This window comes from Mesorhizobium sp. 01N446, assembly GCF_056399285.1.
The window spans coordinates 1-57671 of record NZ_JBFTRA010000012.1 but is presented as its reverse complement, the minus strand read 5'-3'; the positions used below and the strand labels follow the sequence as shown (position 1 = coordinate 57671).

Here is a 57671-nt window from a genome sequence, read left to right as displayed (position 1 = left end):
GAAGGTGACGGCGAAATCGCCTTGGGCCCGCCAGTCGCCGGCCGTATCCTGGAAAGCCGGAATGGCCAGCGCCAACATCACCACGAAGCCGCCGGCGCCGAGCGTGAAACCTTCGCTCAAAATCTCGATGATGCCGCGCCGCCAGCCTTTCAGGCGAAAGCGCCGCGAGAAGATGGTCGCGGCTTCCCAGAACTGCCGCGCCTTGAACCCGATCTCGTAGAGTGAGGAATCGAGCCAGGCGTCCAGCGCCAGAAGGCGCGACGCCATCGGACCTCTTCTCTTGCGCGGTTCAGGGCTGACCATTCAAAAACCCGGCTCGGCTGTGGCGTGACCTGAAAACCGCAAGCCGGCAATTTCAGGGCGCGCCCTGTTGCGACTATTCATCCATTTTGTTGGCGCCCACAAGGGCGGCGAGGACACAGCCGCAAGCTTTGTCGAGGAGAGGGCAGGGGAACGGTCCTATCCGATCGTCCGCCCGCCTGATCACAGCAGGCGGGGGACTGATAGGAAAGGCCTGGGCGGTTCAGGCCGGCTCGCGCTTCAGCGCCTGCGCCATGCAGTGGATGCCGCCGCCGGTCTTGGAGATCTCGCTCATGTCGACGGCAGCGACCTCGAAGCCGCGCGCCTTGAGCTGACCGATGAGCGTCTGGCTCGAGGTCGGCGCGATCACCCTGTCCTTGCCCAGCGACATGAAGTTGCAGCCGAGCGCCATCGTGTCCTGGAAGGGCACGTCGATGATCTCGTGGCCCTTGCCCTTCAGCCAGTCGACGATGCCGGGTTCGGTGCAGGCGAGGCACACCGCGGTGAGTTTCTCGGCGATCGGCACCACCATCAGGTCGATATGGACGTAATACTCGTCGATGAAGGCGATCCGTGTCTCCCAGCCTTCTTTCTCGAACCAGGCCTGCACCTGGCGGGCGCCTTCTTCCTGCGTGCGGGCGCCGCCGCAGCCGATCAGCACCACGCCTTCTTCGATGACATTGAAGTCGCCGCCTTCGAACGTGCCTGATGTGACCATGTCGTAGATCGGTATGCCGAGCTTTTCATAGGTGCGGATGGCGGCATAATTTTCGCCGCGCCGCCACCAATTGGCCATGGCTGTGATGATGGCGCCGTAGGGCGTCATGACGCTGGAATCGCGGGAATAGACCTGCATCGGCAGTTCCGGCGTCGGCTCGTGCCAGTGGATGTTGACGCCGAAATGCTCATAGGCGGCGACCAGGTCCTTGTGCTGCGCCTGCGCGATCTGGACATTGCAGGGCGCTTCGCGCAGATGCTTGCGCGACAGCGAACTGGTCGACAGATGCCGCAGGAAATTCGGCGATCCGAGCAGCACATCGGTCAAGACGTCGGTCTCGTTGGCGAAGCCCCATGACGTCAGCGGCTTGGTGCCGCCGGCCGGATTGCGGCGCTGCAGCGAAAACGGCTCGGCGACGATGCGATCATGAACGGTCATGCGGTTCTCCTCGTGGGCTTGTTCTCAAGAGTTGCTCGGGTCATGCATTGTGCGGGATCCACCAGTCGCGGCCGCGTGCGGTGGTGACATATTCCGGCCAGCGGAAGTTGATCGGCGGTTCGTAGTCGCAGAGCGGCGCGATCCAGTTCGTGCCGCCAACGCCGCCGCCGGTGCGGGCGGTGAACTCGTCCATCGCCGCCTCGCGGGCTTTCCCGTCCTCGAGCAGCCGCAGCGCCGCCAGCGCGACGGTCTTGGCCGCGCAGATGACCATCGGGTCGATGGTGGCGGAAATGCCGCCCAATGCATTCATCACCCAGGAGGGATAGGCGTGGCCATCCGCCGAGCGCAGCGCCGGACGGGCGACATAGAAGCGCGCGGTCGGCGCATGCCAGCTCATGTCGGTATAGTCGTCGGAGGTCGAATTCACCTGCGAAGGCGGCAGGTCGCGGCGCAGGATCGCTTCCGCGTCCTTTGGCGAAATCAGCCGCTCCAGTTCGTCGATGAACGGGTTTTCGGTTGCGGTACCGCCGGCGTTGACCTGGATTTCGCGACCGATCGCCCTGGCGGCCTCGTCCCAGCGTGGCGGCCCGACCGTCGACAGCGCCTCATAGGCGATCTCGGCCATGGCGTGATTGGCCAGCCCCGGCCGCGACTTCGACACCCAGTGACGTTCGTATCGGCAGCCGCTGATCGCGGCGGCAGCCGCCGCATTGCGGTCGAGTACGGCTGTCACCTGCTCGGCCATGCCGATGGTCGGCACGCGGATCATGTACTGGATCTCGGCCAGCTCCGCCGGCAGATTGTCGGCGGTCGCCTGGCCCGCCGTCAGGATCGCCTCGCTGATCGACCAGCCGCCCTGATGCGGCAGCATCGAATCGCGCAGCGCCTTGGAGGCCATGTACATCGTCATCAGCGCGTCGTTGGCGCCGGGCGCGCGGACCGCCGAATGCGCCTGCGGGATCGGTGCGCCGTCACCTGCGCGAACCCAGTTTTCGGGTTCGTCGCACACAAAGCGGTAGATCATGGCGTAGGCGGCACCGCAATGCGTGTCCCAGCGCGCCGTGTTGCAGAGCGGCAGCATGTAGAAGGGATGGAAGGAAATCATGCCGGCAAGGCCGTCGTAATAGCCTTTGGCCGCATGGATCGGCTTCGAGCCGCGCACCTTCTCGGCCGGCTCGCCGGTAAAGCGCAGCGTGCCTGGAATGCCGTGGCGCTGCATCGCCGCCTTGGTGGCCAGCAGGCCGCCGAGGCTGGCCATGCCGAGCCCCGAATGCGGATCGGTGTGGCCGCCGGCCTCGACGCCAAGACCGGGCCGCGGCTGCTTCACCGTTGCCGCATCCTGGCAGTTGCCGGGCACGGCGTCGTACTCGGCATACATGCCGATCGTCGGCCCGGCGCCATTCGTCCAGTGGGCACAGAAGGCCGTCGGCATGCCGCCGGAACCTTCCTCGACGGCAAAGCCTTCACGCTTCAGTCTCTCCACGTACCAGGCCGCGGACTGATATTCGCGCCAGGCGGTCTCGCCGAAGTCGAAGATGGTGCGCGTCCACGCCGACAGCAGCGGCTGTATGCCGTCGAGGCAGGCAAGGGCCGTCTCTTGCGCTGATGTCGTCACCGGTTTGTCCATGCATCAAAGAAAGCAGTGAAGCGGCTCGCCAAAAAGTGATATGTTTTCCCGGTTCGTGCAAATTCGGTTCACCTCTTGAGAATTCCCTCCACACAGGCGCTGCGCGCGCTCGACAGTTTCGCCAGGCATGGCAGCGTCTGGCGTGCCGCCGACGAACTGCATCTCACGCGCAGCGCGGTGAGCCACCAGTTGCGCCTGCTCGAACGCGATCTGGGCTTCGATCTGCTGCAGCGCATCGGCAAGGGCGTGGCGCTGACGCCGCGCGGCCAGCGCTACGCAGCCGATGTCAGGAAGGCGCTGACAGTGCTTGGCGACGCGGGAGCGCAGACGAACGGCGCCGGCGTCGGCGGCTCCTTCGCCATCTCCTGCCCGCCCGGCTTCGCCTCCATGTTCCTGTGCACCCATATCGGCGAGTTCCAGCAGATGTACCCCGATGTGGCGCTCTCGGTGCTGACGCCGCGCCGGCTCGACGACGTCTCGAATCCGGACGCCGACGCCTTCATCGCCTTCGGCGTCGGCAATTGGCCGAACCGGGCGGTGGAGTTGCTCTGTGAAGTCCACTTCACGCCGCTCTGCAGCCCGACATTGCTCAACAAGGTCGGCGGCTTTTCCAAACCGGCGGACGTCCTGCGCGCCAACCTGCTGCATCTCTCCGACACCGAGGACTGGGCGCGCTGGCTGGCGCTGTCCAAGGTGGAGAATCCCGATACCGAAGGCGGTATCTTCTTTTCCGACATGAACCTCGTCTTCTCGGCGGCGGTCGCCGGCCAGGGAATTGCCATGGGCGACGAGCTGACCGGCCGCCGGGCGCTGAGCGAAGGCCGGCTGGTCAAGCCGTTTGAAGCGTCCGTGCCCTCGCCACGCTCCTATTTCCTGGTCTTCGAGCACGCCAAGGCCGGCCATCCCGTGCTCAATGCCTTCAGCGACTGGCTGCGGGCGAAGCTGTCGGAGAACAGACTCTAAATCTCCCCCTCGAGGAGGAGATTTGGTGCGTCCCAACTCCCTGGCGTGAATCAAATTTGCCGATCAGGCGAAAACTATTCGGTTGCGGTGAGCCGCCAGCCTGCCTACGATTTCACCAGAGACTGAGGAAGAGGCAGGATGCAGCAACCCGGCCGGGCCGCAGAGATCAAGGCAATTGGAATCGGCAAGAGCTTTGGCTCGTTCCGTGCGTTGGACAATCTGTCGCTCAATATCGGCCGCGGCGAGTTCCTGACGCTGCTCGGGCCCTCCGGCTCGGGCAAGACCACCTTCCTGATGATCCTGGCCGGCTTCGTGCAGCCGACCGAAGGCAAGCTTTTCAGCGATGGCACCGACATCACCGACCGCCCGGCCGAGCAGCGCGCCGCCGGCATGGTGTTCCAGGGCTATGCGTTGTTCCCGCATATGAGCGTCGAGGCCAACATCGCTTTCCCGCTCAAGGTGCGCAAGAAATCGGCCACCGACATCAAGAAGCGCGTTGGCGAAATGATCGAGCGCGTCGGCCTGGTCGGCCACGAGAAGAAATTGCCCTCGCAGCTCTCCGGCGGCCAGCAGCAACGCGTGGCGCTTGCCCGCGCGCTGGTGTTCGAACCGGGCGTGCTTCTGCTCGACGAGCCGTTCTCGGCGCTGGACAAGAGCCTGCGCGGCCAGATGCAGGCCGAGATGAAGCGCCTGCACCAGGAAACCGGCACCACCTTCGTCTTCGTCACCCACGACCAGAGCGAGGCGCTGGCGCTGTCCTCGCGCGTCGCCATCTTCAACCACGGCAAACTGCTGCAGGTCGGCGCGCCGGACGAAGTCTACGACCGGCCGGATAACCGCTTCGTCGCCGAATTCCTTGGCGAGATCAACATGTTGCCGCTGAAGGGGGTCAAGCCCGCCGACAATGGCTCAACGGGCCTCTGCGAGGACCGCGCGGTCAACATGCACTGCAAGGCCGAGAAAGTCAGTGGTGACGCGATCCTGGCGATCCGGCCCGAACATATGTCGATCGCGCGAGAGGCGACGGTCGGTGAGAACGGCATTGCCGCGACCGCCATCGCCTCGACCTATATGGGTTCCGCGACCAAGCTTGATCTGACGACGCGACAAGGCGCCAAAGTAACCGTGTCGGTGCCGAACGAAGTCGCGGCCGCGGCACTGAGCAAAGGCAATTCCGTCTGGCTGACCTGGCCGGCGGAAAAGGGTTTCCTCCTTCCGCACGGAGGACAATGAACACCGGCGCGGCTGGCCTGCCGCACCGGCTTGCGGACTGAAATCAACGAAAACAAAGGGGAACTGACATGAACGACACCAAGAAAAACGCCATCGGAACGCTGTCCGAAAGGACCAGACGCGGCGAGATTTCACGCCGCCAGTTCACGCAGCTGGCAGCGCTCGTGCTCGCCGGCACACCGATGCTGCTGCGCTCGACCGGTGCCTTTGCCCAGGCCAAGGAACTCGTGCTGGTCAATTGGGGCGGCGACGCCATCACCGCCTATGATGCGGCCTACGGCCAGGCCTTCACCAAGGACACCGGCATCACCGTCAAGATGGACGGCTCCGGGCCGACCGAAGGCGCCATCTCGGCGCAGTTCAAGAGCGGTGCGCCGACCTGGGATCTGGTCGACGTCGACCCGTTTTCGGCGATCACGCTCGGCGCCCAGGGCGCGCTCGAGCCGATCGACTACAAGATCGTCGACAAGACGAAGATGCGGCCCGGCTTCGGCTGGGAGTATGCGGCTTCGACTTATTTCTTCTCCTATGTCATCGCCTATGATTCCGAGAAATACGGCAAGGATGCCCCGACCGGCATGGCCGACTTCTTCGACGTGAAGAAGTTCCCCGGCAAGCGTTCGCTCTACAAATGGGGCGTGTCGAGCTGGGAAGCGGCGCTTTTGGCCGATGGCATCGCGCCGGCTTCGCTCTATCCGCTCGACCTGAAGCGAGCCCACGACAAGATCGCCGCCTTCAAGGAAAACGTCGTCGCCTACTGGGGTGGCGGCGCCGAGAGCCAGAGCGTGCTGCTCAATGGCGAAGCCTCGATGGCCATCGTCTGGTCGACCCGCGCTTCGCTGATCGAGCAGGATTCCGGCGGCAAGATCAAGTTCATCTGGGACCAGGGCCTGATCTCGCCCGGCGCGCTGGCCGTGCTCAAGAACAACCCCGGCGGCAAGGACGCGGCGATGAAGTTCATCGCAAGCGCACAGGACCCGCAAAAGCAGCTCGTCATGTTCGACAAGCTCGGCCAGGGCCCGGCCAATCCAGCGGCCGACGCGCTGATCCCGGCCGACAAGAAGCGAATCAACCCGGTCGATCCCGAAAACATGAAGAAGCAGATCGCGCTGGACATGGAGTGGTACGCCAAGAACTACGGCGCCGCACTCGACGAATACACCAAGATCATCTCCGCCTGAGAGCTGGATGCTGATCTGAGATGAGAGGCGTTCTCTCCGACAGGATGGGCGCGGCGCTGTTGACGGCGCCGCTGCTCCTGTTCCTTGTGCTCGCCTATGCCTGGCCGTTTCTCGGCGTGGTGAAATGGAGTTTCACCCTGCCGACGCCGGGACTTGGCCAATACAATGCCTTGCTTACCGACGATCTGGTCCAGTCGGTGTTCATCCGCACGCTGCGCATCGCGGCGATCGTCACGGTTGTATCCGTCGCCGCCGCCTATGCCATCACGGTCGTCTGGGTGCGCGGCAGCCCGGCGCAGCGCCTTATCGCCGAATTCTGCATCCTGGTGCCGTTCTGGATCTCGGTGCTGACGCGCGCCTTCGGTTGGGTGGCGCTTTTGTCAAATCGCGGCCTGATCAACACCTGGCTGCAATCGTTAGGCTTCATCTCCGAACCCCTCACGCTGGTGCGCAACGAACTCGGCGTCGTCATCGGCATGACGCATTTCCTCATTCCTTTCGCGGTCTTCCCGCTGGCATCGGCCATGCGCAGCCTCGACGACCGCGTGCTGCTCGCGGCGCGCGGGCTCGGCTCCAGCCGCATGCGCACCTTCTGGACGGTGTTCGTGCCGATGACCCGCTCCGGCATCATCGGCTCGGCGCTGATCGTCTTCGTCTTTTCGCTTGGCTTCTTCGTCACACCGGCGATCCTTGGCGGCGGCCGCAGCGTCATGATCGCCGAGCTGATCTACCTCAGGATATTCCAGAGCCCGGACTGGGGGCTGGGGGCGGCGATCAGCGTCGTGCTGGTGCTGTTCGTCGGCGCGCTGATGGCCCTGCTGTTCCGCTACGTCAAACCGAAGCAGTTGATCTGATGCCGACCTATCGCCCGGGACCCGTCTCGCTGATCCTCGCCGCACTGGTGGCGCTGTTCCTGCTGATGCCGCTGCTTGCCGTCATTCCGGTGTCGCTGACACCGAGCCGCATGTTGGCAATGCCATCGGGTGAACTTTCGCTGCGCCACTATCGCTCGCTGATCGAGGATCCGCGCTGGCTCCAGTCGATCCTGCTGTCGATCCGGATCGGGGTAGTCAGTAGCGCGATCTCCACCGTCCTGGCGCTCTGCTTCAGCCTCGGCGTCTGGATGTTCCAGCCCCGGTTCACCGCAGCGCTCGTCGGTTTCGTGCTGCTGCCGATGGTGGTGCCGCCGGTGGTCTCGGCAATCACGCTCTACTTCCTGCTGACCTCGGTCTCGGGCTTCAGTTCGTTCTTCGGCTACGACACCTGGCTCGGCGTTGCCATGGCCCATTCGGTCATGACGGTGCCTTTCGCAACCGTGCTGATCCTGGTCTCGCTCAGCCAGCTCGACCGGCGGATTGACCTGGCGGCGAGGGGGCTCGGCGCAACCGTCTGGGAGCGCGCCACCCGCGTCATCATGCCCAACATCAAGTTCGGCATCGTCACGGCAGCGCTTTTGTCCTTCGTGCTGTCCTGGGAAGAGATCGGCGTTACCCTGTTCATCACCTCGGTCAACGCCATCACGCTGCCACGCCTGATGTGGATGGGCCTGCGCGACAACATCGACCCGGCGATCGCCGCCCTCTCGGTGATCCTGATCATCATCACGGTGCTGGTGCTGGCGGTGCGCAGTGTGGTCACCAGGCAGCGCGCCGGGCACTAGACAAACCGCACCGGGGGCCGAGCCTGCCCCGTCTCCTCGACTTCATTCGCGATGCGGCGCAAAATACACAAAGCACTGGCGTTTCATGGAGGTGATGGTGTCGGTGACGTATGATTTTACGGGCCGGACGGCCATCGTCACAGGCGGCGCCCGTGGTATCGGCCGAGCGGTAGCCCAGAAGCTGGCGTTGAGTGGAGCGGACGTCTGGATCTGGGATATTGAGCCCGTCGAGCTTGAAGGCACACGCTCTCTTTCAGTGGACGTGACGAAACGCGATAGCGTCATGCAGGCGCTGACCGCCATGGGCGAAGTCGGGATCGACATTCTCATCAACAATGCGGGGTGGCTGGGTAGCTACAAGCCGTTCGAGGAATTCGAACCGGCTGAATGGCAGCGAATCCTGCAGGTCAACCTCCTTGGCACGTTCGAAGTAACGCATCGGGTGCTCCCCCTTATGCGACGAGCGGGCAAGGGTCGTATTGTCAACATGGGATCCCTTGCCGGCAAAGAGGGACTGCCGAGCCTTGCGGCCTATTCCGCCGCCAGCGCCGGTGTCATCGCCTTTACCAAGGCGCTGTCGCGTGAGGTCAGCGACACCGATATTCGCGTCAACTGCATCGCTCCGGGTCCGATCGATACGCGCCTTATCCGCGATCTCGGCAATGAGACCGTCGACGCGATGATATCGGCAAGTCCGCTGAAGCGGCTCGGCGATCCGAACGAGGTCGCGGCGCTCGTGGTCTGGCTTTGCTCGGATGCCAGCGCATTCAACACCGGCGCTGTCTTCGACATGTCGGGCGGCCGGGCTCGGTACTAGCAGAGATTGCGGAGATCAAAGGATACGCCGCTTCGGATATTCATGGCATCGTGGTCCGGTCGCGTGGCGGTCGACCATTCGCCTCATCCAGGCCTACGAAGCCTGGTCCGCCTGAGGCGCCTGGATACCGAGCATCGACCGGCCTTCGGCGTGGGGGCGGCAAAGCTTCGACTTCGCCGAGGCTGCCGTTCGGGATTTCGGTCCTTGGTCCGAGGAATTCCGATATGGGCTCTGCTGTCCCTTTGCCGCAACGCGCTCGGGCAACGTGCCGGCTGAGTGGATCGGTTCCGCAGCGCTGCCTGGCATGGCAATCTGTTCGTGACAGGGGTCGTATTTTCGAGATGATCGGCGATCATGATCGCTACGAGACGAATCATGCGATATGGCGAAGGCTTGGCGAGCCGGGTACGCTGCGCGTGAATCTGGCAGTATGACGAACCGCTTGCACAAGGCATGACAGGCGAGGGGGACGACAAAATGACCGCGCCCGGCGATTTGCTGCAGGCACTTTTTCTAAGGCTCAAAAGCGATAAGTCGCTGTCCGCGCTGCTTGGTGGCGCCGGGCTGCTCGAACGGGCGACCGAAAATGCCGCTTTTCCCTACGTGACTTTTGGTCAGACCAGCGCCTTTGACTGGGACACCGGCGCCGAGAACAATGACGATCAGTTGATTACGCTCCATGTCTGGTCGAAAGCTCACGGTGAAGACGAAACCCTTGCCATCATGGGCGCCATCAAGGCCCGCCTTGCCAACACCGCACTGGTGGTCGGCCCGCGCGGCAAGACGCGGCTGTCGCTTGAGTTCGAGGAGGCCCGTTACGACGAGGATCTCCTCGTGCATCACGGGCTGCTGCGGTTTCGTGCGCTGACGCAGGAAAATGCCTGACGCGCTTTCAATCCGACCGAAACGGAGTCTACACTGGCGTCCCCGGGATTTCGTCGGGTTGGGGCGTCGAAATCACGGCCGGTCGTCTCGCGTTCAGGGGGTAGCGGGCATGGGTTTTGCATCGATCACCGTTCATTTCACGTTCAGCACCGATGCGTTACAACGCTGACCATGAAAACGCTTCGCTCCCACTTTCGAACCGCGACCCTGGCGCTCTGTGCCGCCGGGCTGTTCGCGTCGCAAGCGATGGCGACGCCGATGATCGCGCCCGACCAGTCCAGCCCGATCATCCTGGCCGCATCCGACTGCTACGCGATCGGCCAGCAGGTGGCCGAGCAAAATGGCGGGACGCTGGCCAAGGCCTCGCAGTCGACACGCGGTGGCCAGCCGGTCTGCGTCATCGTCGTGCTGGTCCCTGGCAAGGACGGTCAGCGTCCGCGCCGTTCCGAGATCGTCGTTCCGCAAGACTGACCCGCCCGTTTCCCAGGCCGCCGGAATCGGCCTATATCTGAACAAGTCCTTCAAAAGGTATCGATCTCCGCATGCGCGTACTCGTCGTCGAGGATGACAAGGATCTCAACCGGCAGATAGCGGACGCGCTGGTCGACGCCGGCTATGTCGTCGACCGTGCCTTTGACGGCGAGGAGGGCCATTTCCTCGGCGACACCGAACCTTACGACGCCGTCGTGCTCGACATCGGCCTGCCGCAGATGGACGGCATCAGCGTGGTCGAGCGCTGGCGCCGCGGCGGCCGCAAGATGCCGGTGCTGATCCTGACGGCGCGCGACCGGTGGAGCGACAAGGTCTCCGGCATCGATGCGGGCGCCGACGATTATGTCACCAAGCCTTTCCACATCGAGGAGGTGCTGGCGCGGCTGAGGGCGCTGATCCGCCGTGCCGCCGGCCATGCCTCGTCGGAACTCACCTGCGGGCCGCTGCGCCTCGACACCAAGGCCTCGAAGGCCGATGTCGACGGCTTGCCGCTGAAGCTGACCTCTCACGAATTCCGCCTCCTTGCCTATTTGATGCACCATATGGGCGAGGTGGTCTCGCGCACCGAACTGGTCGAGCATCTCTACGACCAGGATTTCGATCGCGATTCCAACACCATCGAGGTGTTTGTCGGGCGGCTGCGCAAGAAGATGGGCATCGACATGATCGAAACCGTGCGTGGCATGGGCTACCGCATGCGCGAGCCGGAGGCGTAACTCGGAACCGCTCAAACCAACCGCAAGGGCGCCGCTTTCGCTGCGTTTGTGGCCGCGTTCGCTGACGTTCCGCGTCATCGCCTTTTCCACCGTGTGGGCGATCCTGACCCTTGTCGTCATTTTCACCCTGATCACCACGCTCTACCGCCAGGCCAGCGAGCGCGGCTTCGACAGCCTGCTTTCGGCACATCTGTTCAACCTGATCGGGTCCATCGGCATTTCCGACACGGGAGCGCTCACCGGCGCTCCCGACCTTGGCGACCTCCGCTTCTCTGAGCCGAATTCGGGCTGGTACTGGTCGGTCGAGCCGGCCTCGGAAGGCGTGCATGGCGACCTTCATTCGTCGTCGATGACGAGCAAGATCCCGTCGCCAAGCGTCGCCGAGGTGCCCTTCAACGCCAGCTTCCAGCGCAGCTATTCGGCCGAAGGCATCGACGGCGAGCAACTCGAAGTGTTCGAGAGCGAATTCGTGCTCGATGCCAAGAACCGCGCCGCGCGTTTTCGCGTGATGGGCAACCAAAGCGAACTCGAACAGGAGATCGCCACCTTCCAGCGCCGCCTGCTGACCTATCTCAGCCTGTTCGGCGTCGGCATGATCGCCATCAACGCCATTGCCATCCTGCTCGGCCTGCAGCCGCTGCGCCGGGTGCGCAACGCCCTTGCCATGGTGCGCGAAGGCACCGCGCAGCGGCTCGACGGCCGCTTTCCAGCCGAGATCGAGCCGTTGGCCAACGAGACCAATGCCTTGATCGAAAACAACAAACGCATCGTCGAGCGCTCGCGGACCCAGGTCGGCAATCTCGCCCATTCGCTGAAGACGCCGCTGGCGGTGCTGCTCAACGAAGGCCGCGCCCTTGGCGGCGCCAAAGGACAATTGATCGCCGAGCAGGCCGCCTCGATGCAGAAGCAGGTCGACCATTATCTGCAGCGCGCCCGCGTCGCGGCGCAGCGGGACAGCGTCGTCTACCGCACGCCGGTGGCGCCGCTGGTCCAGCGCATGGTGCGGGTGTTGCAGAAGCTCAACCCGCAGACCAGCCTGTCGCTGACCCTGCCGGCCACCGAAATCGTCTTCGCCGGCGAGCGCGAGGACCTCGAGGAACTGCTCGGCAATCTTCTCGAAAACGCGATGAAATGGGCAAAAAGCGCGGTTTCGGTCACTGTGGCGCCCCTGGCCGGCAAGGACGACAATCTCTTCGAGATCAGCATCGACGACGACGGTCCCGGCATTCCCGAGGACAAGGCACGCGATGCGCTGAAGCGTGGAAGGCGCCTGGACGAGACAAAACCGGGAACAGGTCTGGGGCTGGCCATTGTCGCCGACCTCGTCAACGAGTATGGAGGCGTTCTCGCGCTCGAACGGTCCGGCCTGGGCGGATTGAAGGCAGTGGTACGCTTGCGGAGCCTTCAGTGACGCTTTCCCAGGCCAATCGACAGTTGTGGACGACCCATGTTATGGCGGCATATCGATTGATTTTGAGCCGGCCGGCAGCGGCCAAATTTCCGACAAATATCAATACTATGGCCACGCCTACTTCTCCGATGACGCGGCCCCCGGCGCATCCATGGCAGGCTCCAACTCAAGAAAACCGGTTGTTGGCATGAAGATTCGCGTCGCGCTTGTTTCCGCATTGCTGGCCGTCTCCGGCTGCTCCACCTTAAGCGGCAAGGGCCCAACGCTCGCGCCGACACCTGCCTCGACGCCTCCGACAAGCGGCAAGGTCACCAAGTCGATCATTTCGGCGATGGATGGCGGCCTCATCGGCGGCTCGATCGGTAATGGCCTCAGCGATGCCGAGAAGCGCAGCGCGCTTGAGGCCGAGTACAAGGCGCTCGAGTATACGACGAGCGGCCAGAAGGTGGCATGGAAGGGCGATCAGGCTTCGCATTATGGCGAGGTCGTTCCGGCCCAGCCCTACCGCGTCGGTTCGCAGGACTGCCGCCAGTACACGCAGACGGTGTTCACCGGCGGAGCCGGGGTGACGGCGCGCGGAACCGCTTGCCGCAACGCCGATGGCAGCTGGACGCCGCTGACCTGATATCCAGCTCGGGCTCAGGCCGGTTGATGTCGATCAAGGACTTTCGGCGCGCTGACCGTCAAAGCGTCGCAGGATGCTTGTGTTGGCAGGGCAGGGCTCTGTCGTTATTGGAATAACCATGCTGTTCTGGGTCATAGCCGCAATATTGACGCTCGGCGCGAGCCTTGCGGTGCTGCTGCCGCTGGCCGCAGGAGCCAGGGGCGCGTCGTCGAGCGGCGATCATGATCTGGAAGTCTATCGCGATCAATTGTCCGAGCTTGACCGCGACGCCGGCCGCGGCTTGATCCAGCCGGCGGAAGCGGCCGAGGCGCGCGCCGAGATCGCGCGCCGCATCCTTCGCCTCGACGGTGCCGATACGGCCGGCGAGGCATCGGCCAGGCAGGCCTCGGTCACGGCACGGCTTGTCGCGACCGTCGCCGTGCTGGCGGTGCCGCTTGTCAGTTGGGGTGTCTACAGCCAGATCGGCTCGCCTGACCTGCCGGCGCAGCCGCTCAGCGAAAGGCTGGCCAAGAACCCGGCCGACAGTTCCGTCGACGAATTGGTGGCGCGGGCCGAGGCCCACCTTGCCGCCAACCCGTCCGACGGCAGGGGATGGGATGTGCTGGCCCCGGTCTATCTGCGCATGCAGCGCTTTTCCGACGCGGCGGCCGCGTACCGTAACGCCATCCGCCTCGACGGCGACAGCGCCGTTCGCCAGGCTGGCCTCGGCGAGGCGATTGCCGGTGCCGCGGGCGGTATAGTTTCCGCCGACGCCCAGGATGCCTTCGAGGCGGCGTTGAAGCTCGATCCTGCCAATGCCAAAGCCAGCTTCTATCTGGCCATGGCCCTGGCGCAGGAAGGACGAAACAAGGAAGCCGCGGCGGCCTGGCAGGCAATGCTGGGCACATTGCCGCCGGATTCGCCCTGGCGCGCCGCCGTCGAACAGGCGCTGGCAAAGTCAGCCAGCCCCGAAGTCGCTTCCGGCGCGCCAGCGAAAGGTCCCGATGCCGCTGATGTCGACGCCGCGTCCTCCCTGTCACCGCAGGATCGTGAAGCCATGATCAACACCATGGTCGCCGGCCTCGATGAAAAACTGCGGCAAAATCCGCGTGACCCGGAAGGATGGATGCGGCTCGTTCGTTCCTATGTCGTGCTGGGCAAGGCCGATCAGGCGCGCGAGGCGCTGGGGCGCGCCATCGCCGTCTTTGGCGCCGGCAGCGACGAAGCCAAGAAATTCACCGCCTTTGCCGCCTCGCTCGGCCTGACGGCGACGGAGTAGACATGACGCGCAAGCAGAAACGGTTGTCGGTGATCGTGGGTGGCTTGGCTTTCCTGGGCGCCGCCACCGGGCTGACCTTCTATGCGCTCGGTCAGAAGGCCTCCTATTTCTACATGCCGGCCGACCTCACCACGGCGAGTGTCCAGCCCGGCCAGCGCATCAGACTCGGCGGTTTGGTTGAAAAAGGCACCATCCAGCGCGGGCAGGGCGCGACGGTCGCCTTCTCCGTCACCGACACGCACAAATCGGTCAAAGTCACCTATACCGGCATCCTGCCCGACCTCTTTCGCGAGGAGCAGGGCGTCATCACCGAGGGCAGTTTCGGCCCGGATGGCATATTCGTTGCCGACAGCGTGCTGGCCAAGCATGATGAGCGCTATATGCCCAAAGAAGTGGCCGACGGGCTGAAGGCCAAGGGTGTCTGGCAGGAGAGCAAAAGTGAGTAACTCTGGCGGGAGAGCAAACGTGGATTTCGGGAACAACCATGGTTGAAACCGGACATTTCGCGCTGGTCCTGGCGTTCGCGCTTTCGCTGGTGCAGACGATCGTGCCGCTGTTCGCCGCGCGCCTCGACAACCAGCGTCTGATGGCTGTCGGCGGTCCTGTCGCGATAACCGGCTTCGCCCTGACGGCGCTGTCCTTTGCCGCCCTGGCGAGCGCCTATGCGAGCTCCGATTTCTCGGTGGCGAGCGTCTGGGAAAACTCGCATTCGCTGCAGCCGATGATCTACAAGATCACCGGAACCTGGGGCAACCACGAAGGCTCGATGCTGCTCTGGGTGCTGATCCTGACCTTCTTCGGTGCGCTTGTCGCGGTTTTCGGCTCCAATTTGCCGGCGACGCTGCGCGCCAATGTGCTGGCGGTGCAGGGCGCCATCGGCGCCGCCTTCTTTCTGTTCATCCTGGCGACGTCCAATCCTTTCATCCGGCTCAATCCGGCGCCGATCGAAGGCCGCGATCTCAACCCGGTCCTGCAGGATCTCGGCCTCGCCATTCATCCGCCGCTGCTCTATCTCGGCTATGTCGGCTTCTCGATCTGCTTCTCCTTCTCGGTCGCCGCCTTGATCGAGGGGCGCATCGACGCCTCCTGGGCGCGCTGGGTGCGGCCATGGACGCTGGTCGCCTGGATGTTCCTCACCGGCGGCATCGCCATGGGATCCTACTGGGCCTATTACGAGCTCGGCTGGGGCGGCTTCTGGTTCTGGGATCCGGTCGAGAACGCTTCCTTCATGCCGTGGCTGGCGGGCACCGCGCTGCTGCATTCGGCCATCGTCATGGAAAAGCGCTCGGCGTTGAAGATCTGGACGCTGCTGCTCGCCATTCTGACCTTTTCGCTGTCGCTGCTCGGCACCTTCCTGGTGCGCTCGGGTGTGCTCACCTCGGTGCATGCCTTTGCCACCGACCCGGCGCGCGGCGTCTTCATCCTGTGCATCCTGACGCTGTTCATCGGCGGCTCGCTGGCGCTCTTTGCGCTGCGCGCTTCGCGGTTGACGGCCGGCGGCCTGTTCCACCCCATCTCGCGTGAAGGCGCACTCGTCCTCAACAATCTGTTCCTGACCACGGCGACCGCCACCGTGCTCGTCGGCACGCTGTATCCGCTGGCGCTGGAGGCGCTGACCGGCGACAAGATCTCGGTCGGGGCGCCGTTCTTCGATCTGACCTTCGGCCCATTGATGTTGCCGCTTCTGGTCCTCGTGCCGTTCGGTCCGCTGCTGGCCTGGAAGCGCGGCGACATCATCGCCGCGTCGCAGCGCCTGATGGCGGCCTTCGCGGTGGCGCTGGCGGCAATGCTGGTCACCGGCCTGTTTATCGATGGCGCCTCGGTGTTTGCTGCCCTCGGCATCGGCCTTGCCGCCTGGCTGGTCGCCGGCGCGCTCACCGACCTTGCCGTCAAGTCCGGCGTCGGATCGGTTGCGCCGGCCGTCATGGTCAGGCGCTTCGCCGGCCTGCCGCGCTCGGTCTTCGGCACGGCATTGGCCCATCTCGGCCTCGGCCTGACCTTGCTCGGCATTGTCGCCACGCTCTCCTTCGGCACCGAGAAGATCCTGTCCATGCGCGCTGGCGAGACCGTGGAACTGTCAGGCCATACGCTGCGTTTCGTCGGGCTCTATCCGGCGCAGGGACCGAACTACAGCGAGGACCGTGGCCGCTTCGAACTGATCGGTGTCGGCGGCAGCCCCGTCGGCGAAATCAGTTCCGCCAAGCGTTTCTATCCGGTGCGGCAGACGACGACGACGGAGTCCGGCATCAAGACCCTCGGTTTTTCCCAACTCTACATTTCGCTTGGCGACGAAGCCAAGGACGGCTCGGTCGTGGTGCGCCTGTGGTGGAAACCGCTGGTGACGCTGATCTGGGGCGGCGGGCTGGTGATGATGGCGGGCGCTGCCATGTCGCTGATGGACAGGCGCCTGCGTGTCGGCGCGCCCTCGCGCCGGCGCAAGCAGGCGAGCGCCGTGGCGCCCGCGGCCCTGCCATGAAGGCAAGGTTGTCCGCCGCGCTGCTTGTCCTGATGCTGGCGCTCGGCTTTGCCGGCACGGCAATGGCGGTGAAGCCCGACGAGATGCTGGCCGATCCGGCGCTCGAAGCGCGGGCGCGGGCCCTGTCGGAGGGCCTGCGCTGCATGGTCTGCCAGAACCAGTCGATCGACGAGTCCGATGCCGACCTCGCCCGCGACCTGCGCATCCTGGTGCGCCAGCGCCTCGTCGCCGGCGACACGGACCAGCAGGTCATGGACTATGTCGTTTCGCGCTACGGCGAGTTCGTGCTGCTGAGGCCGCGCTTCGATCTGCGCAACGCGCTGCTTTGGGGCACGCCCGTGCTGTTGCTGCTGGTCGGAGGCGTTTTCATTGTGCTGACCGCGCGGTCGCGCCGGACGCTGGCGACAAAATCGCTATCTCCCGACGAGCAGGCGGCATTGAACGCCATTCTTCGCCGCGACTGACGGCCACGACCGCGCCGCCAACATTACCAAAGTTTCATGTGTCGGAAATGGCGCTGTAATGTGCGCCTCTCTAATTCTCTCTCCCCGAGGATGCCGATCAAGCAGCGTCCCTTTGAAAGAGGATAAGAGACCCATGAATATTGCCCCCAATTCATATTCCCGCACCCGCAAGCGTCTCCTGGCTGCCGCCGCTTCCGTCGCCGTTGCCGGCGTGATCGGCGTTGGCGCGCTGACCAGCGGAACCAGCCCCGTCCTGGCCGATGCCGTACGTGTCGAGGCGCCGCAGGTGCAAGGCTTCGCCGATGTCGTCGAGCGCGTTTCGCCGGCCGTGGTCAGCGTCAAGGTGAAGGCCAAGATCCAGCCGACCGCCGACGATGGCTCCGATGACCAGGACGGCTTCAACAATCTTCCCAACAATCCGCAGCTGCGCCGCTTCTTCAAGGAGTTCCGTGGCTTTGGCGATCAGGGCGGCCAGAATGATGACGGCCATCGCCGCTTCGGTCACCGCAACCGCAGCAATGACCAGCCGCGCCCGGTGGCACAGGGCTCCGGCTTCTTCATCTCCGAGGACGGCTACCTCGTCACCAACAACCACGTCGTCGAAGAAGGCACCGCCTTCACCGTGGTGACCAATGACGGCAAGGAACTCGACGCCAAGCTGGTCGGTACCGATCCGCGGACCGATCTCGCCGTGCTCAAGGTCGAAGGCGGCGGCAAGTTCACCTATGTCGATTTCGCCGATGATTCCAAGGTTCGCGTCGGCGACTGGGTTGTGGCTGTCGGCAATCCGTTCGGCCTCGGCGGCACCGTCACCGCCGGCATCGTATCGGCGCGCGGCCGTGACATCGGCGCCGGCCCCTACGACGATTTCCTCCAGATCGACGCGTCGGTCAACCGCGGCAATTCGGGCGGCCCGACCTTCAACCTCAACGGTCAGGTTGTCGGCATCAACACGGCGATCTTCTCGCCTTCGGGCGGTAGTGTCGGTATCGCCTTCGACATTCCTGCCTCGACCGCCAAGCAGGTTGTCGAGGACCTGATGAAGAGCGGCGCGGTGCAGCGCGGCTGGCTCGGCGTCGAAATCCAGCCGGTCACATCCGACATCGCCGAATCGCTTGGTCTGAAGTCCAACAATGGCGCGCTGGTGTCGAGCGCCCAGGATGATGGCCCCGGCAAGAAGGCTGGGATCACGGCCGGTGACGTCATCACCCAGGTCGAAGGCAAGGACGTCGCTTCGCCGAAGGAACTCGCCCGCCTGATCGGCGCCTATTCGCCCGGGAAGTCGGTCGACGTCACAGTCTGGCGCGACGGCAAGAGCCAGACGATCAAGGTCGATCTCGGCAAGCTGCCGGCCAGCGACAAGCAGGCTTCGAACAACCAGCAACAGCAGCCCGCCATGCCGGCAAAGCCCGACACGCTTGCCGATCTCGGCCTCACCGTCACCAAGTCCGAAAACGGCAAGGGTCTTGTGGTGACCGATGTCGATCCCGACAGCGAGGCCGCAGATCGCGGCATCCAGCCGGGCGACATCATCACCGCGGTCAATTCGAACGAAGTGAACGGCACCGAGGACGTTACCAAGGCGATGACCGACGCGGTGAAGGCCGGCCGCAAGGCGGTACTGATGCAGATCACCCGCGACAACAACAATCGTTTCGTCGCGCTGCCGGTCGCCAAGGGCTGACAACGACTTTTCCGATGCGGCGGTATCAAACACCCCCGAGCCGCCGCATGGGAAAGCATGGAGACGGGTACGTTAGTCAGTCATCGTGCTCTCCTCCAGCGGCAGCGGGCCTCCCATCGCCCGCTGCCGCACATTTTGGAAGCCGCCCGGAACGTTCCTCGGGCCTTGGCCTGGAGGATCGGGTGGTGATTGCACAATCCTGCCCCGGGACAGACATGTCCGGAATGAAAACGGCCATAGAATAAGATTTTATCGCGCGCGGTCTCGATCATCTTGATCGCGATGCGCTTTGGCAAAGGCTAAAATGCAGATGCCGGCTACTCAACCTTCCAGCGAAATCGCGTATAACGGCCCGATGAAGATTCTCGTCATAGAAGACGATCGCGAGGCTGCCGATTATCTGCAGAAAGCCTTCGCCGAGGCCGGTCATACCGCGCATGTCGCCGGTGACGGCGAAACCGGTTTCGCGCTGGCCGACGCCGGCGACTATGACGTGATGGTCATCGACCGGATGATGCCGCGCCGCGACGGCCTGTCGGTCATTGCCGGGCTTCGCTCCCGGGGCAACACGACGCCGGTACTGATCCTGTCGGCGCTAGGCGAGGTCGATGACAGGGTCACCGGCCTGCGCGCCGGCGGCGACGATTATCTGACCAAGCCCTATGCGTTCTCCGAACTTCTGGCCCGCGTCGAGGTGTTGAACCGCCGCGCCAGCGCCAAGGAGGCCGAGACCGTCTACCGGGTTGGCGACCTTGAACTCGACAGGCTGTCGCATTCGGTCCGCCGGGCGGCGCGTGAGATCACATTGCAGCCGCGCGAATTCCGCCTGCTCGAATATTTGATGCGCCACGCCGGCCAGGTGGTGACGCGCACCATGCTGCTCGAAAATGTCTGGGACTATCATTTCGATCCGCAGACCAATGTCATCGATGTCCACGTCTCGCGGCTGCGCGGCAAGATCGAAAAAGGCTTCGACAAGCCGATCCTGCATACGGTTCGCGGCGCCGGCTACATGCTGAAGGGCGGCTAGAGCATGATCCCGAAAAGTGGGAACCGGTTTTCTCGGGCAAACGGTTTCCGTTTGTCCAGAGATCATGCTCCAACAAAGAGCTAGGCGACAGCATGGCTCTTTCCGTGCCGGCCATCATGAGGACGACGGCAGCGCGGCTTTCGGCGCTTTACCTTCTGCTCTTCGCGCTCTGCGCCGTGCTGCTTGTCTTCTACATGACGTCGCTGTCGGCCCGCATGCTGACGGCGCAGACGCAGGAGACCATCAACGATGAAGTGCTGGGCCTCGCCCGCGCCTATCAGCGCGGTGGCCTGCCCGTGCTGGTGCGCGTGGTCGAAAACCGCTCCCGCCAGCCTGGTGCCAACCTCTATCTCATCGCCGATGCCAATGGCCAGATCCTGACCGGCAACGTGCAGAGCCTCGAACCGGGGGTGATCGACACGGAGGGTTGGACGACCGAGCCGTTCTCCTACAAGCGCTTTGGCGAAGGCGAGCTTGATCGCCTTCGCAGCGGAACATCCGACCAGACGCCGCCGCCTTCGACCGGCGAGAACACGGTGCAGACCGAAGGCGAGAAGGGGCACAACGCCATTGCGCTGGTGCTTCGTCTGCCCAACCAGATGATCATGCTGGTCGGCCGCGATCTTGGCGAACCGGAGCGCTTTCGCGCCGTCATACGCCGTGCGCTGATGCTGGCGCTCGGGATGATGGGGCTCGGCGGACTGCTCATCTGGTTCTTTGTCGGCCGTGCCGCGCTGAAGCGCATCGACAGCGTGTCGGAGGCCAGCCGTCGCATCATGGGTGGTGATCTCTCGGGGCGGCTGCCGGTGACCGGCGCCGGTGACGAGTTCGACCGGCTTTCGGAAAACCTCAATTCCATGCTGGCCAGGATCGCCACGCTCAACGAAGGCCTCAAGCAGGTTTCCGACAACATCGCGCATGACCTGAAGACGCCATTGACCCGGCTGCGCAACCGCGCCGAAGCGACACTTTCTGGCAAGCACAAGCCCGCCGATTACCGTCAGGCGCTCGAAGGCACCATCGCCGAGTCCGACCAGCTGATAAAGACCTTCAATGCCATCCTGATGATCTCCCGGCTTGAGGCCGGATATTCTTCCGAACACACCAACCGCGTCGACCTGGCGGCGGCCGTACGTGATGTCGTCGAGCTCTACGAGCCGGTGGCGGAAGAGGCCGGCGTTTCGCTCGAAGCCGAGATGAATGGGGCCTTTCTCGTCGACGGCAACCGCGAGTTGATCGGCCAAGCGCTGTCCAACATCGTCGACAATGCGATCAAATATTCGACGGACTCAACGTCCAAGCCGGCGGTTCGCGTGACGCTCGAGCGGACGCATGGCGAGATCAGGCTTTGCGTCGCCGACAACGGCCAGGGCATTCCGGACGATGCCGATCGGGCCCGGGCGACCGAACGTTTCGTGCGGCTGGAGAAGAGCCGTTCGCAGCCGGGCTCCGGCCTTGGCCTCAGCCTCGCCAAGGCGGTCATGACCTTCCACTATGGACGGCTTGATCTCTTGCCTGGCAATCCGGGACTATCCGTGGTCATGAGTTTCCCCACACGGGAGGATCACTGATGGCTGCGGTTGCGGACTGGTTGCTGAAACCGGCGCTCGGGCTTGTCCCTCTCGACGAAGGCCGGGCGCGCCGGGAACTGGCCGAGATCGCCACCGCGGCACGTGAAGAAGGGCTGGCGCGGCTGGCCAAATTCCTGGCCGGCAAGGGGGAGGGCCAGGATTTCCTGGCTGCCGTCTTCGACCTCTCGCCGTTTTTGCGCGACACGGCGCGTCGCCGGCCCCGGATCCTGGATGCTCTTTTCGACCAGCCGGTCGAGGCGCGCCTGGAAGCGATCACCGCCGCGATCGACCAGGCGCCGCTGGCCGGGACGATCTCCGAATCCAGCCTGATGATGGAGCTGCGCCAGTGCAAGGCCGAGGCGCATTTCCTGATCGCGCTGGCCGATCTTGCCGGTGAGGCGCAAACATCGCTGACGGTGCGGCGGCTGAGTGACCTTGCCGATGCCTGTACCCGCGCGGCCGTCGACTTCCTGCTGCGCGACGCGCATGGCCAGGGCAAGCTCAAACTGCCGGATCTCGACAACCCGTCGCGGCCATCGGGCTGGATCCTGCTCGGCATGGGCAAACTCGGCGCGCATGAGCTGAATTTCTCCTCCGACATCGATCTTGTCGTCTTCTTCGATCCGGAAGCGCCGGCCGTCGTCGATCCGCTCGACGCCACCGAACTGTTTTCGCGGCTGACGCGCCGCCTGGTGCGCATTCTGCAGGACCGCACCGAGCACGGCTATGTCTTCCGCACCGATCTCAGGCTGCGCCCCGATCCCGGTTCGACGCCACTGGCGATCCCGGTCGAGGCGGCGCTGCGCTATTACGAAGCGCGCGGCCAGAACTGGGAACGTGCGGCGATGATCAAGGCGCGCCCGGTGGCCGGCGATCTCGCTGCGGGTGCTGCGTTCCTTAGGGAACTCCAGCCCTATATCTGGCGCAAATACATGGACTACGCGGCGATTGCCGACGTCCATTCGATCAAGCGCCAGATCCACGCGCACAAAGGCCATGGCGAGATCGCCGTGAAGGGCCACAACGTCAAGCTCGGTCGCGGCGGCATTCGCGAGATCGAGTTCTTCGTCCAGACCCAGCAGCTCATCGCCGGCGGCCGCTTCCCGGAACTGCGCGGCCGCGAAACCGTGCCGATGCTCGGCCAGCTCGCCGCGCGTGGCTGGATCACCGCTGATGCGCGTGACGCACTTGCCCGCCAATACTGGTTTCTGCGCCGCGTCGAGCATGCCGTTCAGATGGTGGCTGACGAGCAGACGCATACGCTGCCGGAGGACGATGAAGGGCTGGAGCGGATCGCCCATATGCTGGGCTTCGCCGAAGCGGCGGCGTTCTCCCTGGCGCTCCGCGCCTCGCTGCAGCAGGTCGAGCGCCATTACGCGGCACTGTTCGAGACTGCCCCGGAGCTTTCGGCGGGCATCGGCAATCTGGTCTTCACCGGCGATGTCGACGACCCCAACACGCTGCAGACCTTGCAGGGTCTCGGTTTCCAGCGGCCGAGCGACATCTGCCGGGTCATCCGCGGCTGGCATTTCGGCCGCTATCGCGTCACCCGGTCGGCGGAAGCACGCGAGCGGCTGACGGAGTTGACGCCGGCGCTGCTCAAGGCCTTCGGCCAAACGCGCCGGGCGGACGAAGCCTTGATCCGTTTCGACGAATTCCTCGCCGGTCTGCCGGCCGGCATCCAGCTGTTCTCGCTGCTGCAGTCGAACCCCGCGCTGCTCAAGCTGATAGCGACGATCATGGGTGCTGCGCCCCGGCTGGCGGCGATCATCACGCGCCGGCCGCATGTTTTCGACGGCCTGCTCGACCCAGCGCTTCTCACCGAACTGCCCGACCGCGCCTATCTCTCGGCGCGGCTCTCGGCTTTCCTTGAAGGCGACAGGGCCTTTGAGGAGGTGCTAGACCGGCTGCGCATCTTTGCCTCGGAGCAAAAGTTCCTGATCGGCGTCCGGCTGCTTGCCGGTTCGATCGATCCGGCCCGGGCCGGCCGGGCCTTTTCTGATCTCGCCGATCTCACCATCGAGGCGGCGTTGCAAGCGGTGACCGCCGAATTCGCGGCGCGCCACGGCACGATTGCCGGCGGCGTGGTTTCACTGCTCGGCATGGGCAAGCTCGGCAGCCGCGAATTGACCGCGGGATCGGATGTCGACCTCATTCTGCTCTACGATCATGACGCGGACGCCGAGGACTCCGACGGCGACAAGCCGCTGGCGCCTTCCCACTACTACACCCGCATGACGCAGCGGCTGATCTCGGCCGTATCGGCGCCGACGGCGGAAGGGGTGCTCTACGAACTCGATCTGCGGCTGCGGCCATCCGGCAACAAGGGGCCGGTGGCCACCCACATCGACGCCTTCAAGAAATACCAACGCCAGGAGGCCTGGACCTGGGAACACATGGCGTTGTCGCGGGCGCGCGCCATTGGCGGCGATCCCGGTCTGTGCGCCGAGGTCGAAGCGGAAGTTGCCGCCGTCCTTGGCCAGCCGCGCGACGCGGCAAAGGTGAAGACCGAGGCCGCGGACATGCGGGCTATGATCGAGAAGGAAAAGCCCCCGCGTGGCCTCTGGGACATCAAGTTGATCCCTGGCGGGCTGATCGATCTCGAATTCATCGCCCAGGTCGCCGTCATCACCGGGCAGGTCGAGGCCGGGCCGCGTGTCACCGGTACGGCCGAGATCCTGTCCCGCCTCGCGCCTGGCTTCGCCGATGCCGGGATCAGGCAGGAGCTTGGTGCCGCCTTCGCACTCTATTTGGCGCTGACCCAGATGACCCGGCTGTGCCTCACCGGCCCGTTCGAGCGCGACGACGTTCCGCCGGGGCTTTCGGATCTGCTTCTGGCGGTTACCGACCTGCCGGATTTCGGTGTGCTGGAAGCACATCTCAAGGAGACGTCGCAAAAGGTCAGAAAGGACTTTGATCTTTTGTTTCGTACCGGACGACCGTGAAACGGTTGTCCGGCCGCATCGGGGGTGACGATGCAACAGGAGAAGACCATGAGAAAGTCAACCAAGCTTGCCCTTGCCTTCGCAGCGCTCGCCGGCGCTGTCGGCACCACCGCCTATGCCGAAAACAATGCCAGCGCCAAAATGCGCCACGGCATGATGGCCCGCCTGGACAAGGCGATGAGCGATTCAAACGGTGCCATCACCTTCGACCAGTTTTCCGACGCCATGAACGCGCGGCTGAAGAAGCTCGTGGCCGACAATGGCGGCAAGCTGACCGTCGCCCAACTCGCCGACGCGCTGGAGAAGGCGCGCTTCGAGCGGATGGCCAGGCGCATCATCGCCCGCTACGACACCAAGGGCGACGGCACGCTGACCGCGGACGACATTACCGGCCGTGAGAAGAAGGTGTTCGCCATGCTCGACAAGAACAATGACGGCAAGATCGAGAAGAGCGAACTGCCGAAGGGCCATCGCTTTGGTCATCACCGCCAATCGGATGACGACGGCAGCGTCCAATAAGATTGTTTGACCAAGGCTCCGGCGACATCGCCCGGAGCCTGCTGCTCAGGCGGCGGCCTTGACCGCCGGAGGCGCCTTCTTCACCGGAATGCGCACGGACACGATCGTGCCGACGCCCTCGGTCGAACGGATCTTCAGCGCGCCGCCCTGGAGCTCGGCCAGCGAGCGTGAGATGGCAAGGCCAAGGCCTGATCCGGCGTGGTTCTTGGAGAACTGGTTCTGCACCTGTTCGAAGGGGCGGCCGAGCTTGCCGAGCGCTTCTTTCGGGATGCCGCAGCCATTGTCCTCGATGGTCAGTATCAGCGCGCCCGATGTGTTGCGGGCCCTGACCGATATGCGGCCGCCCTGGCCAGTGAACTTGACCGCGTTGGACAGGAGGTTGATGACGATCTGCTTGATCGCCCGGCGATCGGCGATCAGCGTCAGCGCGTCGGCGATGCGTGTTTCCACGGTGATCGCCTTCTGCGCGGCCTGCAGCGACACGACGCGCACCGTCTCGCTGATCAGCGGACCGAGGTCGATCTGCTCCTGGTCCAGCGAGAACTGGCCGGCCTCGATCTTGGACATGTCGAGAATGTCGTTGATGACGCCGAGCAGGTATTTGCCGCTGCTGTTGATGTCGGTGGCATACTCCTCGTAGCGCGACGAGCCCAGCGGCCCGAACAGCCCCTGTTCCATCAGTTCGGAGAAGCCTATGATGGCGTTCAGCGGCGTGCGCAATTCATGCGACATGTTGGCCAGGAATTCGGATTTGGCCCGGTTCGCCGCCTCGGCGCGCTCGGTTTCCTTCATGTATTTGCGGTTGAGGTCTACGAGTTCGCGCGACCGTTCCTCTTCGGCCCGGCGGGCGAGGCTCAGGTCATGGATCGTCGCCATCAGCCGCCGCTCGCTGTCGACCAGCTTCTCCTGGTGCAGCTTGATCTGGGTGATGTCGGAGCCGACCGAGACGATGCCGCCATCCCGGGTCCTCAGTTCATTGACCTGCAGCCAGCGGCCGTCGGACAGCTGCCGCTCGAAAGTGGCGCCGCCTTGCGGACCATTGGTGTTGGCAAGCCGGCGCTCGGAAGCGAAGGCCAGCATCCGCTCTTCCAGCGAAGCGCGAGTCACACCCGGCATCACGTCGCGATCCTACAGCCCGTTGTCCTGCTGGTATTTGGAGTTGCACATGATCAGCCGCCGCGCCGAATCCCACAGCACGAAGGATTCGTTGATGTTCTCGATCGCGGTCCTCAGCCGAAGATCGGCCGCCTCCGAACGCAGGGCCAGATGGCGCTGTTCGGTGACGTCGACGGCGATGCCGATTAGCTGGATTTCCGGCGCTTCCGGATCCATGACCTGCGCACGGGCGCGCATCCACACCCATTGGCCATCGGCATGCCGCATCCGGAACACCTGGTCGATATGGTCGATCTCGCGGGCGACAATTCTGTTGGCGAGCTCGAACAGGTCGCCGTCTTCGGGATGGATGATCTCGTCGACCTCGCCGAAGGACAGCATCGTCTCGCAGGGCTCGTAGCCCAGCATGTCGTACATGGAACGCGACCAGTACATCTTGCCGCGCACCATGTCCCAGTCCCACAGGCCGCAGCGGCCGCGCACCAGGGCCATGTCAATGCGCTGATGCGCTTCGAGATAGATGCGGTCGGCCGCCTGGGCGCGCGCCGCCTGCCCGAAATAGGCGTAGAGGATGATGATCAGCACGCCGGCCGTCAGCACGAACAGGGTGACGTTCAGCGAGACGGTCTTGCGCCATGTGTCGAACACAGCTTCTTGCGGCACCAGCGCTGCCGCGGCTCCCTTCCGATCCTTGGCAACGCTGACCGCGGCGTACCAGTCCTGGCCGCCGATATTGACCTCCATGACGCCGGCGCGGTCGCCAAACATGAACAGCGGTTGGCCGCCCTGGACGAGGCCGTCGAGCGAATGGCCTTGCCACGGCATCGAGCGCGGCGTCACCGCGGTGATCCGGAAGGCGCTGTCGGTGATGACGAGCACATGGCTGCGGCCCATCGCGCCCTGCCGGCTGGTGGTCTCCAGCAGGTCCTGGACGGCACCGGGCACCGTGTCCGAGGTGGTGGCCAGAGAACTGGCCAATTGGCCCGCCGCCAGCGTCAGGATCGCCTTGGCGTCGCGCTCGACATCGTCGCGTTCGTTCATCAGCGACAGCACGCGAAGCGCCGCGATGACGAGCAGGAAGATGATGATGAGGGCCGGTATCGAACGGCGCAGCAGCGGTTCGGCGGCCAGGAGCCGCTTGTAGGCCGGTTCGGCAATGAGCCGCGTATTCCCGGCAAGGCCGTCGCTGCGCGTCTCGCGACGCGCAAAAACCATCCCACCGGGCGCGCCCCACGCGTCCGCCTTCGCCATAAATGGCACTCCCCGAATTGCCTATGCTGCTTTGTGATCCGGCAAACGCCGCACTTCCGAATCGTCAGTAAAGAATCAAACGTGATTCGCCTTGTCCAGTGGCTCGGCGAAAAAAGATTAAAAATCGACTAAAATAATCGGTTTTGGAGGCGCGACGGCTCGGGCCTTCTCCCCGCATGGGAGAAGGCAAGGGGTACCTAGGCCAGCGTGCGCTCGACGATATCGCGCAGATCCGCCGACAGGTTTTCGGCGCTGGCGATCGAAAGCAGCGCTTCCCGGGCCTTGGCCTGCCGGCCCGGTTCGAGCGAGCGCCACGACCGCAGTGCCGTCGCCAGCCTTGCCGCCACTTGCGGGTTGCGCTTTTCGACCTCGAGCACCGTCTGCGCGAAAAACCGGTAGCCTTCGCCATCGGCGCGGTGGAAGCCGGTCTGGTTGGCGCTGGAGAATGTGCCGATCAGTGAGCGCACCCGGTTTGGATTGCCCATCGAGAAGGCCGCATGAGCGGTTAGCGCCCGAACCGTGTCCACAGCCTGCGGCCCCGGCACGCCGGCCTGGATCTGGAACCATTTGTCCATGACCAGCGGGTCGGACGCGTACTTTTTCTCGAAAGCCGCCAGCGCCTTGTTTGCCTCCGGCGAACCATGGTGGCGATACGCAAGCACGGCAAGGGCGGACGCGCGGTCGGTCATGTTGGTGGCGGACTGGAAATGCCCGGCCGCCAATGCTGCTCCGCCCGGCAGCAGCGAGAGATAATCCAGTAAAATGTTGCGCAAGGCGCGTCGTCCCGCGCTGGCCGCATCCGGGCTGAACGCAGCCTTGTCCGCGAGGCTGTGGTAGAGGCTGGAAAATGCCGCGCCATTGGCGGTGGCGATTGCCAGCGCCAGCGCCTCACGGGCCGCGTGAATGGCGTCGGGGTCGATATTCCTGCCGATGTCGCGGGCGATGTCGGCATCGCCGGGCAGTGCCAGCGCCAGCGCCCGGTAGGCAGGTTCCAGCATCTCATCGGCGGCGATGCTGCCGGCGAGTTCGACAAGCCGTGTCGCGAAGACCGGCTGCTTGCCGCCAAGAAACTCACGGAAGGCAGCGATCAGCGCATCGGTGAGCAGCGTGTTGAACGCCTGCCAGCGCGAGAAGGCATCACTGTCATGGCGGGCGAGGAAGAACTGGTCGTCGGCCTTCTGCTCGACCGACAGCGTCACCGGCGCCGAAAAGCCGCGGTTGAGCGACACCGCCGGACGTTCCGCAACACCCGAGAACCGCACCATGTGGCGGCGCTTGCGCAGATGGATGACGCCGTCCTCGACGCTGGCGCCCTCGACGCCGCTATACGCGACAGGCTTGCCGCCGGCGCCGATCAGCCCGAAGGCGAGCGGAATATGCATCAGCCGCTTGCGGCTTTCGGAGGGGGTCGGCGGCACCGACTGCTCGATTTCGAGCGTGAATTCCTGGGCAGCCGCATTGTGCGTCGAACTCACGGTCAGATTGGGCGTGCCTGCCTGATGATACCAGAGCGCGAACTGCGACAGGTCGCGGCCCGAGGCATCCTCGAACACCTTGATGAAATCCTCAATGGTCGCCGCTTCGCCGTCATGCCGGTCGAAATACAGGTCCATGCCGGCGCGGAAGGCATCTGCCCCCAGGATGGTGCGGATCATGCGCACCACTTCGGAACCCTTTTCGTAGACCGTCGCCGTGTAGAAATTGTTGATCTCGCGGTATCGGCGCGGCCGGACCGGATGCGCCAGCGGGCCCTGATCCTCGGGAAACTGGTGGGCGCGCAGCGTGCGCACCTCAGCGATGCGCTTGACCGCGCGCGAGCGCTGGTCGGCGGAGAATTCATGGTCGCGGAAGACCGTCAGCCCTTCCTTCAGGCAAAGCTGGAACCAGTCGCGGCAAGTGATTCTGTTACCTGTCCAATTGTGGAAATACTCATGCGCGATGATCGCTTCGATGTTGGCGAAATCGGCGTCCGTCGCCGTCTCCTGGTCGGCCAGCACATATTTGTCGTTGAAGATGTTGAGCCCCTTGTTCTCCATCGCCCCCATGTTGAAGTCGGACACGGCAACGATGTTGAAGACGTCGAGGTCGTATTCGCGGCCAAACGCCTCCTCGTCCCATCGCATCGACCGCTTCAGGGCGTCCATGGCGTAGCCGGCCAGCTTCTCCTTGCCGCGCTCGACATAGATGCCGAGTTCGACCTCGCGGCCCGACATCGTGACGAAACTGTCGGCGACCTGGCCGAGATTGCCGGCCACCAGCGCGAACAGGTAGGACGGCTTGGGGAAGGGGTCATGCCAGACGGCATAGTGCCAACCGTCGCCGACGTCGCCCTTGTCTCCCGGATTGCCATTGGACAGGAGCAGCGGTGCCTCGTCGCGCAGCGCCTCGATCCGCACCGTGTAGACGGACAGGATGTCGGGGCGATCGAGGAAATAGGTGATGCGGCGAAAGCCCTCGGCCTCGCATTGCGTGCAATAGACGTTGTTCGAGCGATAGAGACCCATCAGGGCCTCGTTGACCGCAGGGGCCAGTTCGGTCTCGATCAGCAGCTGGAAGCGGCGCGCGGCCGGCGGCATGAGAATAGTGAGCTGGTCAGGCGTCACCAGAAGGTCTGCCGGTTTTGCCTTCTTGCCGTCGATCTCGATGCGCTTGAGCGTCAGCCCGTCGCCGTCGAGCACCAATGGCGCGGTCGCGGCTACGCCGTCGCGACGTTCGACCGTCAGTGTCGCGGTGACGATCGTGGCCTCGGGCGAAAGGCGGAAGGTGAGGTTGGTCTGCGGAATGAGATAGTCGTTGGGGCGATAGTCTTCGAGCTTGAAGACCTGGCCGGTGTCCGTGCGCATTCCGTTGTTTTTCCTGTCGATTGCTTTGGACGCGGAATTCTCGCTGGTCCAAGAAATTTGAAGTCCGCGCTCTTTACACGAAATGGTCCCTCGACAAAACTCGGCCGATGCCTATTTCAGGCATTCCTTCTCCACATCCGCGCGAGGCAGTCATGACCGTCGTCACACCGAAATTCGGCATGGGCGCTTCCGTGCTGCGGCGCGAGGATGCCGCCTTCATCCAGGGGCTGGGCCGCTATACCGATGATATCCAGCCGGCCGGCGTCCTGCACGGCTATGTCCTGCGCTCGCCGATCGCCAAGGCGAGCTTCACCATCGGCTCGATCGACGCGGCGAAGACGGCACCCGGCGTCCATCTGGTGCTGACCGGCAAGGATCTCCCCCATCTGCGCGATCTCAAGTCTGGCGTCATGCAGGCACAGCCGGACGGCACCAAAGCGCCGACGCGCGACATTCCTATCCTGTGCCGGGACCGCGTCAACTATGTCGGCGATGCGGTTGCCTTTGTCGTCGCCGACAGCCGTGCCTTGGCGCAGGATGCCGCCGAACTGATCGAGGTCGATTATGACGGCGAGGACGCCGCCTCCGGCACCGCGACGGCGCTTGCCGAAGGCACGCCGCTGGTCTGGCCGGAACTCGGCTCCAACCGCGCCTTCACCTATCATATGGGCGATAGGAAAAAGACGGACGCGGCTTTCGCCGGGGCCGCTCACGTCACCCGCATCGAATTCATCAACAACCGGCTCGTCTGCAACTATATGGAGCCGCGCTCGGCGATCGGCGAATGGAATGCCGGGGAAGACCGCTTCGTGCTGACCACCGGGTCGCAGGGCGTGCATTCCATGCAGTATATCCTGGCCAGCGTGTTCAAGATCAAGAAGGACCAGCTGCGCGTCATCACGCCCGATGTCGGCGGCGGTTTCGGGCCGAAGAGCTTCGTTTACCGCGAATATCCGCTGGTGCTCGAGGCGGCGAAGCGGCTTGGCCGCCCGGTGAAGTGGGCCGGCGACCGCACCGAACATTTCCTCACCGACGCGCAGGGCCGCGACAACGCGGTGACGGCCGAGATGGCGCTCGACAAGGATGGGCGCTTTCTTGGCATGAGGGTCGAGCTGCTCGCCAATATCGGCGCCTATGTCTCGCAATATGGCCCTTTCATTCCCTATGTCGGCATCACCATGTCGACCGGCGTCTATGATATCAGGGCGCTCGATGTCTCGGTGACCGGCCTCTACACCAACACTTGCCCGGTCGACGCCTATCGCGGCGCCGGGCGTCCCGAGGCGGCGTTCCTGTTGGAGAAGCTGGTCGATGCCTGCGCGCATGATCTCGGCCTGCCTGTCGAAGAAATCCGCCGCCGCAACTTCATCCGGCCCGCGCAGTTTCCCTACCGCACGCAGACCGGCCGGCTCTACGACAATGGCGAATTCGAAGGGCATATGGACCGTGCCATCGAACGGTCTGAGTGGAAGGCGTTCCCGCGGCGGCTGGAACAGTCCAAGACCGGCGGCAAGATCCGCGGCATCGGCATGGCGACCTATATCGAGGCCTGCGCCTTTCCGGGCTCCGAACCGGCCTTTGTCGAGCTCAATGGCGACGGCACGGTGACGTTGAAGATCGGCACCCAGACCAACGGCCAGGGGCATGCCACCGCCTATGCGCAGTTCCTGTCGGAAAAACTCAATCTCGACATCGACAAGGTCCATGTCCGCCAGGGCGACACCGACGAATTGAAGGCGGGCGGCGGCACCGGCGGCTCGCGCTCCATTCCGCTGGGGGGTGTATCGGCGTCCCGCGCGGGCGAGGATCTGGCCAACAAGATCAAGCGCATCGCCGCCGACGAGCTTGAGGCCTCGGCCGGCGATATCGAACTGTTCGATGGCGTTGCCCGTATCGTCGGCACCGACAGGAGCATCGATTTCTCGAGCATCGCCAAGGCTGCGAAGACGCCTGATGACCTCAAGGGGTTCGGTGAGTTCGTGCAGGACGAGTGCACCTATCCGAACGGCACCCATATATGCGAGGTCGAGATCGATCCCGATACCGGCGCGACCGAGATTGTCCGTTACACCATCGTCGACGATTTCGGCGTCACCGTTAATCCGATCCTGCTTGCCGGCCAGGTGCATGGCGGCGTCGTGCAAGGCATCGGTCAGGCGCTGACCGAGAACACCATCCATGGCGATGATGGGCAACTCTTGACGGCGAGCTTCATGGACTACGCCATGCCGCGCGCCGACAATGTCCCGTTCTTCCAATTCGAGACCCGGAACGTGCCTTCGACCACCAATGCGCTGGGCATCAAGGGCGCCGGCGAGGCCGGCACGATCGGCTCGACACCGGCGGCGCTCAACGCCGTCACCGACGCGCTGTGGCGCGCCTATGGCATCAGGCATATCGAGATGCCGGCGACGCCGGCGCGCATCTGGGCCGCGATCAGGAGCGTATCGCCAGCGTGACGTCAGGGGTGGAACCAGGAACGACGGCCGGCCACGGCACGCTGAGGGGCATCGCCCTCAAGATCGTGTCCGTCGCGGTTTTTGTCGGCATGCAAACCTGCATCAAGGCGGCCGGCGACGTGCCGGCGGGACAGATCGTCTTCTTCCGCTCCTTCTTCGCCATCTTTCCGATCATTGCCTTCCTGGCGTTGAAGGGACAGCTGGCGACGGCATTCGTCACCAAACGTCCCTTCAACCATGTCGCGCGCGGCGTTGTCGGCGTCGGCGCCATGGGGCTTGGCTTCTTCGCGCTCACCAGGCTGCCGCTGCCGGAGGCGATCACCTTGAACTACGCACAGCCGCTGCTGGTCGTGGTGTTCTCCTCGATCTTCCTTGGCGAGTCGATCCGTATCTATCGCTGGAGCGCTGTCGCCGTCGGTCTCATTGGCGTGCTCGTCATTTCCTGGCCGGAACTGACCCTGCTCAACTCGGATGAAGCGCTCGACGACCAGGAGGTGCTGGGCGTGATGGCCGCGCTGGTGGCGGCGGCGATCTCGGCTGTCGCCATGCTGCTCGTGCGCAATCTCGTGCAGACGGAGAAGACGGCGACCATCGTGTTATGGTTCTCGTCGACGGCGAGCGTGCTCTCGCTGCTGACGCTGCCTTTCGGCTGGCAAGCTCTGGCGCCGGCGCAAGCGGCGCTGCTCATCATGGCCGGCTTCTGCGGCGGCCTTGGCCAGATCCTGATGACCTCGGCCTACCGCCATGCCGAGGCCTCGGTAGTGGCGCCGTTCGAATACACCTCGATGATCCTCGGCGTCGTCGTCGGCTATTTCATTTTCTCCGACGTGACCTCGCTCAACACGCTGCTTGGCGGTGCGATCGTGGTAGCCGCCGGCATCTTCATCATCTGGCGCGAGCGGCAACTGGGCCTGGAGCGCACGCGAACGCGCAAGGTAACACTGCCTCAAGGCTGATCAGGACCGTTCCGACCGCTCCTTGGCCAGCCGCACCAGCACCGCGCGGGTCTGCTCGTCGGCCGGAAAGAAAGATTCGATCGCCAGTTCCGACAAGGTCACGTCGAGCGGCGTGCCGAAGACGGTGATGGTGCTGATGAACGATAGCACTTGATCGCCATGGGCAAGCCGAAGCGGATGCACGATGGCATTGGGCTCGACCGGTGTTGGCCTGCTGCCCTTCAGCCCGGACGGATAGGTTCGCAGCTCGCGCTCCAGTTCGACCAGCACCGGGTCGCCGCTGGCATCGTTCTGGTGCTTGAGACGCTCAAGCAGGTGCGTGCGCCATTCCGCGAGGTTGACGATGCGCGGTGCGATGCCGCCGGGATGCAGGGAAAGGCGAAGCACGTTGACCGGTGGTGCCAGCAGCGAAGCCTCGCTGACATCGGCAAGGAAAGGAGCGATCGCGGCGTTTGCTGAAACCAGGTTCCAGTGCCGGTCCACCGCCAGCGCCGGGAAGGGCTCATGTCCTTTGAGCACAATCTCGACCGCCGCCATCGCCGGTGCCAAGGTCGTGTCGCCGAGCGGCCGTTCGCTGAAGCTCGGCGCGAAACCTGCGGCCAGCAGCAGCTGGTTGCGTTGCCTCAGCGGGATCGAAAGCTGCTCCGCCAGATGCAGCACCATGTCGCGCGACGGCGCGGCGCGCCCGCTCTCGACAAAGCTTAGATGCCGCTGCGAGATTTCGGCTTCCGTGGCGAGGTCGAGCTGGGACATGCGGCGGCGCGTGCGCCATTCGCGGATGAGACTGCCGGCGGAGGTTTGGGCTGATGTCATGGGTCAGGATTAAGGCGGCGGCACAGCGATTTCAATTACCTCCGAGGTTATCGCTAGGAGAGCGTCCGCAGCTTCGCCTTTACCTCGAGAAAATCCCGCCACGCCAGCTTCTTGTGAGCGGGCGTTCGCAGGAGATAGGCCGGATGCAGCGTCGGCATGGCTGGAATGGCGATGCCGGAGGCGGTCGTGTGGACACGCCAGTTGCCGCGCAGCCGCAAAATGCCTTCCGAGGTGTTGAGCAACGTCTTGGCCGATGGTCCACCGAGATTGATCAACACCTTGGGATTGACCAGTTCGATCTGCCGCTCGATGAACGGCCTGCAGATTTCCGTCTCGTGCGGCGTCGGCGTGCGGTTGCCCGGCGGCCGCCACGGGATGACGTTGGCAATGTAGACCGAGGTGCGGTCGAGCCCGATCGCGGCCAGCATGCGATCGAGCAGCCGCCCCGAACGGCCGACGAAGGGCAGCCCCTCAATGTCCTCGTCGCGGCCCGGCGCTTCGCCCACCAGCATCACCGCGGCCTCCGGGTTGCCGTCGGCGAACACCAGGTTCTTGGCGGTGGCCTTGAGATTGCAGCCGTCGAAGGCAGCCATGTGCTGGCGCAACTCGTCCAGGGTCGTTGCCGTCGTCGCCATCTGGCGCGCGAGCGCCGCCTGGGCTTCGTCTGGCACCGCGGCGACCGATGAACGCGCCGGTGGCGCATCCGGCACCTTGCTTGCATCCAGCCCGGGCGGTGCCGCTGGCCGTTCGGGCGCCGTGTCCTCGCGAGCGGGCGCCACTGGTGCCGGTGCGCGTTCGACAGGCTTCGGCGCCGCCTCGGCGAAGCGGTTCACCGGGGCGTCTTCCAACGCCTCATCGACACCGGCGCTGGCATAGAAGGCCAGGATGTCGGCAATATCGGTCGGGCTGTTGGGGGAGGCGGCAGTCATGGCGCGCACATTCGTCCCCATGGCCGAAATTTGCAAGACCGGCGGCTTGCCCTATCCCGTCGGGATGCGCGGATCCTGCACCAGATAAAAGGTCCAGCGTGGCGTGTAATCCGTCATCAGGAACTCGAAGCTGACGGTCTTCAGCGGGTCGACCTTGCCGTTCTTGAACAGCAGCCGGTCATAGGGTTCGAAGTCGCGGTCGAAATCGGCGAAATTGCTCGACCAGATATTGTCCGGCGTCTTGTTGCGCTGGTCGAAAGACAGCCCATCACCAAACACGCTCGGCTGATCCAGTATCTCCTGAAGCTCGAACTGGAATTCGATCCAGGCCTGGCCGCTGTTGTTGAGCACGTTGATGCGCATATACATGATGCCATTGGCGAATTCGCCCGCCTTGCCGAATGTCTCGATCGGCCTTGTCGTGCGGATGGTCAGCGTCACGGGTGTTGCCGAATTCAGCTCCTCGGTGATGACCAGCGGATCGTCCTTGGTTCCGATGCCGGAGGCTCCGGTGATGCGGAAGCCACCAAGCTCGTCGGAGAAGGAGTAGGCGCCCGTCGCCCAGACCTTCACCTCGTCCGCGGCGGCGTGCCCCGATGCCAACATCAGAAGGGCCGGAAGAATCGCCCGGCAGGCCCGGCCGGGCGGGAAAACAAAGCGCGTCGAAGAAAAGCCCGCTAGCCCAGGAAAGCGCATGGCGGGAAGTATGGCCGATAAGCAAGCCGCCGAACAATTAAAAAAGCAAGGCGGGCCGGTCTTATCAGGCGCAAATGGCTGTCCTGCCGCAAGATGCGCGACTTTTTGGCCAAATCCGCATTGTCACGTCTGCGCCGGTTTCCTGTCGCCAATTGATGCGCTATGCAGCGCAGGAGCCAGCAAGATACGCAACAGCGGCAAGCCAGTGCGGAGGGGTTGATGAGCGATATCGAACGCGAAAGCATGGAATTCGACGTGGTCATCGTCGGCGCCGGTCCGGCCGGCCTTGCCGCCGCCATCCGCCTCAAGCAGGTCAATCCCGAGCTTTCCGTCGTCGTGCTGGAAAAGGGCGGCGAGGTCGGCGCCCATATCCTGTCCGGCGCCGTCGTCGATCCGATCGGCATCGACCGGCTGCTGCCCGGTTGGCGCGAAGAGGAGGGCCATCCTTTCAAGACGCCGGTCACGGCGGATCATTTCCTGGTGCTCGGCCCTGCCGGCTCGTTCCGCCTGCCCAACATATTGATGCCGCCGCTGATGAACAATCACGGCAACTACATCGTCTCGCTCGGCAATGTCTGCCGCTGGCTGGCTGGCAAGGCCGAGGCGCTCGGCGTCGAGATCTATCCGGGCTTTGCCGCCGCCGGCCTGCTCTACAATGAAGAGGGCGCCGTCACCGGCGTCGTCACCGGCGACATGGGCGTCGAGAAGGATGGCACGCATGGGCCGGGCTTTGCGCCGGGCATGGCGCTGATGGGCAAATATGTGCTGATCGGCGAAGGCGCGCGCGGCTCGCTCGCCAAGCAGTTGATCGCCAGATACAAACTCTCTGACGGCCGCGAGCCCGGCAAATACGGCATCGGACTCAAGGAACTCTGGCAGGTCAAGCCGGAGAACCACCGGCCGGGCCTGGTCCAGCATTCCTTCGGCTGGCCGCTCGACATGAAGACCGGCGGCGGCTCCTTCCTCTACCATCTCGAGGACAACCAGGTGGCGGTCGGCTTCGTCCTCCACCTCAACTACAAGAACCCGTATCTGTCGCCCTTCGAGGAATTCCAGCGTTTCAAGACCCATCCGGCGATCGCGGGAACATTCGAGGGCGCCAAGCGGCTCGGCTATGGCGCGCGCGCGATCACCGAGGGCGGCTGGCAGTCGGTGCCGAAACTGTCCTTCCCCGGCGGCGCGCTGATGGGTTGCGCTGCCGGCTTCGTCAACGTGCCGCGCATCAAGGGCTCTCACAATGCCGTGCTGTCGGGCATGCTGGCGGCCGACCATGTCGCCGAGGCGATCGGCGCCGGCCGCGCCAATGACGAACTCACTTCGTACGAGGAAGCCTGGCGTGCGACCGACATCGGCAAGGATTTGAAGAAGGTGCGCAACGTCAAGCCGCTCTGGTCGCGCTTCGGCACCATCGTCGGCGTCGGCCTCGGCGGCCTCGACATGTGGCTGAACACGCTGTTCGGCATCTCGCCCTTCGGCACTCTGAAGCACGGCAAGGCCGACTATGCCGCGCTCGAGCCGGCCGCCCAGCACAAGAAGATCGCCTATCCGAAGCCCGATGGCGTGCTGACCTTCGATCGCCTGTCCTCGGTGTTCCTGTCCAACACCAATCACGAAGAGAACGAGCCGGTCCACCTGCTGGTCGGTGATATGGAACTGCAGAAGCGGTCCGAGCACGATGTCTTTGCAGGGCCTTCGACACGCTATTGCCCGGCCGGCGTCTACGAATGGGTCGACAAGGACGGCAATGCCGCCGCCGATCCGGCGGCAAAGGATGTGCGCTTCGTCATCAACGCGCAGAACTGCGTGCACTGCAAGACCTGCGACATCAAGGATCCCAACCAGAACATCAACTGGGTGCCGCCGCAAGGCGGCGAGGGCCCGGTCTACCAGGGTATGTGACGTCGCGCCGCCGGCGGTTTCGGACTCGGCGGCAAAAATGCGGGCGGGGGCCGGCTGCGTGGGCATGCAGGCCGGCAGGACCGTTGAAACGGCCACCGGTCTATGGTTCCTTCTCCAGGAATAGGGAGAAGGCCGATGCGCCGGACAGTTCTGAAATGCCTCGTCGCCATCGGGGCGCTCTGTGCGCAGGAGGCCTCGGCCGGCACCAGGGCAGTGGTCCAGACGCGGACCTACGACGTCACGGGAAGCTCAGGCGCCGCTCTCGTCGATGCGATGGACAGCAAAGGCCCCAGGCACGGCTTCATGACGCATGCCATCGCCACCACGGCCTATACCGTCGACTGGAACCTCAACGCCCGTGAGGCCAACGGCTTTTGCCGAGTGCAGCGGGCCAACGGCACGCTCAATCTCTCCTATACGTTCCCGCGCCTTGCCTCCCCCGCGACGCCGGCGCTGAAGAGGCGCTGGAACGCGTTTTTCGCAGGTGTTCGCGCCCATGAGGAAACACATGGGCGCATCGCCAGGCAGATGATGCGCGCCACGGAGAAGTCGATAACCGGCCTGCGGATCGCAAACGATCCGTCCTGCTCCAAGGCGCGCCGCGAAGCGCAACTGCGCATCCGGGCTGTCTATGCCGAATATGAGGCCAAACAAAACGCCTTCGATCGGCGCGAACACAGCAATGGCGGCCATGTCGAACATCTGATCGCTGCCTTGACCGGAAAACCGTGAACCAGGGCAAAACGGTTTTCCGTCCGGAATTGCACTAAAACAAGAATTGGATTCAGCCGTGCGGCTTGGCCGACAAGTCGCTCGCCGCGAGCGCTGTGGCGTGGTCATTCTCATGCTGCTTGTCGTCTGGGCGTAGCGTGAACTCGACCAGCACCGGCAGATGGTCGGAGCCGGTGTCCTCCAGCCGCTGCGAAGACAGGATGGTCAAGCCACCCTTGCTGAACACCTGATCGATCGGCAGGCCCGCATAGCGGCGCAGGACGTCGGGTAGTGTCCGGTGGATCCAGGTCGGGCCAGCCGAAGGCATAAGTGTCAGCCCGCCGAGAGCCGCGACCCGCCGCACCGCCGCGCTCCACGGCGCGGCGTTGCAATCGCCAGCCATGATCGCGGTCTCGCCCAGCCCGGCCAATGTCTGCGACAGTTCGCCGATCTGCCAGTATTGTTCCTTCGGCCACGGCCAGCTCAAATGGATCGCGGCCACATCGACGTCGATCCCGCCGAAGTCGATGGTGGCGGTTGCCATCGCGCCGCGCGGCTCGCAACTGGGTTTCGTGCCGGCCATGAAGGGCCGGCGGGAGAGCAACGCCACCCCGAACGCCCCGTTCGGGTAAGGGCACAGGATACTGTAGGGATAGGCACTGGTGATGGTGCCAAGCTCTGTCGTCCACATCTGCGACACCTCGTCGAGGGTGATCACGTCCGGATTGGTGCGGCCGATCAGCGAGAGCACTTTCTTCGGTGTCGGGTTGTTGAAGCGCAAATTCATCTGCAGCAGGCTGTAGACGATCTGGTCGGCGGGTTTGGCGGCCGCCGCCTGCGGCCAAAGCCTCGGCAGGGCGCTTGCCGTCGTGACCAGGCAGGCGATGGCAAACAGCAACCCCGCCGCCGCTTGCAGCCGAAACGAACTGGCAAGCAGCGGCAGTGCCAGAAGCGCCATGAGCACGCTAAAGTGCATGCGGAAATGCGAGAAGGAATCGAAAGCCGGATGCAGGGTGCCGAAGAACCCGGCCAACAGCGCAGCCGACAATGCCGTCATTGCCAGGAATGCCAACCCAGCCGTCATTTTCAAGCGCGCGCCTGTCATCATCGAGGTCGTGTCTGCCGAATGCCGCCTGACGATCCGTTCCATCTGCTTATCGGCCAAAATGCGTCCTGGGCAAGATGGCGATTTGCCTCGCCGAGGCGTCGCGGCCGCCCTACTGGAACGCCGTTTCCGAAAAGCTCCGGAGCTTGCGTGAATGCAGCCGCTCCATGGGCATCTCGGCCAGCTTCTCCATCGCCCTGATGCCGATGGTCAGGTGCTGCGCCACCTGGCGCTTGTAGAATTCGGTCGCCATGCCAGGCAGTTTCAACTCGCCATGCAGCGGCTTATCGGAAACGCATAGCAGCGTGCCGTAGGGCACGCGGAAGCGGAAGCCATTGGCGGCGATCGTCGCCGATTCCATGTCGAGCGCGATGGCGCGCGACTGCGACAGGCGCTGCACAGGCCCGCGCTGGTCGCGCAGTTCCCAGTTGCGGTTGTCGATGGTGGCGACGGTGCCGGTGCGCATGATGCGCTTCAGATCATAGCCTGACAGGCCGGTGACTTCGGCGACCGCCTCCTGCAGCGCCACCTGAATCTCCGCCAGCGGCGGGATCGGCACCCAGACCGGAAGGTCGTCGTCCAGCACGTGATCTTCGCGCACATAAGCATGCGCCAGCACGTAGTCGCCGAGCGCCTGGGTGTTGCGCAGTCCGGCGCAATGGCCAAGCATCACCCAGGCATGCGGCCTCAGCACGGCTACGTGGTCGGTGATCGTCTTGGCGTTCGAAGGACCGACGCCGATGTTGACCATGGTGATGCCGCCATGATTCGGCTTCTTCAGGTGATAGGCCGGCATCTGCGGCAGGCGCTGCGGTCCAACGCCTTCGCTCGGTGCGCTCTGTCCGGCTCTGGTCACGACGTTGCCTGGCTCGACGAATTCCGTGTAACCGCCGCCGCCCTTCTCCATCAGGTCTCGGGCGCGGGCGACGAATTCGTCGATGTAGAACTGGTAGTTGGTGAACAGCACGAAGTTCTGGAAATGCTGCGGGCTGGTCGCCGTGTAGTGGGTCATGCGGTGCAGCGAATAGTCGATGCGTTGCGCCGTGAACGGGGCCAGCGGTCTCGGTTCGCCGAAGGCCACTTCGAACGTGCCGTTGGCGATCTGGTCGTCGGTGCCGTCGAGATCAGGCACGTCGAACAGGTCGCGGATCGGCCGCTTGATGCGCTCCGCGGCGGCGCCGTCGACGTAGGTTCCCTCCAGGAAGGCGAAATGCAGCGGAATGGGCGTGGTCGATTCCGAAACTGTGACCGCGACACCGTGGTTGCGCATGATCAGGCGCAGCTGTTCTATCAGATAGCGCTCGAACAGCTGCGGCTGCGTGATCGTGGTGGCGAAATGGCCGGGCGTCGGCATGTGGCCGTAGGCCTGGCGCGAGTCGACCTGGGTGAACGAACTCGTGGTGACGCCGATCTCGGGGTAGAAGGCGCGGTAGCGCCTGCTGCTGTCGCCCCCGTCGGCCGCCAGGGCCGCGAAGGCGTCGCGCAGGAACTTGGTGTTGYGGTCGTAAAGCAGCTGCAGTGCGGCAACGGCCTTTTCGGCGTTGTCAAAGCTTTGCCGGCCAAAAGGCTCCGGCATGACGACAGATTCGATGGCTTGGGGGTAGATTCGCTTTTCCATGGCTCAATATAGAGACTTGGACGAGCGGTTGGGAGGGGGCTCGCTGCCGAAGGCGCTCAAAGCGCCATTTTTCTTTATCCCCTCTGCAGGCTGACCAGCAGCACGAAACCCACGCCGGACTTCCTCAGGGCCGGCGCCTCTATCGTCGAGCCGGCATCGGCGCGCATCATCGGCACCGCCAGGACCGGCGCAGCCAGGAGCATCAGGATAAGCACCGCCCGCGGCAGGAGCCGAAGGGTCTTCAGGGTGTTGGCGGCGATGCGGGTCATGATCTCTGAGCTTTTCTTTTCGAGGTCCGGGTTTCTTTGTTTCAGTGGCGAAGGTTGGTCGGGCAGGCGAGACGGCATAGTCTGTTGGCTTCGTCCCAGGAGCGGGGAGAACGGCCCGCTTCGGCGACGAGGATGGCGAAGAACATTCCAAACAGGCTCATCAGCAGGCAGACGATGGTAAAGCGGCGAGCAAGCATTGGGGCCGTGTCTCCTTCAACACGCCGGAGAATGCCCCAACGCCTCTGAACCGGCTCTGATGCCGGCGTTCATCTGCGGTTCAAATTGATTGACGGGATCTGAGCGGGTGCCGGGAACTAAGCGGCCACAGCCGGCAGGGCGAGCGCGCCAGGGCTCGACGTGCCGCTAAAACGAAAACGGGGCCTGCTGGGCCCCGTCGTCAGATCACAAGGATAGGGTCGATCAGAGCTTATGCCAGGTCTGGCTCTTGCAGATCAGTCCGCCAAGCACGCAGCCGCTCATCTTGAGCGAAGTGCCCGACAACGTCGCCTTGCCGGAATAGGTCTTGTCGTTTGCCGGGTCGGTGATGCTGCCGGCATATTTGTTGTCGCCGGCCGGCTTGAGCGAGCCGATCGTCTTGCCGGCATGCTTGCCTGTCTTGAGCGTTATGGAAAACGAGCCGCTGCCGGCGATGCTTGCGGTCTCGCCGGATTGCGTCTTCCAGCTGCCTTCGATCGGATCGGCCCATGCCGTCCCCACCATGATCAATGTGGCTGCAAGAGCCAGGCTCACTTTTCGAAACATGTCTTGCTCCCTTTGGATAGCCGGCCGAATTCTCCGCCTCGCCGGTCTGCCGCTTACGCAAACGTAAGCTAATCCAGCTCCCGGCAAAACAAAAGCGGTGCCGCTAGGGAAGATTTCGGCATTTTGAAGCCGCCTGAATTGGCTCTGTGGGCGAGGAAAGAAAACGACCGGCGCGTCCTGTTTGTTTCCCGTGGTTAGCGGAGTGTTGATCGAGGCTCCGAAAATTTTCGTCAAATTTGACGAAAATCGGCTGAATTGCTGGCTTCGTATCCTTAACGAATTTCGGCGTTTACCTCTTGTTTTAGCTTTGTTTTCTTCAAATTAAGCACGCCATTTAACGACGGATTCAAGCCTGATCGGCATTCTCGGAAGCATCGAAAGAGCGGCCCGGACAAGACGAACGGAGGCAGCTCTCGGGAGCCAGACAGGGGACTAAAATGGCACGTTTTGAAATGCTTGAAGCAGGTTTCGGCGCCATGGGGGCAACTGCCCAGGCCGACATCCTTTTCGAACTGGGCATGATGTATGCGACCGGCCGCGATTGCGAGACCGACGTCGTTGCCGCCCACAAATGGTTCAACATCGCCGCCATCAAGGGCTCGGCCCGTGCCGCGGAACTGCGCTCGGAACTGTCGGCCGCCATGTCGAAGGTCGAGATCGCCAAGGCGCTGCGCGAAGCCCGCGAATGGATGACCATGCACTAGATTTCCGGCAGACGGGGACGCTCCGGCCAAGACCGCTCCAAGACGGTCGGGCCAAAACAGGGATAAGGCTGCGCAGACAGCCAGGCCACAGGCCATCAACGACAAGAATGCGGCAGGCCGCACCGGCCCAAGCCGTACGATGGACCATGATCCGAAATCTGGAAATCCGGTTTTCGGACAAGGTCATGGCAGGGAAGACAGGGAAGGCCACGTTGGGTTCGCGGCGCGGGGGCGCTGGGGAAACAGCCCGATAGGCAAAAAGCCACGACCGGCCGAAACAAGGCTGGCGTGGCTTTTTTGCCTGGATGAGGGCTCACAGGCCCAATCGAGCGGCGCCAAATGCGCCTAGACAGGCCCAATGAAGGATGAAATTGTCCCGCCTCTCTGGAAGAAGCGCGGCCGGGGCGGCCGCGCGTGAGTGGAGGAGTTCTATTGCCATGAAAAAAATGAGTATTTTGAGCGCGGCCATTTTCGGCCTGATGATGAGTGCGCCGGTCGCATTCGCCGACGACATCACCGTTTCGGTGGTCGGCCCGATGACCGGACAGCTCGCCACCATCGGCGACCAGTTCAAGCAGGGTGCACAGGCCGCCGCCGACGCCATCAACGCCGCCGGCGGCGTCAACGGCTCGATGATCAAGCTCGACATCGAGGACGACCAGTGCGATCCCAAACAGGCCGTGTCGGTCGCCAACCGCATCGTCGCCAACGGCGTCAAGTTCATTGACGGCCATGCCTGCTCCGGCTCGAGCATTCCGGCCTCGGCCGTCTATGCCGAAGCCGGCGCGCTGATGATGAGCCCGGCGTCCTCGAACCCGGTGCTGACCGACGCGGCCGCCAAGGCCGGCTGGCCGACCATCATGCGCCTCTACACGCGTGACGATGCACAGGGCGCCTTCATCGGTCCGTGGATCGCCAAGAAGTATGCCGGCAAGAACGTCGTCATCCTGCACGACAAGAGCGCCTACGGTCAGGGCGTGGCTGATGCCGTCAGGGCGACCATGAACACGGGCGGCCTCAAGGAAGTCTATTATGACGCCATCAATCCCGGCGAGAAGGACTATTCGGCGCTCGTCACCAAGCTGAAGGATCTCAAGGCCGACGTCGTCTATTTCGGCGGCTACCATCCTGAAGCCGGCCTGATCCTGCGTCAGTCGGCCGAACAGAACCTGAAGTTCCAGCTGATCATGCCGGACTCGATCGCCTCGCCGGAATTCTGGCAGGTTGCCGGTCCGGCTGGCGAAGGCACCATGTTCGTCTTCCCGTCGGACCCGCAGGCAAAGCCGGAAGCCAAGGCAGCGGTCGAGAAGATCAAGGCCGGCGGCTTCGTGCCGGAAGGCTTCACGCTGTTCTCCTACGCCGTCGTCCAGGCTTTCGCCGAAGGCGTCAAGCGAGCCGGCAGCGACGATCCGGCCAAGGTTGCCGAGGCGCTGAAGAACGGCACGCCGATCAGCACGGTTGTCGGCGACGTCACCTTCGACGAGAAGGGCGACCTCAAGAATGCCAGCTACGACATCAACCAGTGGCATGACGGCAAGTACGCGCCGATCGCGCAGTAATCTGACGCGATGATCCAGAGAAATGGCCGGGGTTCGCCCCGGCCATTTTGCTTTGCGGTCCGCGATGCGCTCCGTTTGTCAGCCTGCGGCGGCGGTCGGAGCGCTCTGTTCCTCGACGAACCGCACAAGCACCGTTCCGTCGGTAACCTGCGCACCTTCCACGGCGATCTCGGCAACCACCCCGTCATGCGGGGCGGCAATGGTGTGCTCCATCTTCATCGCCTCGAGGATCAGCAGCGGCTGGCCCTTGATCACCGCGTCGCCCTTGGCCACGCGCACCAGCTTCACCAGACCCGGCATCGGCGCGCGCAGGCTGCCGGAGGCGGCTGCCGCGTCATCGCTGCGTGCCAACGGGTCCGGTACCGTGAATGTGTAGCCGACGGCGCCTTCGAACACCGTGATGCGGCCAGGCCAGCGGGCGAGGCGGGGTGCCGTGCGAAAATCATGCGAATTGGTGCTGTCATAGGGTGCATCAAGCGCCACTTGGAAGCGCCCGTCCGGCCGCACTGAAACCTTTGCCAATATATCGGTCTCGCCGAACTTCAGCCGCGTGCGCCGCGCCACGCCGTGGAAATGCGCGTAGCCGGACAGCGACGACCATGGGTCGTTCGATGGCGGCGAAGCTGCTGCCCCGGAGGCGGCAAGGGCTGCTGCCGAGATGATCTCGCCGCTCGGCGACGCGACCTGGGTCAATGCCGCCTGATGCCGGCCGATCAGGCCGGTGTCGACGTCACCGGCGCAAAAGTCGGGATCGGCGGCAAGAGCGGCAAGAAAGCCGGTGTTGACGGTGGAACCAGCAATTTCGGTCTGCGACAGCGCCACACCGAGCGCTTCCAGCGCCGCTTGCCTGTCCTTTGCATGGATGACCAGCTTGGCGATCATCGGATCGTAATAGGGGGAGATGGCATCACCGGCCCGCACGCCGGTCTCGACGCGCATCGTGGCACCCTCGGGGGCTGCTTCGGGGAACTTCAGATGGTGCAGCGTGCCCGTTGCGGGCAGGAACCCCTTTGCCGCATCCTCGGCATAGATGCGCGCCTCGAAGGCATGGCCGGCAAGCGTGATCTCGCCCTGCGTCTTCGGCAGTTTTTCGCCGCTGGCGACGCGCAACTGCCACTCGACCAGGTCGGTGCCGGTGACCATTTCGGTGACGGGATGCTCGACCTGCAGGCGGGTGTTCATCTCCATGAACCAGAAGCGGTCGGCCTTCAGCCCTTGCGAGGCATCGACGATGAACTCGATGGTGCCGGCGCCTGAATAATTGATCGCCTTGGCGGCCTTCACCGCCGCCTCCGTCATCGCCTTGCGCAGCGCCGGCGTCATGCCGGGGGCGGGTGCCTCCTCGATCACCTTCTGGTGGCGGCGCTGTGCCGAGCAGTCGCGCTCATAGAGATGAACGGCATTGCCGAAATTGTCGCCGAACACCTGCACTTCGATATGTCGCGGCTTGTCGACATATTTTTCGACCAGCACACGGTCGTCGCCAAAAGCCGCCTTTGCCTCGCGCCGGGCGCCGGACAGCGCCTCGGAGAAATCATCGGGATGCTCGACGCGCCGCATGCCCTTGCCGCCGCCGCCGGCCCGCGCCTTGATCAGGACGGGATAGCCGATCTCGCGTGCCTTGGATGCAAGCAGCACGATCTCCTGCGCCTCGCCGTGATAGCCCGGAACGACGGGGACACCGGCTTTCTCCATGAGCCGCTTGGCGGCATCCTTCAGCCCCATGGCGCGGATCGAGGCCGCCGATGGGCCGATGAAGGTGAGCCCCGCCGCCACCACCTGGTCGACGAAATCAGGGTTTTCCGACAGGAAGCCGTAACCGGGATGAATGGCCTGCGCCCCTGCCGACAAGGCCGCCGCAACGATCTTGTCGCCGCGCAGATAGCTTTCGCCGACAGGCGAGGCGCCTATATGGACGGCCTCGTCAGCCATTTCTACATGCAGGGATTTCGCGTCGGCGTCCGAATAGACGGCGACGGTGTGCACGCCGAGCTTGCGGGCCGTGCGGATGACACGGCAGGCGATCTCGCCCCGATTGGCGATCAGGATTTTGCTGAACATGGAGCCTCCGTAGCCCGGGCTTGATGAAAGCGCCCCAGGCGTCCCTTCGCGCTCCCGCCGTCCCGCAAACCTATACGGGCAGGCGTTCCCTTCGCCGGATGCTGCCTTGCAGTTCGGCACTTGATGCAGAGCATTCCCTTACCAAGGGAGTGCTCTGCGAGCGAAGCGCACTTGCCTATTTCGATGCCGAGATCGCGCAGCCGCCACTCGCGGTCTTGAGCTTCCAACGCGTCAAGCCGGCCTGGCAGTTGCGCAGCGCGATCTCTTCCGCGGCCTTCTGGGACGGTGCGTTGAGCTTCGTCCCGCAGATGATGTAGAGGTCGACGACGCGCGAATAAAAGGTTGTGGCGTAGGCCGAATGACCGCTCGCCGCGACGTAGCCCTTGTAGGCAACGTTGCATTCGCCCGTGCCCAGGGTCGGCGGAAAACGCACGTCTCCCTTGCTTCCTGCGAGCGATCCCGCCTGGCTGGCGCCGGCTGTCGTTAATATTAGTAATCCTGCAAGTATCGACGCAGCTGTCCGCCGGAAATATTTCAGTTTCATTTCCACCCTGTCCCCATTGTCCCCATTGCATTGCGCGGGGCAAGCAGTAGCGAATATTTGTCCTCGCCGCCAGTTCCTTGTCGGGGGCCCGAGTTTGCCTGTGCTGATGAATCGATTGGTCCATACAATTCAACCTTTCCGGAGCACAGCAACGGCTCGCCGGTATAGTTCCGCCATATGCTCGTCGAAGCAGCAGAAGATGACGGTTTCGGGTATGGTTTTGTCTTCGACGATCATGCAGATCGTGCTGACAGCGATTTCGGCCGCCTCATCTTTCGGGTAGCGGTAAACACCGGTCGAGATCGCGGGAAACGCCACCGAACGGCAATCATGGGCGGCCGCGAGTTCCAGCGACCTGCGATAGCATGACGCCAGCAATTCGGCTTCGCCCTTGCCGCCGCCTTGCCAGACCGGCCCGACCGTGTGGATGATGTGCCGAGCCGGCAGTTTGTAACCCTTGGTGATCTTGGCGTCGCCGACCTTGCATCCGTCCAGCATCCGGCATTCGAACTCGAGCTCGCGGCCGGCGGCGCGATGGATGGCGCCATCGACCCCGCCGCCGCCAAGCAGCGACGAATTGGCGGCATTGACGATGGCGTCGACATCCAGCTTCGTAATGTCGCCGGTGTGGATGCGGATCCTGTCCAGCGCCCTGCTCATCTCACATCCTGAACACGCCGAAGCGCGTCTCCTCGATCTCGGCATTGAGCGCGGCGGACAGGCTCAGCGCCAGCACCTCGCGCGTCTTCGCCGGATCGATGATGCCGTCATCCCAGAGGCGGGCGGACGAGTAGAGCGGATGGCCCTCATGCTCGTATTTCATCAGGATCGGCTTCTTGAATTTCGCCTCCTCCTCGGCGCTCCATTCGCCACCTTTGCGCTCGATGCCCTCGCGCTTGACCATGGCAAGCACGGTTGCCGCCTGTTCGCCGCCCATCACCGAGATGCGGGCGTTCGGCCACATCCACAGGAAGCGTGGGGAATAGGCGCGGCCGCACATGCCGTAATTGCCGGCGCCGAACGAACCGCCGATGATGACGGTCACCTTCGGCACCCTGGCGGTGGCAACCGCCATCACCAGCTTGGCGCCGTCCTTGGCGATGCCGCCGGCCTCATATTTCCGGCCGACCATGAAGCCCGTGATGTTCTGCAGGAAGACCAGCGGGATCCCGCGCTGGCAGCACAGCTCGATGAAATGCGCGCCCTTCAGCGCGCTTTCGGAAAACAGCACGCCATTGTTGGCGATGATGCCCACCGGCATGCCGTGGAGATGGGCAAAACCGGTGATCAGCGTCGTGCCGTAGTTCTGCTTGAACTTGTCAAATTCGGAACCGTCGACAAGGCGCGCGATGACCTCGCGCACATCATAGGGCTGACGCAGATCGGTCGGCACGACGCCGTAGAGTTCATCCGCCGGATGAAGCGGCGGAATCGATCTCTGTAAGTTCAGGCTTACAGTCTTGTTACGATTCAGGTTTTTGACGATGCGTCGGCAGATGGCGAGCGCATGCTCGTCGTCCATCGCATAATGATCGGCAACGCCGGAAAGCCGCGTATGCACATCCGCGCCGCCCAGATCCTCGGCGCTGACGTCCTCGCCGGTGGCCGCCTTCACCAGCGGCGGGCCGCCGAGAAAAATGGTCGCCTGGTTGCGCACCATGATAGTCTCGTCGGACATTGCCGGCACATAGGCGCCGCCTGCCGTGCAGGACCCCATAACGCAGGCGATCTGCGGGATGCCGGCGGCCGACATGTTGGCCTGATTGTAGAAGATGCGGCCGAAATGCTCGCGGTCGGGAAACACCTCGTCCTGGTTGGGCAGGTTGGCGCCGCCGCTGTCGACCAGGTAGATGCAAGGCAGTTTGTTCTGCAGCGCGATCTCCTGCGCCCGCAGATGCTTTTTCACCGTCAGCGGGTAGTAGGTGCCGCCCTTCACCGTGGCATCGTTGACGACGACCATGACCTCTGTGCCCTCGACGAGGCCGATGCCGGCGATCAAGCCGGCCGAGGAAATCTCCTCGCCATACATCGACCACGCCGCGAACTGGCCGATCTCGAGGAAGGGCGAGCCGGTATCGAGCAATTGCGCGAGGCGCTCGCGCGGCAACAGTTTTCCGCGCGAGACGTGGCGCTCGCGTGCTTCGTCCGAGCCACCACGCTCGACCGTCGCGGCCTTTTCGGCAATGTCGGTGACTAGTGCGCGCATGCGTTCGGCATTGGCGCGAAAGGTTTCGGAGGAGGGGGAGATCTGGGTTTGCAGCGTGGCCATCGTGTTGTCGCTTCCTCAAATCCCTTGATGCTTCAGCTCGACCATTGTATCAGCCCGCGTCCGACCGTCGTGGGTGCCGTTCGCTACACGGCGGTCTCCTGCAACTGACACTCCTCGGAGGCAACGATGAAAAGCATGATTGTGCATTTCACCAGACGTCTCCCTTCGGCCATGGCCTGACGCCGCCGAAGGGCGGTCTTCTGCATCCCGAATTTGAGCAAAAGGAACGCGGTGTGAGCGATCACCGCGGGTGTCATCATGTATGTGCGGTTCGTAACACCGCTGATCCACCCGGACAGCCGGGTGGAGACAGGCTTCTTCCATGCGTCCTGGTATCTGCATCATACCGGCTGCCCGGACTGGATTCATGGCGAACTGCAGGGCCAGTTCGACTGGTTCAATCAGCACTTGCCGCTTCCTGGCCGAGTTGGCCGGCATTTCAAGCGACGCAACCCGATCTGGGGCATCTGCTGGTTTGATCCGGATGCCAAGGAAGCGATCAGCCGTGCACGCTACTGCGCGTGGCTGATCGAGGAGGGTGGTTTGCCGGTGCGTTCGATCACGTCGGCGCGCCAACGCGAAGTTCTGTGGCGCGACGCGCACCAGATCGTTGCCAAGCCAACCGATGATCTGCCCAAGGCATTCGGCTGAAATGGTGGAGGGGGACATCACGCCCCCTCCGCCATGATCTCGCGCCCGATCAACCAGCGCCGGATCTCGCTGGTGCCGGCGCCGATCTCGTAAAGTTTGGCGTCGCGCAGCAGCCGGCCGGTCGGATAGTCGTTGATATAGCCGTTGCCGCCCAGAAGTTGGATGGCGTCCAACGCCATCTGAGTTGCTTTTTCAGCTGCAAACAGCACGCAGCCGGCAGCATCCTTGCGCGTCGTCTGGCCGCGATCGCAGGCGGCGGCAACGGCGTAGACATAGGCGCGTGCGGCGCTCATCACCGTGTACATGTCGGCAAGCTTGCCTTGCACCAGCTGGAACTCGCCGATCGGCTGGCCGAACTGCTTGCGTTCGTGAACGTATGGGATCGCCACGTCGAGGCAAGCCGCCATCAGGCCGATCGGGCCGCCAGCGAGCACGGTGCGCTCATAGTCGAGGCCCGACATCAGCACTTCGACGCCGCGTCCCTCCTCATGCAGCACATTGTCGAACGGCACCTCGACATTCTCGAACACCAGTTCCCCGGTGTTGGAGCCGCGCATGCCGAGCTTGTCGAGTTTCTGCGCGACGGAAAACCCCTTCATCGCCTTCTCGACGATGAAGGCGGTGATGCCGCGCGATCTGCGCTCCGGATCGGTCTTGGCATAGACGACCAGCGTATCGGCGTCCGGGCCGTTGGTGATCCACATCTTGGTGCCGTTGAGCACGTAGCGGTCATTGCGCTTTTCAGCGCGCAGCTTGAGCGAGACGACGTCCGAGCCGGCGCCGGATTCCGACATGGCCAGCGCGCCGACGTGCTCGCCCGAACACAGCTGCGGCAGGAATTTTTCCTTCTGCGCCGGCGTCGCCCAGCGGTTGATCTGATTGACGCAGAGGTTGGAATGGGCGCCGTAGGAGAGGCCGACCGAAGCCGAGGCGCGGGAAATTTCTTCCACCGCAATCACATGGGCAAGATAGCCCATGCCGCTGCCGCCGAAATCGGGGTCGGCGGTGATGCCGAGCAGGCCGAGCGCGCCGATCTCGCGCCACAGATGCGCCGGAAATTCGTTCTGGCGATCGATATCGCCGGCGATCGGCGCGATCCTGTCCTGGGCGAAGCGGCGCACCAGGTCCCGCAGCGCCTCGATGTCCTCGTCATGCCCGAAGCTGAGCGTGTTCGTGTACATGTTTCTCCTCCGTGCCGCATGACCCCGAAAATCGACTTCGCTTTTCGGAAAGGATCATGCGCGAAAATTGAAGTGGGACAGCGTCCTTTGCGCGTCCGATGGACGCGCGGCGCTGTCCGCGATCTTCGCGCCGACGAGCCGCATTGTCATGGAAAGATATGTCGCCGTCACTTCAGGGACCGACAGCCGCTCGCCAGGCCGGAACCAGACGATGACGCCGGTCATCATCTGGATCAGCGCCATGGCCGTCAGGCCGGTGTCCTCGATGCTGAAGGCGCCAGCGTCGGCACCGTCGCGCAGGATGGTGCGCAGCTCCTTTTCGTAGGCCGTGCGCATGCGCAGGATCTGTGTCAGCCTGTCGGGCGACAGGCTGCGCAGTTCCATGTTTGACACATGCGTGGCGTGCCGGCGCTCGATGTGAAAAGCAATGTGGTTGCGCACATAGGCCGCAAGCTGCTCCGCCGGATCTGCACCGGTTGGCCTCGCGTGTCCCCAAGCCTCCCGAAGCCCCTCCATGTGCTCGCGCATCAGCGTGAACAGCAGGTCTTCCTTGGTCGGGAAATAGCGGTAGAGCGCGGCCGCCTGCACGCCGACCTCGGCCGCCAGCTGGCGCATCGACATCGCCTCGTAGCCGTAACGTGCGATCAGGTTGACCGCCGCTTCGCGGACTGCCGCCTCGGTTCGTTCGCCGTCGGATCCTGTGGTGCGCGCCATGATCGCCTCATTAACGCGGAGATAATAAAACGAACGTTCAATTAATTCAAGGGCGGCAAACTAACTCAGACGCGCATCCGCCTACGCGACAATCCTGAAGTCTCCAGGCGCGGTCCAGGTCTCGATCTCCTCGACATCGACCCGCGAGACTGAAGCACCCGCCGGGCCTTGCCAAAGCCGTTCGATCATGGCCGAAACCGCCGCGTCGGCGCCGGCAAGCCATGCCGTGACCGAGCCGTCTCTTTCGTTGCGCACCCAGCCCATCAGCCCAAGCCCCGCAGCTTCGCCTCTCGCCCAGATCCTGTAGCCGACGCCTTGCACCCTGCCATGGACGCGGGCCTGCACTGCCCTTTTCCGATTGTTCATCGCGTGCTCCCTTGCATAGAGTCTGGCGCAGGATCGGGCGAAGGCAACTGGTTTGAGGGGACTATCGAACAGCAGCCGAGGTTTGTTTTGCAAGATGGATGACTAGATCCAATAAATAGTTGACTTAGTCAACTTTTACGCAATGATCCAGCAATATGGAATCTCAGGGAAGGCGCGTCACATGCCAGCCAATCGGAGTGACTTGGTCAGCGATCTCAGATGTTTCAACCGGTTCTACACCGGTCTGATTGGGCTGCTCGACGAGACCTTGACGCACAGCGCCTATACGCTGACCGAGGCGCGGGTGCTGTTCGAATTGGCTCGTCGATCCAGTCACATTGCCACAACCCCTGGCAAGGCAGGCTTTCTGGCAAGGGCGTTTCAAATCGATTTCGGACCTGCAGCGTCCGACATTGCCAGGGAACTCCAGCTGGATCCGGCCTATATCACGAGAATCCTTCGAAAATTCTCTGCCGCCGGCCTGATAGAAACGCGTGCCGGCCCTGGGTCCCTGCACCGTCGCGTCCTCTCGCTCAGCACGCGCGGTGAAGTCGCGCTTGCCGCGCTCCAGGCGGCCGCGGATCGCGATCTTGCTCGCCTGACCGCGGACCTTGGCGACGAGGAAGCCGCCGAGTTGTCGGGTATGCTGACGCGCGTCAGGCATCTGCTGGGCGGAGCACCGGCATGCGAACGCAACGAAATTGCCTAAAGCGCGTCACATCGAAACGGATTCATGCGACGCGCTTTAGGTCCTTGTTTTATGCATGTCGTTCTCCCGAAACCGAGGTCACTTTTGGGCGACATGCATTAATTCCCTCGCGCCGCCGCCAGCGCGCCGGGCAATTCCTCGGCGAAAATATCCAGTTCGTGGTCGAGGCCGACGCTGACGCGGATGCAGCGGTCGAGCCCTGGCGCCATCGGCTTGCGGATGAAGACGTCGCGCGACAACAGCCCCTGCAGCACTTTCAGCGCGAAGGCACCATCGTGGCCGCAATCGATGGTGACGAAATTGGTCGCCGAGGCTAGCGGCTTCAACCCGTTCTGCCCGGCGATATCAGCGATGCGCTGGCGCCCGGCGGCCACCCGCGCCACCACCGTCTCGAGATAGTCCTGATCGGCAAGCGCCTCGAGGCCGGCGATCTGCGCCATGCGGCTGACGCCGTAGTGGTTGCGGATCTTCTCGAAGTCGCGGATCACCTGGACCTCCGCCACCGCATAGCCGYAGCGTATCCCTGCAAGCCCATAAGCTTTTGAAAAGGTGCGCATGCGTATGACATTCGGCCGCGAGATATCGATCGGCGGCAGGGCCGAGGCCGGCCCCAATTCGCCATAGGCCTCGTCGAGCACCAGCATGGTGGTCGCCGGCAGCGCTTCGATGAAGCGGATCACCTCGTCCGCTTCCCACCAACTGCCCATCGGATTGTCCGGGTTGGACAGATAGACCAGTGGCGCCTTCTCCTTGACGACTGCCGCCAGCAGGCCGTCCAGGCTTTCGCGGTCGTTCTCGTAAGGGACGGTCACCAGCCGCCCGCCGACACCGGCAACATGGAAGTTGAAGGTCGGATAGGCGCCGAGCGAGGTGACCACCGCATCACCAGGCGCCACATACATGCGCGCCACCAGGCTGAGCAGGCCATCGATGCCTTCGCCGACAACGACATTCTCGACCGCCACGCCGTGATGCACGGCCGCCGCCACCTTCAGCTCGTAATTATCGGGATCGCAATACATCCACTGGTCGCGTGCGACCTGCTCCATGCGGGCAATGACGCGCGGCGACGGGCCAAAGCTGCTTTCATTGGCGCCGATACGGGCACGAAAAGCCCGCCCGCGCTCGCGCTCCTGCGCTTCCGGGCCGACAAACGGCACGGTCGACGGGAGTGCTGCAATGATCGGCGAGAGGGCAGGGCGCTGACGCATGGTGGGAACTCGCTTGGAAAAGGGACTTCTTGCTAGCGTGGCCGGGCTGGCCGTGCAAGCACCCCTCGGTTTCCAGCTGTAACGCTGGATTCCGCCACCTCTTTTTGCTAGCGAAGGACGATGAACAATCGTCTGCCGCCCGCCTGGTCGAAGCATCTGAAAACTCCGTCCGGACCGAAGAACCCGCAGCCGAACGCAAGCTCTCTATCCCGCGCACAGGCCGATGACGCACTGCTCAGGCAGGCCGTCGAGCTCCATCGGGCAAATCGGTTGCTGGAGGCGGAGGCACTGTGTCAGCGTGTATTGGCTCATGCCCCGCGACACCCTCTCGCCTTGTATCTCTTGGGAACGTTTGCGCTCGGCCTGGACGACGAGATGGCCATCCGGTGTTTCGAGCGGGCGGTGGAAGCAGCGCCTCAAAACCCACACTACCATCTGGCGTTGGGTGAAACCTATTCGAAAGTCGGCGAGCACTCCGATGCAATCAAGCATTTTGAACGTGCCTGCGAGCTGAAAGCCGACTGGGTCGAGGCGATTTGCGCGCTGGGCCGCGCCTACACCGAATTCGGCAAGGCCGATATCGCGATGCCACTCTATCGGAAGGCGCTCAAGATCGACGGCGGCCGTCCCGCTATCCGAATGGGGCTGGCCAATGCGCTTGTAAGCCTCGGCCGTATGGCCGAGGCAATAGACTTTATGAAAGAGGCGATCAGCCATCGCCAGGATGTCGCCGCTGCCTACAACGGCTTGGTCAGCATCCGAAAATTCACGGAAGAGCCGGCCGAATTCAAATCCATCCTGGCTGAGCTGAAAAATTTGGCGCTCGATGGGAAAAGCATACAGCAGCTCCACTATGCGGCGGGCAAGGTGCTCAACGATCTCAGGCGCTATGATGAGGCGATGGATCATTTCCGGCAGGCAAAGCGCTCGGCCCGTCGCTTTGACATGGAGGCCTATCGCCGCAGCATCGATTTCATGATCGAACTGTTCAGTCCGCAGATGCTGGCCGCCAAGGCAGGACATGGCAGCTCATCCGAAGTGCCCGTCTTCGTGCTTGGCATGCCGCGTTCGGGCACCACCTTGACCGAGCAGATCTGTGCCAGCCACCCCGATGCTTATGGCGCCGGCGAGCTGACAAAGCTGCGGCGTATCACCAACAGGCTCGCTCCCAAAACACGCTCGCCGGAGGAATTGCGCAGATCGATCCTGGACATGACGGTCGATCAGTCGAAGTCCCTGGCTGAAGAATATCTCGCCCACATCAGGCAAAAATCGCCGGAAGCTTCACGAATCGTCGACAAACTGCCTCATAATTTCGAACTCATCGGCCTCATAAGGCTCCTGTTTCCCAAGGCGCGCATCATTCACTGYCGCCGCGATGCCATCGACAATTGCCTCTCATGCTATTTCCTGAGTTTCAACGAGGACAATAGCTATGCCGCCGATCTCCACACACTCGGCCTGTATTATCGCGAGTACGACCGGCTCATGCGTCATTGGGATACGGTTTTTCCCGGGCAAATCCTGCAGAACCGCTATGAGGACATGGTCGCCGATCAGGAACGGCAATCACGCCGCCTGATATACCATCTTGGCCTGCCCTGGGACGATGCCTGCTTGCGATTCTTTGACAAGGCCGGTTCGGTGAACACGTTCAGCCGCTGGCAGGTTCGCCAGCCGATCTACACCTCGTCCGTCAATCGCTGGAAGGCTTATGGAAGCGCAATTCAGCCGCTGGTCGATGCGTTGGGTGATCTGGCGGGGGTCTGATCCTGCACGAAAGCTCTGGCTGCTGTCAGACTGACAAGGGGTTTTTGGTCGGGTGAGCGTGTGATCGAGCTATCTGCCGGCTGAGTCGTCAGACGAAACTCTCACAGGCCCGTCGTCGGCTCGTTGGATCAGCCAACTTTCAAAAAAACAGGACCAGTGCATGTTGCCCAACAGCGACCTCGCTTTGGGAGAACGATACACACAAAACAAGGCTAAAGCGCGTCGCATGATCAACGCGACGCGCTTTGGACCTCGCGACAGCATCGCTGTATTTTTGATGAGCTTCACGAAAAAACCCGGCGGTTGCCCGCCGGGTTTCGATTTCGACAAGACGAAATCTATTAGAACGAGCGCTGGAAGCGGAGGATACCGGCGACGTTGCTCTTCTTGTCGGCGCCAACCCAGGCCTTCGAGAAATCATCGCTGCCGACATTGTTGTAGTCGACTTCAGCCGTGACCGTGAAGCCGGGAACCACGTCATAAGCGACGTTCGCCGCGATGCCGAGGTTCTTCCAGTCGTCATACGAGATCTGAGCGTTGAACGAGGTCTTCTCGTTGAACTTGTAGGTGCCACCGCCCCAAACAGCCCAGTTGCCGCCCCATTGCTTGTAGAAGCCGCGACCGCCAGCAGGGACCGCAACAGTGGGATCGTTGAGGTTGTCATCGGTACCGTAGCCGCCCATGATCCACAGAGACAATTCGTTGGAGACGTTGACGTCCAAACGAACCTTGCCGGCGACTTCTTCGTAGTTGCTGTCATACGACACAACGCCGGTGATCGCGCCCCAACCCTGGGTCCACTTCAGACCGCCGACGACATGCGGAACGTAGCTGTCGACCGTGTCTACGCCGGAGCCTTCTTCGAGCGAGACCACGGCCGAGAAGCCGTTGCCGGCGTCGAAGTAGTACTGGACGACGTTGGTGTCGAAGTTGCCGTAGGGGACGATCGTATCCTCGATGACGTTGCCGGCGTAGCCGATGAACGTATCGAAGGCCGACTCGTCCTTACCGACGCGGAGTCCACCGAGTTGGATCCAGGCGAAGTTCAGCGAAACCTTGTTGCTGCCATCGCCGCCGTCGCCGACATTGCCAGCCTGCCAACCACCGCCACCGCCACCGTAGTTGCCGTAGCTGTTGCCGAAGTTGAAGCGGGTCTCGGTGTAGGTCTTCAACGTGCCGAGTTCGGTTTCCTGACCGGTCCAGGTCTTCAGCGCGAAGCGGGCATTCTTCCAGTAGCTGTCGTTGGTGTCGCCAGCGTTCAAGTGGTCCGGAACGTTGTTGGCGCCGCCGAACGCGCCGTGGTCGCCCACGCCGATGTCATAGCGGATGTAGCCGCCGATGCGCAGGCAGGTTTCGGTGCCGGGGATGTAGAAGTAGCCAGCGCCGTAGACGTCGCAGATCTTGACGTATTCAGCGGGTTCCGGCTCGGCGACGACGACGGCGTCGGCACGACGGCGTCGGCGGCGCGCGCACCGGAAACTGCGATCAGGGC

Annotated in this window: 49 protein-coding genes and 2 pseudogenes (1 of these 51 running past the window's edge); 29 read left to right on the top strand and 22 right to left on the bottom strand. The window is 63.5% G+C overall.

Annotated features, from left to right (window positions below; all coding sequences use genetic code 11):
• From AC1DPX_RS31270 to AC1DPX_RS31260, 3 genes are all read right to left on the bottom strand, one after another.
• A protein-coding gene (locus tag AC1DPX_RS31270; protein ID WP_477241621.1) for a transglycosylase domain-containing protein crosses the window boundary here: on the bottom strand, window positions 1-303 show its start. It extends 1851 nt beyond the left edge of the window; only the first 303 of its 2154 coding nucleotides appear in the window; the start codon lies at window positions 301-303; the stop codon falls past the left edge of the window.
• A 220-nt stretch (window positions 304-523) separates the two neighbouring features.
• Window positions 524-1456, bottom strand: coding sequence for a dimethylarginine dimethylaminohydrolase family protein (locus tag AC1DPX_RS31265; protein WP_477241619.1), 933 nt, complete (start codon window positions 1454-1456; stop codon window positions 524-526).
• A gap of 40 nt (window positions 1457-1496) precedes the next feature.
• Window positions 1497-3083, bottom strand: coding sequence for a zinc-binding metallopeptidase family protein (locus tag AC1DPX_RS31260; protein ID WP_477241617.1), 1587 nt, complete (start codon window positions 3081-3083; stop codon window positions 1497-1499).
• Between the two features lie 75 nt (window positions 3084-3158).
• Between AC1DPX_RS31260 and AC1DPX_RS31255 the strand changes: the two genes are divergently transcribed.
• The 20 genes from AC1DPX_RS31255 to AC1DPX_RS31160 all read left to right on the top strand — a co-directional run bounded on the left by AC1DPX_RS31255 (window position 3159) and on the right by AC1DPX_RS31160 (window position 25013).
• On the top strand, window positions 3159-4046 hold the full coding sequence (locus AC1DPX_RS31255) for a LysR substrate-binding domain-containing protein (protein ID WP_032929473.1): 888 nt from the start codon (window positions 3159-3161) through the stop codon (window positions 4044-4046).
• Window positions 4047-4184: 138 nt separating this feature from the next.
• Window positions 4185-5279, top strand: coding sequence for an ABC transporter ATP-binding protein (locus AC1DPX_RS31250; RefSeq protein WP_477241615.1), 1095 nt, complete (start codon window positions 4185-4187; stop codon window positions 5277-5279).
• 68 nt (window positions 5280-5347) lie between these two features.
• Complete coding sequence (locus AC1DPX_RS31245) at window positions 5348-6460, top strand: ABC transporter substrate-binding protein (RefSeq protein ID WP_477241613.1); 1113 nt, start codon at window positions 5348-5350, stop codon at window positions 6458-6460.
• A 20-nt stretch (window positions 6461-6480) separates the two neighbouring features.
• Complete coding sequence (locus AC1DPX_RS31240) at window positions 6481-7314, top strand: ABC transporter permease (protein WP_477241611.1); 834 nt, start codon at window positions 6481-6483, stop codon at window positions 7312-7314.
• On the top strand, window positions 7314-8120 hold the full coding sequence (locus AC1DPX_RS31235) for an ABC transporter permease (RefSeq protein WP_477241609.1): 807 nt from the start codon (window positions 7314-7316) through the stop codon (window positions 8118-8120). Before AC1DPX_RS31240 ends, AC1DPX_RS31235 begins: the two co-directional genes overlap by 1 nt.
• Before the next feature lie 94 nt (window positions 8121-8214).
• Window positions 8215-8937: an SDR family NAD(P)-dependent oxidoreductase gene (locus AC1DPX_RS31230; protein ID WP_477241607.1), complete on the top strand. Its 723-nt coding sequence runs from the start codon at window positions 8215-8217 to the stop codon at window positions 8935-8937.
• Between the two features lie 477 nt (window positions 8938-9414).
• A complete protein-coding gene (locus AC1DPX_RS31225; protein ID WP_477241605.1) occupies window positions 9415-9822 on the top strand; it encodes a DUF3168 domain-containing protein in 408 nt (135 codons plus the stop codon).
• Window positions 9823-9993: 171 nt separating this feature from the next.
• Window positions 9994-10293: a hypothetical protein gene (locus tag AC1DPX_RS31220; RefSeq protein WP_202355168.1), complete on the top strand. Its 300-nt coding sequence runs from the start codon at window positions 9994-9996 to the stop codon at window positions 10291-10293.
• 71 nt (window positions 10294-10364) lie between these two features.
• Window positions 10365-11030, top strand: a complete 666-nt coding sequence (locus tag AC1DPX_RS31215) for a response regulator transcription factor (protein WP_477241603.1) — start codon at window positions 10365-10367, stop codon at window positions 11028-11030.
• Window positions 11031-11070: 40 nt separating this feature from the next.
• A complete protein-coding gene (locus AC1DPX_RS31210) occupies window positions 11071-12441 on the top strand; it encodes an ATP-binding protein (protein ID WP_202359461.1) in 1371 nt (456 codons plus the stop codon).
• A 187-nt stretch (window positions 12442-12628) separates the two neighbouring features.
• Window positions 12629-13066, top strand: coding sequence for a hypothetical protein (locus AC1DPX_RS31205; RefSeq protein ID WP_477241601.1), 438 nt, complete (start codon window positions 12629-12631; stop codon window positions 13064-13066).
• A 118-nt stretch (window positions 13067-13184) separates the two neighbouring features.
• The gene (gene ccmI, locus AC1DPX_RS31200; protein WP_202355166.1) at window positions 13185-14324 is read left to right on the top strand and encodes a c-type cytochrome biogenesis protein CcmI; all 1140 of its coding nucleotides are present in this window, start codon (window positions 13185-13187) and stop codon (window positions 14322-14324) included.
• Window positions 14325-14326: 2 nt separating this feature from the next.
• The gene (gene ccmE, locus AC1DPX_RS31195; protein WP_199642776.1) at window positions 14327-14770 is read left to right on the top strand and encodes a cytochrome c maturation protein CcmE; all 444 of its coding nucleotides are present in this window, start codon (window positions 14327-14329) and stop codon (window positions 14768-14770) included.
• Between the two features lie 38 nt (window positions 14771-14808).
• A complete protein-coding gene (locus tag AC1DPX_RS31190) occupies window positions 14809-16800 on the top strand; it encodes a heme lyase CcmF/NrfE family subunit (protein ID WP_477241599.1) in 1992 nt (663 codons plus the stop codon).
• Window positions 16797-17264, top strand: coding sequence for a cytochrome c-type biogenesis protein (locus AC1DPX_RS31185; RefSeq protein WP_477241597.1), 468 nt, complete (start codon window positions 16797-16799; stop codon window positions 17262-17264). Before AC1DPX_RS31190 ends, AC1DPX_RS31185 begins: the two co-directional genes overlap by 4 nt.
• A gap of 133 nt (window positions 17265-17397) precedes the next feature.
• A complete protein-coding gene (locus AC1DPX_RS31180; protein WP_477241595.1) occupies window positions 17398-18948 on the top strand; it encodes a Do family serine endopeptidase in 1551 nt (516 codons plus the stop codon).
• 355 nt (window positions 18949-19303) lie between these two features.
• Window positions 19304-19978, top strand: coding sequence for a response regulator transcription factor (locus AC1DPX_RS31175; RefSeq protein WP_027041628.1), 675 nt, complete (start codon window positions 19304-19306; stop codon window positions 19976-19978).
• Between the two features lie 92 nt (window positions 19979-20070).
• A complete protein-coding gene (locus AC1DPX_RS31170) occupies window positions 20071-21549 on the top strand; it encodes a sensor histidine kinase (protein ID WP_477241593.1) in 1479 nt (492 codons plus the stop codon).
• Window positions 21549-24494, top strand: a complete 2946-nt coding sequence (locus tag AC1DPX_RS31165) for a bifunctional [glutamine synthetase] adenylyltransferase/[glutamine synthetase]-adenylyl-L-tyrosine phosphorylase (RefSeq protein ID WP_477241591.1) — start codon at window positions 21549-21551, stop codon at window positions 24492-24494. The genes AC1DPX_RS31170 and AC1DPX_RS31165 overlap by 1 nt, the downstream gene beginning before the upstream one ends.
• 48 nt (window positions 24495-24542) lie before the next feature.
• Complete coding sequence (locus AC1DPX_RS31160; protein WP_202355160.1) at window positions 24543-25013, top strand: EF-hand domain-containing protein; 471 nt, start codon at window positions 24543-24545, stop codon at window positions 25011-25013.
• Between the two features lie 45 nt (window positions 25014-25058).
• Here the strand turns inward: AC1DPX_RS31160 and AC1DPX_RS31155 are convergent.
• Window positions 25059-27380 (bottom strand): annotated as a pseudogene (locus AC1DPX_RS31155) (PAS domain-containing sensor histidine kinase).
• A 197-nt stretch (window positions 27381-27577) separates the two neighbouring features.
• Window positions 27578-30223, bottom strand: coding sequence for an aminopeptidase N (gene pepN / locus AC1DPX_RS31150; protein ID WP_477241589.1), 2646 nt, complete (start codon window positions 30221-30223; stop codon window positions 27578-27580).
• Between the two features lie 152 nt (window positions 30224-30375).
• Between pepN and AC1DPX_RS31145 the strand changes: the two genes are divergently transcribed.
• Together AC1DPX_RS31145 and AC1DPX_RS31140 are read left to right on the top strand one after the other, a co-directional pair.
• Window positions 30376-32682 carry a xanthine dehydrogenase family protein molybdopterin-binding subunit gene (locus AC1DPX_RS31145; RefSeq protein ID WP_477241587.1) on the top strand — a complete coding sequence of 769 codons (2307 nt, stop codon included), beginning with the start codon at window positions 30376-30378 and terminating at the stop codon, window positions 32680-32682.
• Window positions 32679-33638 carry a DMT family transporter gene (locus tag AC1DPX_RS31140; RefSeq protein WP_202355156.1) on the top strand — a complete coding sequence of 320 codons (960 nt, stop codon included), beginning with the start codon at window positions 32679-32681 and terminating at the stop codon, window positions 33636-33638. The genes AC1DPX_RS31145 and AC1DPX_RS31140 overlap by 4 nt, the downstream gene beginning before the upstream one ends.
• Here the strand turns inward: AC1DPX_RS31140 and AC1DPX_RS31135 are convergent, their stop codons facing one another.
• From AC1DPX_RS31135 to AC1DPX_RS31125, 3 genes are read right to left on the bottom strand one after another with little or no spacing between them, the layout of a single operon-like run.
• Entirely contained in the window at window positions 33639-34451 is an 813-nt protein-coding gene (locus AC1DPX_RS31135) for a helix-turn-helix domain-containing protein (RefSeq protein ID WP_202355155.1), read from the bottom strand.
• Window positions 34452-34504: 53 nt separating this feature from the next.
• The gene (locus AC1DPX_RS31130; protein ID WP_477241585.1) at window positions 34505-35380 is read right to left on the bottom strand and encodes a uracil-DNA glycosylase; all 876 of its coding nucleotides are present in this window, start codon (window positions 35378-35380) and stop codon (window positions 34505-34507) included.
• Window positions 35381-35431: 51 nt separating this feature from the next.
• On the bottom strand, window positions 35432-36076 hold the full coding sequence (locus AC1DPX_RS31125) for a hypothetical protein (RefSeq protein WP_477241583.1): 645 nt from the start codon (window positions 36074-36076) through the stop codon (window positions 35432-35434).
• 219 nt (window positions 36077-36295) lie between these two features.
• Here AC1DPX_RS31125 and AC1DPX_RS31120 point away from each other — a divergent pair, with 219 nt between their 5' ends.
• Complete coding sequence (locus AC1DPX_RS31120) at window positions 36296-37975, top strand: electron transfer flavoprotein-ubiquinone oxidoreductase (protein ID WP_202355152.1); 1680 nt, start codon at window positions 36296-36298, stop codon at window positions 37973-37975.
• Window positions 37976-38110: 135 nt separating this feature from the next.
• Window positions 38111-38707 (top strand): DUF922 domain-containing Zn-dependent protease, encoded by a 597-nt coding sequence (locus tag AC1DPX_RS31115; protein WP_202355151.1) that lies wholly within the window; start codon window positions 38111-38113, stop codon window positions 38705-38707.
• 52 nt (window positions 38708-38759) lie between these two features.
• Here AC1DPX_RS31115 and AC1DPX_RS31110 read toward each other — a convergent pair whose 3' ends face one another.
• The 5 genes from AC1DPX_RS31110 to AC1DPX_RS31090 form a co-directional block, all read right to left on the bottom strand.
• Window positions 38760-39836 carry an endonuclease/exonuclease/phosphatase family protein gene (locus AC1DPX_RS31110; protein WP_477241581.1) on the bottom strand — a complete coding sequence of 359 codons (1077 nt, stop codon included), beginning with the start codon at window positions 39834-39836 and terminating at the stop codon, window positions 38760-38762.
• A 67-nt stretch (window positions 39837-39903) separates the two neighbouring features.
• On the bottom strand, window positions 39904-41367 hold the full coding sequence (locus AC1DPX_RS31105; RefSeq protein WP_477241579.1) for an AMP nucleosidase: 1464 nt from the start codon (window positions 41365-41367) through the stop codon (window positions 39904-39906).
• A gap of 116 nt (window positions 41368-41483) precedes the next feature.
• On the bottom strand, window positions 41484-41678 hold the full coding sequence (locus tag AC1DPX_RS31100; protein WP_202355149.1) for a hypothetical protein: 195 nt from the start codon (window positions 41676-41678) through the stop codon (window positions 41484-41486).
• Between the two features lie 41 nt (window positions 41679-41719).
• Window positions 41720-41875 carry a hypothetical protein gene (locus AC1DPX_RS31095; protein ID WP_202355148.1) on the bottom strand — a complete coding sequence of 52 codons (156 nt, stop codon included), beginning with the start codon at window positions 41873-41875 and terminating at the stop codon, window positions 41720-41722.
• A gap of 223 nt (window positions 41876-42098) precedes the next feature.
• Window positions 42099-42440 (bottom strand): DUF2147 domain-containing protein, encoded by a 342-nt coding sequence (locus tag AC1DPX_RS31090; RefSeq protein ID WP_477241577.1) that lies wholly within the window; start codon window positions 42438-42440, stop codon window positions 42099-42101.
• Between the two features lie 437 nt (window positions 42441-42877).
• On the opposite strand from AC1DPX_RS31090, the gene AC1DPX_RS31085 reads away from it, so the two are divergent.
• A complete protein-coding gene (locus AC1DPX_RS31085) occupies window positions 42878-43144 on the top strand; it encodes an SEL1-like repeat protein (RefSeq protein ID WP_010915070.1) in 267 nt (88 codons plus the stop codon).
• 437 nt (window positions 43145-43581) lie between these two features.
• A complete protein-coding gene (locus AC1DPX_RS31080) occupies window positions 43582-44703 on the top strand; it encodes a branched-chain amino acid ABC transporter substrate-binding protein (protein ID WP_477241575.1) in 1122 nt (373 codons plus the stop codon).
• A gap of 78 nt (window positions 44704-44781) precedes the next feature.
• On the opposite strand, the gene AC1DPX_RS31075 is transcribed toward AC1DPX_RS31080, so the two are convergent.
• The 4 genes from AC1DPX_RS31075 to AC1DPX_RS31060 all read right to left on the bottom strand — a co-directional run bounded on the left by AC1DPX_RS31075 (window position 44782) and on the right by AC1DPX_RS31060 (window position 49577).
• Window positions 44782-46764, bottom strand: coding sequence for an acetyl/propionyl/methylcrotonyl-CoA carboxylase subunit alpha (locus AC1DPX_RS31075; RefSeq protein WP_477241572.1), 1983 nt, complete (start codon window positions 46762-46764; stop codon window positions 44782-44784).
• Between the two features lie 175 nt (window positions 46765-46939).
• Window positions 46940-47308, bottom strand: a complete 369-nt coding sequence (locus AC1DPX_RS31070) for a hypothetical protein (protein ID WP_202355135.1) — start codon at window positions 47306-47308, stop codon at window positions 46940-46942.
• A gap of 129 nt (window positions 47309-47437) precedes the next feature.
• A complete protein-coding gene (locus AC1DPX_RS31065) occupies window positions 47438-47968 on the bottom strand; it encodes an O-acetyl-ADP-ribose deacetylase (protein ID WP_202355134.1) in 531 nt (176 codons plus the stop codon).
• 1 nt (window position 47969) lies between these two features.
• Window positions 47970-49577, bottom strand: coding sequence for a carboxyl transferase domain-containing protein (locus tag AC1DPX_RS31060; RefSeq protein ID WP_477241570.1), 1608 nt, complete (start codon window positions 49575-49577; stop codon window positions 47970-47972).
• Window positions 49578-49835: 258 nt separating this feature from the next.
• Between AC1DPX_RS31060 and AC1DPX_RS31055 the strand changes: the two genes are divergently transcribed.
• Window positions 49836-50228 (top strand): hypothetical protein, encoded by a 393-nt coding sequence (locus AC1DPX_RS31055; protein ID WP_477241568.1) that lies wholly within the window; start codon window positions 49836-49838, stop codon window positions 50226-50228.
• A 17-nt stretch (window positions 50229-50245) separates the two neighbouring features.
• On the opposite strand, the gene AC1DPX_RS31050 is transcribed toward AC1DPX_RS31055, so the two are convergent.
• The 3 genes from AC1DPX_RS31050 to AC1DPX_RS31040 all read right to left on the bottom strand — a co-directional run bounded on the left by AC1DPX_RS31050 (window position 50246) and on the right by AC1DPX_RS31040 (window position 52489).
• Complete coding sequence (locus tag AC1DPX_RS31050) at window positions 50246-51409, bottom strand: isovaleryl-CoA dehydrogenase (protein ID WP_477241566.1); 1164 nt, start codon at window positions 51407-51409, stop codon at window positions 50246-50248.
• 54 nt (window positions 51410-51463) lie between these two features.
• Window positions 51464-52123 (bottom strand): TetR/AcrR family transcriptional regulator, encoded by a 660-nt coding sequence (locus AC1DPX_RS31045; RefSeq protein WP_202355129.1) that lies wholly within the window; start codon window positions 52121-52123, stop codon window positions 51464-51466.
• 81 nt (window positions 52124-52204) lie between these two features.
• Window positions 52205-52489, bottom strand: coding sequence for an acylphosphatase (locus tag AC1DPX_RS31040; protein ID WP_477241564.1), 285 nt, complete (start codon window positions 52487-52489; stop codon window positions 52205-52207).
• Window positions 52490-52691: 202 nt separating this feature from the next.
• Between AC1DPX_RS31040 and AC1DPX_RS31035 the strand changes: the two genes are divergently transcribed.
• Window positions 52692-53198, top strand: coding sequence for a MarR family winged helix-turn-helix transcriptional regulator (locus AC1DPX_RS31035; RefSeq protein ID WP_477241562.1), 507 nt, complete (start codon window positions 52692-52694; stop codon window positions 53196-53198).
• A gap of 98 nt (window positions 53199-53296) precedes the next feature.
• Here AC1DPX_RS31035 and AC1DPX_RS31030 read toward each other — a convergent pair whose 3' ends face one another.
• Window positions 53297-54409, bottom strand: a complete 1113-nt coding sequence (locus AC1DPX_RS31030) for a pyridoxal phosphate-dependent aminotransferase (protein ID WP_477241560.1) — start codon at window positions 54407-54409, stop codon at window positions 53297-53299.
• Between the two features lie 120 nt (window positions 54410-54529).
• Between AC1DPX_RS31030 and AC1DPX_RS31025 the strand changes: the two genes are divergently transcribed.
• Window positions 54530-56179, top strand: a complete 1650-nt coding sequence (locus AC1DPX_RS31025; protein WP_477241558.1) for a tetratricopeptide repeat-containing sulfotransferase family protein — start codon at window positions 54530-54532, stop codon at window positions 56177-56179.
• A gap of 341 nt (window positions 56180-56520) precedes the next feature.
• Here AC1DPX_RS31025 and AC1DPX_RS31020 read toward each other — a convergent pair.
• A pseudogene (locus tag AC1DPX_RS31020) lies at window positions 56521-57671 on the bottom strand (porin); the annotation flags it as partial.

Bases quoted from the DNA above. Each gene is read 5' to 3' on its own strand.
- AC1DPX_RS31265 (WP_477241619.1), bottom strand. From the start codon at position 1,456: ATGACCGTTCATGATCGCATCGTCGCCGAGCCGTTTTCGCTGCAGCGC.
- AC1DPX_RS31260 (WP_477241617.1), bottom strand. From the start codon at position 3,083: ATGGACAAACCGGTGACGACATCAGCGCAAGAGACGGCCCTTGCCTGC.
- AC1DPX_RS31250 (WP_477241615.1), top strand. From the start codon at position 4,185: ATGCAGCAACCCGGCCGGGCCGCAGAGATCAAGGCAATTGGAATCGGC.
- AC1DPX_RS31245 (WP_477241613.1), top strand. From the start codon at position 5,348: ATGAACGACACCAAGAAAAACGCCATCGGAACGCTGTCCGAAAGGACC.
- AC1DPX_RS31240 (WP_477241611.1), top strand. From the start codon at position 6,481: ATGAGAGGCGTTCTCTCCGACAGGATGGGCGCGGCGCTGTTGACGGCG.
- AC1DPX_RS31235 (WP_477241609.1), top strand. From the start codon at position 7,314: ATGCCGACCTATCGCCCGGGACCCGTCTCGCTGATCCTCGCCGCACTG.
- AC1DPX_RS31230 (WP_477241607.1), top strand. From the start codon at position 8,215: ATGGTGTCGGTGACGTATGATTTTACGGGCCGGACGGCCATCGTCACA.
- AC1DPX_RS31225 (WP_477241605.1), top strand. From the start codon at position 9,415: ATGACCGCGCCCGGCGATTTGCTGCAGGCACTTTTTCTAAGGCTCAAA.
- AC1DPX_RS31220 (WP_202355168.1), top strand. From the start codon at position 9,994: ATGAAAACGCTTCGCTCCCACTTTCGAACCGCGACCCTGGCGCTCTGT.
- AC1DPX_RS31215 (WP_477241603.1), top strand. From the start codon at position 10,365: ATGCGCGTACTCGTCGTCGAGGATGACAAGGATCTCAACCGGCAGATA.
- AC1DPX_RS31205 (WP_477241601.1), top strand. From the start codon at position 12,629: ATGAAGATTCGCGTCGCGCTTGTTTCCGCATTGCTGGCCGTCTCCGGC.
- ccmI (WP_202355166.1), top strand. From the start codon at position 13,185: ATGCTGTTCTGGGTCATAGCCGCAATATTGACGCTCGGCGCGAGCCTT.
- ccmE (WP_199642776.1), top strand. From the start codon at position 14,327: ATGACGCGCAAGCAGAAACGGTTGTCGGTGATCGTGGGTGGCTTGGCT.
- AC1DPX_RS31190 (WP_477241599.1), top strand. From the start codon at position 14,809: ATGGTTGAAACCGGACATTTCGCGCTGGTCCTGGCGTTCGCGCTTTCG.
- AC1DPX_RS31185 (WP_477241597.1), top strand. From the start codon at position 16,797: ATGAAGGCAAGGTTGTCCGCCGCGCTGCTTGTCCTGATGCTGGCGCTC.
- AC1DPX_RS31180 (WP_477241595.1), top strand. From the start codon at position 17,398: ATGAATATTGCCCCCAATTCATATTCCCGCACCCGCAAGCGTCTCCTG.
- AC1DPX_RS31175 (WP_027041628.1), top strand. From the start codon at position 19,304: ATGAAGATTCTCGTCATAGAAGACGATCGCGAGGCTGCCGATTATCTG.
- AC1DPX_RS31170 (WP_477241593.1), top strand. From the start codon at position 20,071: ATGGCTCTTTCCGTGCCGGCCATCATGAGGACGACGGCAGCGCGGCTT.
- AC1DPX_RS31165 (WP_477241591.1), top strand. From the start codon at position 21,549: ATGGCTGCGGTTGCGGACTGGTTGCTGAAACCGGCGCTCGGGCTTGTC.
- AC1DPX_RS31160 (WP_202355160.1), top strand. From the start codon at position 24,543: ATGAGAAAGTCAACCAAGCTTGCCCTTGCCTTCGCAGCGCTCGCCGGC.
- pepN (WP_477241589.1), bottom strand. From the start codon at position 30,223: ATGCGCACGGACACCGGCCAGGTCTTCAAGCTCGAAGACTATCGCCCC.
- AC1DPX_RS31145 (WP_477241587.1), top strand. From the start codon at position 30,376: ATGACCGTCGTCACACCGAAATTCGGCATGGGCGCTTCCGTGCTGCGG.
- AC1DPX_RS31135 (WP_202355155.1), bottom strand. From the start codon at position 34,451: ATGACATCAGCCCAAACCTCCGCCGGCAGTCTCATCCGCGAATGGCGC.
- AC1DPX_RS31130 (WP_477241585.1), bottom strand. From the start codon at position 35,380: ATGACTGCCGCCTCCCCCAACAGCCCGACCGATATTGCCGACATCCTG.
- AC1DPX_RS31125 (WP_477241583.1), bottom strand. From the start codon at position 36,076: ATGCGCTTTCCTGGGCTAGCGGGCTTTTCTTCGACGCGCTTTGTTTTC.
- AC1DPX_RS31120 (WP_202355152.1), top strand. From the start codon at position 36,296: ATGAGCGATATCGAACGCGAAAGCATGGAATTCGACGTGGTCATCGTC.
- AC1DPX_RS31115 (WP_202355151.1), top strand. From the start codon at position 38,111: ATGCGCCGGACAGTTCTGAAATGCCTCGTCGCCATCGGGGCGCTCTGT.
- AC1DPX_RS31110 (WP_477241581.1), bottom strand. From the start codon at position 39,836: ATGGAACGGATCGTCAGGCGGCATTCGGCAGACACGACCTCGATGATG.
- AC1DPX_RS31100 (WP_202355149.1), bottom strand. From the start codon at position 41,678: ATGACCCGCATCGCCGCCAACACCCTGAAGACCCTTCGGCTCCTGCCG.
- AC1DPX_RS31095 (WP_202355148.1), bottom strand. From the start codon at position 41,875: ATGCTTGCTCGCCGCTTTACCATCGTCTGCCTGCTGATGAGCCTGTTT.
- AC1DPX_RS31090 (WP_477241577.1), bottom strand. From the start codon at position 42,440: ATGTTTCGAAAAGTGAGCCTGGCTCTTGCAGCCACATTGATCATGGTG.
- AC1DPX_RS31085 (WP_010915070.1), top strand. From the start codon at position 42,878: ATGGCACGTTTTGAAATGCTTGAAGCAGGTTTCGGCGCCATGGGGGCA.
- AC1DPX_RS31080 (WP_477241575.1), top strand. From the start codon at position 43,582: ATGAAAAAAATGAGTATTTTGAGCGCGGCCATTTTCGGCCTGATGATG.
- AC1DPX_RS31075 (WP_477241572.1), bottom strand. From the start codon at position 46,764: ATGTTCAGCAAAATCCTGATCGCCAATCGGGGCGAGATCGCCTGCCGT.
- AC1DPX_RS31070 (WP_202355135.1), bottom strand. From the start codon at position 47,308: ATGAAACTGAAATATTTCCGGCGGACAGCTGCGTCGATACTTGCAGGA.
- AC1DPX_RS31065 (WP_202355134.1), bottom strand. From the start codon at position 47,968: ATGAGCAGGGCGCTGGACAGGATCCGCATCCACACCGGCGACATTACG.
- AC1DPX_RS31060 (WP_477241570.1), bottom strand. From the start codon at position 49,577: ATGGCCACGCTGCAAACCCAGATCTCCCCCTCCTCCGAAACCTTTCGC.
- AC1DPX_RS31055 (WP_477241568.1), top strand. From the start codon at position 49,836: ATGTATGTGCGGTTCGTAACACCGCTGATCCACCCGGACAGCCGGGTG.
- AC1DPX_RS31050 (WP_477241566.1), bottom strand. From the start codon at position 51,409: ATGTACACGAACACGCTCAGCTTCGGGCATGACGAGGACATCGAGGCG.
- AC1DPX_RS31045 (WP_202355129.1), bottom strand. From the start codon at position 52,123: ATGGCGCGCACCACAGGATCCGACGGCGAACGAACCGAGGCGGCAGTC.
- AC1DPX_RS31040 (WP_477241564.1), bottom strand. From the start codon at position 52,489: ATGAACAATCGGAAAAGGGCAGTGCAGGCCCGCGTCCATGGCAGGGTG.